The 57,671-nt window shown below is 45.5% G+C and carries 45 protein-coding genes and 2 pseudogenes (1 of these 47 running past the window's edge); 25 read left to right on the forward strand and 22 right to left on the reverse strand.

Translation table 11 applies throughout. The annotated features are described in order from the left end of the window. The first annotated feature begins 608 nt into the window (after positions 1 to 608). The 7 genes from CIK98_RS12175 to CIK98_RS12205 all read left to right on the forward strand — a co-directional run bounded on the left by CIK98_RS12175 (position 609) and on the right by CIK98_RS12205 (position 9,644). Positions 609 to 1,631 carry an ORF6N domain-containing protein gene (locus CIK98_RS12175; protein WP_253249722.1) on the forward strand — a complete coding sequence of 341 codons (1,023 nt, stop codon included), beginning with the start codon at positions 609 to 611 and terminating at the stop codon, positions 1,629 to 1,631. A gap of 82 nt (positions 1,632 to 1,713) precedes the next feature. Next, positions 1,714 to 3,735, forward strand: coding sequence for an N-6 DNA methylase (locus CIK98_RS12180; protein WP_094384610.1), 2,022 nt, complete (start codon positions 1,714 to 1,716; stop codon positions 3,733 to 3,735). Next, entirely contained in the window at positions 3,732 to 4,520 is a 789-nt protein-coding gene (locus CIK98_RS12185; RefSeq protein WP_094384612.1) for a restriction endonuclease subunit S, read from the forward strand. The genes CIK98_RS12180 and CIK98_RS12185 overlap by 4 nt, the downstream gene beginning before the upstream one ends. 20 nt (positions 4,521 to 4,540) lie before the next feature. Next, positions 4,541 to 5,137 carry a restriction endonuclease subunit S gene (locus CIK98_RS12190; RefSeq protein WP_094384613.1) on the forward strand — a complete coding sequence of 199 codons (597 nt, stop codon included), beginning with the start codon at positions 4,541 to 4,543 and terminating at the stop codon, positions 5,135 to 5,137. Beyond that, positions 5,109 to 7,004 (forward strand): hypothetical protein, encoded by a 1,896-nt coding sequence (locus tag CIK98_RS12195; protein WP_094384615.1) that lies wholly within the window; start codon positions 5,109 to 5,111, stop codon positions 7,002 to 7,004. Before CIK98_RS12190 ends, CIK98_RS12195 begins: the two co-directional genes overlap by 29 nt. A 25-nt stretch (positions 7,005 to 7,029) precedes the next feature. After that, on the forward strand, positions 7,030 to 9,015 hold the full coding sequence (locus CIK98_RS12200) for a hypothetical protein (RefSeq protein WP_094384617.1): 1,986 nt from the start codon (positions 7,030 to 7,032) through the stop codon (positions 9,013 to 9,015). An 11-nt stretch (positions 9,016 to 9,026) separates the two neighbouring features. Then, positions 9,027 to 9,644, forward strand: coding sequence for an SIR2 family protein (locus CIK98_RS12205; RefSeq protein ID WP_094384619.1), 618 nt, complete (start codon positions 9,027 to 9,029; stop codon positions 9,642 to 9,644). A gap of 776 nt (positions 9,645 to 10,420) precedes the next feature. Here the strand turns inward: CIK98_RS12205 and CIK98_RS18260 are convergent. From CIK98_RS18260 to CIK98_RS18265, 9 genes are all read right to left on the reverse strand, one after another. After that, positions 10,421 to 10,576, reverse strand: a complete 156-nt coding sequence (locus tag CIK98_RS18260) for a hypothetical protein (RefSeq protein WP_172409935.1) — start codon at positions 10,574 to 10,576, stop codon at positions 10,421 to 10,423. A 79-nt stretch (positions 10,577 to 10,655) separates the two neighbouring features. Then, positions 10,656 to 10,856: a hypothetical protein gene (locus tag CIK98_RS12210; RefSeq protein ID WP_094384621.1), complete on the reverse strand. Its 201-nt coding sequence runs from the start codon at positions 10,854 to 10,856 to the stop codon at positions 10,656 to 10,658. A gap of 189 nt (positions 10,857 to 11,045) precedes the next feature. Beyond that, entirely contained in the window at positions 11,046 to 11,570 is a 525-nt protein-coding gene (locus CIK98_RS12215; protein ID WP_371683270.1) for an NUDIX domain-containing protein, read from the reverse strand. Positions 11,571 to 11,743: 173 nt separating this feature from the next. Continuing rightward, positions 11,744 to 14,062, reverse strand: coding sequence for a beta-glucosidase BglX (bglX, locus tag CIK98_RS12220; RefSeq protein WP_094384623.1), 2,319 nt, complete (start codon positions 14,060 to 14,062; stop codon positions 11,744 to 11,746). Positions 14,063 to 14,669: 607 nt separating this feature from the next. Further along, a complete protein-coding gene (gene ccsA, locus CIK98_RS12225) occupies positions 14,670 to 15,893 on the reverse strand; it encodes a cytochrome c biogenesis protein CcsA (protein ID WP_094384625.1) in 1,224 nt (407 codons plus the stop codon). Between the two features lie 13 nt (positions 15,894 to 15,906). Then, the gene (locus CIK98_RS12230) at positions 15,907 to 17,574 is read right to left on the reverse strand and encodes a di-heme oxidoredictase family protein (protein WP_094384902.1); all 1,668 of its coding nucleotides are present in this window, start codon (positions 17,572 to 17,574) and stop codon (positions 15,907 to 15,909) included. A gap of 5 nt (positions 17,575 to 17,579) precedes the next feature. Then, positions 17,580 to 18,848: an imelysin family protein gene (locus CIK98_RS12235; RefSeq protein ID WP_094384904.1), complete on the reverse strand. Its 1,269-nt coding sequence runs from the start codon at positions 18,846 to 18,848 to the stop codon at positions 17,580 to 17,582. A 36-nt stretch (positions 18,849 to 18,884) separates the two neighbouring features. After that, a complete protein-coding gene (locus tag CIK98_RS12240; RefSeq protein WP_371683271.1) occupies positions 18,885 to 20,171 on the reverse strand; it encodes a hypothetical protein in 1,287 nt (428 codons plus the stop codon). A gap of 144 nt (positions 20,172 to 20,315) precedes the next feature. Then, positions 20,316 to 20,459: a hypothetical protein gene (locus CIK98_RS18265; RefSeq protein WP_172409936.1), complete on the reverse strand. Its 144-nt coding sequence runs from the start codon at positions 20,457 to 20,459 to the stop codon at positions 20,316 to 20,318. A 156-nt stretch (positions 20,460 to 20,615) separates the two neighbouring features. On the opposite strand from CIK98_RS18265, the gene CIK98_RS12245 reads away from it, so the two are divergent. Then, positions 20,616 to 22,439 carry an SLC13 family permease gene (locus CIK98_RS12245; RefSeq protein ID WP_094384906.1) on the forward strand — a complete coding sequence of 608 codons (1,824 nt, stop codon included), beginning with the start codon at positions 20,616 to 20,618 and terminating at the stop codon, positions 22,437 to 22,439. Between the two features lie 37 nt (positions 22,440 to 22,476). Next, positions 22,477 to 22,638 carry a hypothetical protein gene (locus tag CIK98_RS17725; RefSeq protein ID WP_216358977.1) on the forward strand — a complete coding sequence of 54 codons (162 nt, stop codon included), beginning with the start codon at positions 22,477 to 22,479 and terminating at the stop codon, positions 22,636 to 22,638. A 172-nt stretch (positions 22,639 to 22,810) separates the two neighbouring features. Here the strand turns inward: CIK98_RS17725 and CIK98_RS12250 are convergent, their stop codons facing one another. Both CIK98_RS12250 and CIK98_RS12255 read right to left on the reverse strand, forming a co-directional pair. Continuing rightward, the gene (locus CIK98_RS12250) at positions 22,811 to 23,104 is read right to left on the reverse strand and encodes a hypothetical protein (protein WP_094384629.1); all 294 of its coding nucleotides are present in this window, start codon (positions 23,102 to 23,104) and stop codon (positions 22,811 to 22,813) included. Positions 23,105 to 23,125: 21 nt separating this feature from the next. Next, positions 23,126 to 23,362, reverse strand: a complete 237-nt coding sequence (locus tag CIK98_RS12255) for a hypothetical protein (protein WP_094384631.1) — start codon at positions 23,360 to 23,362, stop codon at positions 23,126 to 23,128. 586 nt (positions 23,363 to 23,948) lie between these two features. Here CIK98_RS12255 and CIK98_RS12260 point away from each other — a divergent pair. From CIK98_RS12260 to CIK98_RS12290, 7 genes and pseudogenes are all read left to right on the forward strand, one after another. Continuing rightward, complete coding sequence (locus CIK98_RS12260; protein ID WP_094384633.1) at positions 23,949 to 25,562, forward strand: ATP-binding protein; 1,614 nt, start codon at positions 23,949 to 23,951, stop codon at positions 25,560 to 25,562. A gap of 227 nt (positions 25,563 to 25,789) precedes the next feature. Further along, positions 25,790 to 26,326, forward strand: coding sequence for a flavodoxin family protein (locus CIK98_RS12265; RefSeq protein WP_094384635.1), 537 nt, complete (start codon positions 25,790 to 25,792; stop codon positions 26,324 to 26,326). Between the two features lie 108 nt (positions 26,327 to 26,434). Beyond that, positions 26,435 to 26,785 (forward strand): annotated as a pseudogene (locus CIK98_RS12270) (putative quinol monooxygenase); the annotation flags it as partial. Positions 26,786 to 26,787: 2 nt separating this feature from the next. Continuing rightward, positions 26,788 to 27,627 (forward strand): carboxymuconolactone decarboxylase family protein, encoded by an 840-nt coding sequence (locus tag CIK98_RS12275; RefSeq protein ID WP_094384639.1) that lies wholly within the window; start codon positions 26,788 to 26,790, stop codon positions 27,625 to 27,627. Positions 27,628 to 28,099: 472 nt separating this feature from the next. Further along, a complete protein-coding gene (locus CIK98_RS12280) occupies positions 28,100 to 29,866 on the forward strand; it encodes a 1-deoxy-D-xylulose-5-phosphate synthase (protein ID WP_094384641.1) in 1,767 nt (588 codons plus the stop codon). 23 nt (positions 29,867 to 29,889) lie between these two features. Beyond that, the gene (locus tag CIK98_RS12285) at positions 29,890 to 30,456 is read left to right on the forward strand and encodes a flavodoxin (protein WP_094384643.1); all 567 of its coding nucleotides are present in this window, start codon (positions 29,890 to 29,892) and stop codon (positions 30,454 to 30,456) included. A gap of 1 nt (position 30,457) precedes the next feature. After that, positions 30,458 to 31,351, forward strand: a complete 894-nt coding sequence (locus CIK98_RS12290) for an AraC family transcriptional regulator (protein WP_094384644.1) — start codon at positions 30,458 to 30,460, stop codon at positions 31,349 to 31,351. A gap of 132 nt (positions 31,352 to 31,483) precedes the next feature. Here CIK98_RS12290 and CIK98_RS12295 read toward each other — a convergent pair whose 3' ends face one another. Further along, entirely contained in the window at positions 31,484 to 33,658 is a 2,175-nt protein-coding gene (locus tag CIK98_RS12295; RefSeq protein ID WP_253249724.1) for a hypothetical protein, read from the reverse strand. 380 nt (positions 33,659 to 34,038) lie between these two features. On the opposite strand from CIK98_RS12295, the gene CIK98_RS12300 reads away from it, so the two are divergent. The 5 genes from CIK98_RS12300 to CIK98_RS12320 all read left to right on the forward strand — a co-directional run bounded on the left by CIK98_RS12300 (position 34,039) and on the right by CIK98_RS12320 (position 40,473). After that, complete coding sequence (locus CIK98_RS12300; protein WP_094384646.1) at positions 34,039 to 35,277, forward strand: carcinine hydrolase/isopenicillin-N N-acyltransferase family protein; 1,239 nt, start codon at positions 34,039 to 34,041, stop codon at positions 35,275 to 35,277. Between the two features lie 208 nt (positions 35,278 to 35,485). Next, on the forward strand, positions 35,486 to 35,758 hold the full coding sequence (locus tag CIK98_RS12305) for a hypothetical protein (protein WP_094384648.1): 273 nt from the start codon (positions 35,486 to 35,488) through the stop codon (positions 35,756 to 35,758). A gap of 146 nt (positions 35,759 to 35,904) precedes the next feature. Further along, a complete protein-coding gene (locus CIK98_RS12310; protein WP_094384650.1) occupies positions 35,905 to 37,521 on the forward strand; it encodes an ATP-binding protein in 1,617 nt (538 codons plus the stop codon). Positions 37,522 to 37,546: 25 nt separating this feature from the next. Beyond that, positions 37,547 to 38,263, forward strand: coding sequence for a helix-turn-helix domain-containing protein (locus CIK98_RS12315; RefSeq protein WP_094384651.1), 717 nt, complete (start codon positions 37,547 to 37,549; stop codon positions 38,261 to 38,263). A 125-nt stretch (positions 38,264 to 38,388) separates the two neighbouring features. Beyond that, positions 38,389 to 40,473: a hypothetical protein gene (locus CIK98_RS12320; RefSeq protein ID WP_141210534.1), complete on the forward strand. Its 2,085-nt coding sequence runs from the start codon at positions 38,389 to 38,391 to the stop codon at positions 40,471 to 40,473. A 129-nt stretch (positions 40,474 to 40,602) separates the two neighbouring features. Here the strand turns inward: CIK98_RS12320 and CIK98_RS12325 are convergent, their stop codons facing one another. The 4 genes from CIK98_RS12325 to CIK98_RS12340 all read right to left on the reverse strand — a co-directional run bounded on the left by CIK98_RS12325 (position 40,603) and on the right by CIK98_RS12340 (position 42,807). Continuing rightward, positions 40,603 to 40,932: a helix-turn-helix domain-containing protein gene (locus tag CIK98_RS12325; RefSeq protein WP_094384655.1), complete on the reverse strand. Its 330-nt coding sequence runs from the start codon at positions 40,930 to 40,932 to the stop codon at positions 40,603 to 40,605. Positions 40,933 to 41,025: 93 nt separating this feature from the next. After that, positions 41,026 to 41,286, reverse strand: coding sequence for a hypothetical protein (locus CIK98_RS19075; protein ID WP_141210535.1), 261 nt, complete (start codon positions 41,284 to 41,286; stop codon positions 41,026 to 41,028). Next, positions 41,228 to 42,475: a type II toxin-antitoxin system HipA family toxin gene (locus CIK98_RS12335; RefSeq protein ID WP_094384659.1), complete on the reverse strand. Its 1,248-nt coding sequence runs from the start codon at positions 42,473 to 42,475 to the stop codon at positions 41,228 to 41,230. The genes CIK98_RS19075 and CIK98_RS12335 overlap by 59 nt, the downstream gene beginning before the upstream one ends. A 14-nt stretch (positions 42,476 to 42,489) precedes the next feature. Then, positions 42,490 to 42,807, reverse strand: a complete 318-nt coding sequence (locus CIK98_RS12340; RefSeq protein ID WP_094384661.1) for a helix-turn-helix domain-containing protein — start codon at positions 42,805 to 42,807, stop codon at positions 42,490 to 42,492. A gap of 447 nt (positions 42,808 to 43,254) precedes the next feature. Between CIK98_RS12340 and CIK98_RS12345 the strand changes: the two genes are divergently transcribed. The 3 genes from CIK98_RS12345 (at position 43,255) to CIK98_RS12350 (ending at position 45,183) form a co-directional block, all read left to right on the forward strand. Further along, entirely contained in the window at positions 43,255 to 44,460 is a 1,206-nt protein-coding gene (locus CIK98_RS12345) for a VapE domain-containing protein (protein WP_253249725.1), read from the forward strand. An 86-nt stretch (positions 44,461 to 44,546) separates the two neighbouring features. Further along, positions 44,547 to 44,687, forward strand: coding sequence for a hypothetical protein (locus CIK98_RS18270; protein ID WP_172409937.1), 141 nt, complete (start codon positions 44,547 to 44,549; stop codon positions 44,685 to 44,687). Positions 44,688 to 44,763: 76 nt separating this feature from the next. Continuing rightward, entirely contained in the window at positions 44,764 to 45,183 is a 420-nt protein-coding gene (locus tag CIK98_RS12350) for a DUF6078 family protein (protein ID WP_141210536.1), read from the forward strand. On the opposite strand, the gene CIK98_RS12355 is transcribed toward CIK98_RS12350, so the two are convergent. Further along, complete coding sequence (locus CIK98_RS12355; RefSeq protein ID WP_141210537.1) at positions 45,173 to 46,567, reverse strand: hypothetical protein; 1,395 nt, start codon at positions 46,565 to 46,567, stop codon at positions 45,173 to 45,175. The genes CIK98_RS12350 and CIK98_RS12355 overlap by 11 nt on opposite strands. 292 nt (positions 46,568 to 46,859) lie before the next feature. Here CIK98_RS12355 and CIK98_RS12360 point away from each other — a divergent pair. Then, positions 46,860 to 47,200: pseudogene (locus CIK98_RS12360) on the forward strand (AAA family ATPase). A gap of 128 nt (positions 47,201 to 47,328) precedes the next feature. Here CIK98_RS12360 and CIK98_RS18275 read toward each other — a convergent pair. From CIK98_RS18275 to CIK98_RS12380, 5 genes are all read right to left on the reverse strand, one after another. After that, complete coding sequence (locus CIK98_RS18275) at positions 47,329 to 47,466, reverse strand: hypothetical protein (RefSeq protein WP_172409938.1); 138 nt, start codon at positions 47,464 to 47,466, stop codon at positions 47,329 to 47,331. Between the two features lie 635 nt (positions 47,467 to 48,101). Then, a complete protein-coding gene (locus CIK98_RS12365; protein ID WP_094384666.1) occupies positions 48,102 to 53,420 on the reverse strand; it encodes a hypothetical protein in 5,319 nt (1,772 codons plus the stop codon). A gap of 1 nt (position 53,421) precedes the next feature. Continuing rightward, complete coding sequence (locus CIK98_RS12370) at positions 53,422 to 53,640, reverse strand: hypothetical protein (RefSeq protein WP_094384668.1); 219 nt, start codon at positions 53,638 to 53,640, stop codon at positions 53,422 to 53,424. Between the two features lie 2 nt (positions 53,641 to 53,642). Continuing rightward, positions 53,643 to 53,921 carry a hypothetical protein gene (locus CIK98_RS12375; protein ID WP_094384669.1) on the reverse strand — a complete coding sequence of 93 codons (279 nt, stop codon included), beginning with the start codon at positions 53,919 to 53,921 and terminating at the stop codon, positions 53,643 to 53,645. Between the two features lie 11 nt (positions 53,922 to 53,932). Further along, on the reverse strand, positions 53,933 to 57,671 hold the 3' portion of the coding sequence (locus tag CIK98_RS12380) for a hypothetical protein (RefSeq protein ID WP_094384671.1). 551 nt of this gene lie beyond the right edge of the window; only the last 3,739 of its 4,290 coding nucleotides appear in the window; its start codon lies off the right edge, out of view; its stop codon occupies positions 53,933 to 53,935.

A 57,671-nucleotide genomic window follows, 5' to 3' on the forward strand; every position in this document is an offset into this window, starting at 1 on the left:
TAACGACACCTCATCGAATGGTTCACTTGCGTTCAGCTCAGTAATACGTACCTCTCTGCAACGCTCACCACCGCAACGTTTCCGACTGCAGCAGCTTGCAGAGGGTTTGATGCCAGTGCCTGCACACTGACACCGAGAGACCTTCTCTCATCTCATTGGTAGTTACGGCTACATCTTATATGGAAGGTAGCCAACCCTTTATATATAGATGTGCGCCTCGTGGCACACGGACAGGCACCTTGGTTCACTCTTTCGGGTCGATAAACCCATCACTGTGATTCAAGCAAACTTTTAAATTATGAATACAACGTGTTTCAAATACTCTATTTATAGATGTAAAGTAGAAATATAATAATCCTACTCCATATTGCACTGGACAGATGGCAGTTCACTTTCCTTCTAATACAATACTCATAGTATTTTTTCATTTTTCGTATAAAAACATAAGGATAATTTTGAACACAAAAATAGGCTTACGAACACATCATTTGCACAAAAAATCATAAAAGTAAGCCATCGAAAGGCAATTTTTCGATATAACCAAAGGTTATACAAGATATTTTTTGTAATTATGTAGCCAATAAAAGACATAATCCGTTGAGAGCAATATGGCAAAGAAGATAGCTACTGATAAAGGTGAACCTGAGGTTATCGCAAAATGCGACATCCTTAATGAAGTAACCCAAAACCATGACGAGGTGATAACGTCGGTTGCACAAAGCAGTCCTGAAAGCGTTAGCATCAAGTCAATGATTCGACTTATCAGAGGACAGCAAGTGATGCTTGACTCAGATTTGGCTTTTCTATATGGGGTAGAAACACGTCGTCTGAATGAGCAGGTAAAACGTAACATAGAACGATTCCCTGACGACTTCATGTTTCAGTTGACCAAAGAGGAATTTGATTTTTTTAAATCGCAATTTGCGATGTCAAATATTACCGATAGTCAGGGCAACAAGAACTTGAAGTCGCAAATTGCGATATCAAAATGGGGTGGAACAAGAAAACTTCCTTATGCTTTCACTCGCAATGGAGTTGCCATGCTTAGTAGCGTGCTGAGGTCACAGACTGCAGTTGGTGTCAATGTCAAAATTATGCGTGTTTTCACAGCCATCCCACAGTTAGTGAATAATAATGCTCAGGTAATTAAGCGCATTTTCAACATTGAGCAACATCAACTGGAAACGGACGAGAAAATCAATGCTATCATCGAAAAAATAGAGAATTTTTCTCCCAAGGTCATACCCGAGCAGATTTTCCAGACGGGATGCGTCTGGGATGCCTGGTCTTATATTTCAGACCTGGTGCGAAGTGCTCAACAAAGGATTGTGTTAATAGACAATTATGTGGATGATCGTGTTTTGTCATTACTAACAAAGCGTGCAGATGGCGTACTAGCCACAATCCATACGCGCTACAGTGAGCAATTCCAGACAGACTTAAAGAAACACAATGAACAATATCCAGAGATTACGTTTGTACAATTGCCCCACAGAAATCACGACCGCTTCTTGATTATCGACAATAAGGCATATCTCCTTGGTACCAGCGTAAAAGATATTGGTGCAGGACTATGTGCAGTCACGGAATTATCAACATTGCCTGAGACAATCTTAGAGATGGTGAAATAAAGATATGTAGTAATAGATTATATAAAACGAAGATGTTGTAGTCTTATAGCAATTGTACATATTTTAGAAAAGACAAAGAATTATGGCAAAGACAAAAGAAGAAATAAAGGAATTACTGTCATCTTCACTATTTGTAGAGGGACAGAAAAGCAACTATATATCCATCTCAGAGAAGGGTGATATAACCTATATTGAGTATCATTGCAAAAATGGGGCAAAACGAAAGTTGCAGAATCCTGAAGAATTTGTGCAGGCAACAGCCTTTTTGAGGTTAATTATTGAGTATAATTATTCGCCTCTGAACATTTCTGTAAATGAATCGGTTCAAGAAGGTTCGTCTACCAAGGAAGCTGATATTATCGTTTACAATGATAATAACAAAAAGATATTGATTGTTGTTGAGTGTAAGAAAGAAGATATTAACGAACGCCAATTTCAGATTGCTGTTGATCAAGCATATACCTATGCCCATGCTCTTGCTGGTAAATATGTTTGGGTAACATCTGGTATCAGAAATGAGTATTTTGAGATAGTTGAGCTATTCCCTGTTGAAAGGATAAGTATCTCTGATATTCCTAGGAAAGATGGAAAGGTTGGCAGATTCAAATATGTAAAAGGTGGAAGAGAACCTCAGCCAGGAACAAAAGCAGAACTAATGCAGAAATTCAAATCTGCGCATGATGCATTGTGGGGCGGTGGTGCACTAGCTCCAACAACTGCTTTTGATGAATTGGATAAACTAATTTTCTGCAAAATATGGGATGAGAAATGGAAAGAAAATGACCCGAAGTCAAAAGGAGAGCCTTTTGCTTTTCAGATAATATCATATCCAGAAGATCATGATGATAAGCATAATATTAAAGCAAAGACAGAACTAGAGAAACGAGTCCGTCTACTTTATGAACAAGGAAGAAAAAAAGACCCAGAGGTATTCAAGGATGACATCAAACTTGATAAGCATAAGATTTATACCGTTGTCCAATATTTACAAGACATTAATTTGTCTAAGACAGATTTAGATTCGAAAGGATTGGCTTTTCAGAAATTCATGGGTGAGTTCTTCCGTGGTGACTTTGGGCAATTCTTTACACCTGATTCTATTGTGGACTTTATAGTGAAGTCTATAGGAATTAATAAAGATTGGAAGGTTCTTGACACTTCCTGTGGCAGTGGCGGATTCCTATTACATGCATTGAAAGATGTACGGGATGAAGCCGATAATATCTATGATGATGAAATTGGAAGCGCTTCATGGAAGAGTTATTGGCATGAGTTTGCAGAAAAGCATCTTTATGGAATTGAGATCAATGAGCAAATTTCCCGTGTGGCTAAGATGAATATGATTATTCATGATGATGGTCATACTAATATTATTACAAATGATGGTTTAAAAAACAATAAGACCATAGAAATAGAAAACAGAAATCTAAACTTCCAAGATGGCACATTTGATTTGATAATGACTAATCCACCGTTTGGCTCTTCTGTAAAAGCAGACGAAGTCAGTTATTATAAAGAATACGAATTGTTTGAAAAGAATCTCGGTATCACAGAGATAAAAGATCGAATTATTGACAACGATAATAAAAATAAGTGGCGTACATCGCAAAGTACTGAGGTATTGTTTTTAGAACGATGCTATAAGTATCTAAATGAAGAAAACGGTTATTTGGCAATTGTGATTCCTGATGGCATCTTAACCAATTCCACAAGCCAATATGTACGTGATTGGCTTATTGAACATTTTAGGATATTGGCTGTTGTGTCTTTGCCTCAACATACCTTCTCACATGTAAAGGCGGGTGTGAAATCTTCTATTTTGTTCCTTAAGAAACATCCGAAAGAATTAACAAAGAGGTTTGAGCAAACTCTGGCAGATATTAAAGTTCAGGTTCGCAAAGAAAAAGGACTCGACAAAGATCAACGTGCAGAACGGATGTTGAATTTATACAAAGAATATGTTTTCAACTATTCTCAAGATTATGAAGTGTTGATGCTGGAGGTTGAAAATGTTGGTTATGATGCAACAGGAAAGGATATTGAAGGTAGTGAACTACCCGAGGTGGCTCAACAGATTAAGGATTTCATATCTAAGGTGTTATGAATAGAATAAAAGTACATATATCGGAGGTCCTTAGTTCACAACGAATGGACGTTACATACCATAAGGACAATGGGGGAATTAATAATTTCGTTCCTCTTTCAAGATATGTGGATGTCAAAGGTGGAAAGCGTATCCCAAAAGGAATGTCTTTTGCTTTAGAAAAAACCAATTATTTATATTTACGATTGTCTGACATTGCTGACTTTGAAAATATTAACTATGATGATCTAAAGTGCATCAGCGAAGAATTGTACAATAAACTTAAAAGATACGAGATAAAAAAAAATCAAATAGTATTCTCTATCGCGGGAACAATTGGACGTGTCTTTCTCATAAAGAACATTCCTGAAGGGAAGCATGTTATCCTTACAGAGAATTGCGCTATGTTACTTCCTAAAAATAGTGAAGTCCTATCAGATTATGTTTCAATACTATTAAATTGTAGTTTTGTTCAGAAACAAATTGAACAAAATAGAATTCAAACGACAATCCCTAAAATAGGGTTAGACAGAATTAGTAAGATACAAATTCCTGTGATTCCTTCTCTTAGTGTTCAGCAAAAGGTAATCAGGGTTTATCAAGATGCCATAAGGACAAAAATACAAAAAGAATTTGAAGCAAAACAATTGTTAAATGGTATAGATAAATATTTATTGAAGACATTATATATTGATGAGAACATAAATAGAGAGGAAAATAAGCAGCCGCTAACCAAAAAGATATCCACGATAATAGGGCAAAGACTAGACGTCTCCTTTTATACAGATAAATTTGAAATGGTGTAACAAAATATGCGAATGAAAAATTGGTATCTCTTGTAAATATTGACCCTACGATTAGGTTTAACAATTATGATGCAGACATGCCGATTTCATTCGTCCCAATGGAATGTATTGATGAAGCATATGGAATGATATCAGAAACGAGAGAAACAACCATATCACAAACGAAAGGATATACAAGATTTGAAGAAAACGATTTGCTTTGGGCCAAAATAACTCCATGCATGCAAAATGGAAAATCTGCCATTGCAAGACATCTTAAAAATGGTTTGGGATGTGGCTCGACAGAATACTATGTAATGCGTCCAAAGAGCAATAATACTCTTATTGATTATATTTATATTGTATTACGTCATAAAAGACTTTTGAAAGCAGCTCAAAGTTCTTTTGGAGGTTCTGCAGGACAACAAAGGGTGTCAAGTCAATATTTGAAATCCATAATGGTTCCACACCCGGATTTTTCTATACAAAAGGAAATTGTTGATACTGTGTACAATATGAAATACAAGGCAAAACAACTTCAGAAAGAAGGAAATGCCTTGTTAGAAGAAGCAAAACAAAAAATAGAAAAAATGATAATAGGATATAATTATGGCAAAGTTAGAAGGAATAATATATAGTGCGTTTAGTGGATATGTGGTTCTTCGTGGATATGCTCCAATAGGGGAACTTGCAGACATTTCGAAGAAGCCCGATTCATATCAAAGAAATGCTGATAATCAACACAAAATTGACATTGTCAAGTACTTGTCGGAAATTAAGTCCTACTTTCCTGAAATAACACTGGCTTGCAGAGTAAAAGATTATGAAGGACTAATTAAAAGTATTGGTGATGATAAAGATGTCAGCGCAGAAGATAGTATCTATGTGAAAGGATTGCGTGTTTTAAGTGAAAGGCTTCCTATTGGTAGAGATAGAGCTCGTCATGCATATTTGGAACTAAAGAAACCAGCAGAAGAGGATAAACTTGTGCGTGTTGATGGGAATCACAGACTTGAACCTTTCAGCTCTGATATTGAGTGGTGGCATCAATTGGTGACAAATAGAGACGCTATAAAAGACGAAACGGATGAAAGCAAAATAAAAGGATGGTTAGATCACCAAGCTCGTCTTGAAAAAGCCAAGATAGCTGAAAAGATAGTTCCATTTACTGTAATTATGTCAGATGCTAATGATGCAAATTCTGCGGATAATTTTGAAGCACGCATTTTCCATGACATTAATTTCAAGGCATTACCATTACGAGAAGAAGCCAGTTTGAAGATTATATCTGAGCTTCAGACATTTGATGACTATGAGAAAATGGGAGAAGAATACCCATTAACAATGGATTTGATAAAAGAAGTAAAAAACGGTATGTTTAATTCCATTCCTTGGCTGAAAGCTGAATCTCAAGCCGAGAATTCCTATTTTAGAACAGCATGCCTTCGTATTGTACAACTACTTCTTTCACAGAAAAAGGAAACCGATAAAAGTTTAAATGAGACACAAGATAAAAGTGAGGAGTTAGACAACCAGATTGTCAATCTAAAGAAAGAAATAGACAAGTTTGAGAAAGAATTCGAAAAAAAGAAATTGGATATTGAAAAACTTGAAATAGAAAATTCCAATTTCAAGGAGATGAGTCAATATAAGTCTGCACTTCGAGAATACGAAGACATAAAAATCAACCTGAATATGTCTAAAAATAATTACGAGATGCAAATTCAGGAGCTGTATCATCTCAAGTATAAAGCGGACTCTTTGAAAAGATACATTGATAATTGTAACAATAAAAATGCAATATTGTCATCTTTGACAACATTAACCTCTGTTTATAAAGAATTAGGGGAACACAATTATGGCAATATATCATATTTGTGCGCATTGGTCTATTACTCATTGTTGGACATAGAGCAATTAAACTCGTTTATAGAGTGGTCTAAGCAAAATGGGATAAACAAAATTACAGAGCCCGACGATTTGTCTAAAGATGCTTCTCGAAACCTGATAAAAATGTTTGACCAGATTCACCAAGCGAAAAAGAATGAAATATTTATTTCTATGCAATTTGGTGATTCTCAGAGCGAACTTATTTTTGAAAAGATTGTCAGGGCAATAGAACTATTCAATTCTAAACATAAGGATATTAATCTGAGGGCAACACCTATTCGAATTGATAGGAGTGTAGAATCTAATGTGTTTTCAATTCCTGATCGTATTAGGGATGCTATCAGATCGTGTGGTTTAATTATTGCAGATTTAAGTAGTGCTAACATTAATGTTTATCATGAAATCGGATATGCTATGGGCATTGCAGAATCACACAATATGATACCCAATATTGTTCTTTTGTATAAAGAAAATACCGACCACAATAAGGAGAACAAAGATGTAGATAAATTTGTGGGTTTTAATCTGCGTAATTTGTCACAATTGCGATTCAAGGAGTATGACCAACTTGTAGAAGGCTTAGTGAAACGTTTGGAAAAACATTATGGAGTTTGATTTGAAATCTTAATTATTCGAAGCAATGCAAGATCGAGTATGCTATCTTTCAAAAGATGATTTGTTTGTAGGGCACCACATAAAGATGGCTGGAAAGCGAATCCAAGAAGTGTCAAAGGAAGGTGTACCTACAGACTTAGAAGGCATTATTGAATTATGGCATATCAAGCGCATATTTGAAGAAGGCTATAGGTTGCAGGAATGGACTGATGCTGAATATGAGAAACTGAAGTCATCTACAAATGGATATAATGCTATAATAGCTAACTTCTTTAACGGTATTAACCCCACAATAATAAAAAGCGAATTCGAATTATTGGAGTGGACATACAAAAAGACTTTTGGGGAAATAATAGATGCATACAAGTTATACCGATTAATAGAGCCAGAAACTTTATGTGAGATAGTCTCCAAAAACAATAATTATTTACGCGAAGTTTTAAAGTGTAAAGGTATCGTTGAAAAATTCAAAAATGTGATACGCGAAGTACTTTTGAATAATGTAAATAGTGCTCATATTATCCTTGATAAGTATGTCGCTAAAAGGGATTCGCATAGAGATACAGATATGCATCTTCCATCAAACCTTACTATTGATGATAAAGAGCAGATACTTATAAATTATTTGCAGAGTGATGACCCTAATGTAAACTATGTACGCTTAATAACTCAAATAAAAGATGATAAGAATCAAATAAGACTTTCTCCCAAAACAAGGCTTCTTGCCGAAAGGTTGGAAAAGAAACTTAACGAAGACCTTTTGAATGATCCAAGGACGGTGACAACGCATTGGTCTATTGGCGTCCAATTCATAGATGAAGAAGGGATTGCACCTGTAGTACTTAAGATAAACGAGAAGGGAGCCCCTACATATACCTATAGTATTCCATACATAAGAGAATGTGACAATACAAGACGTGTTGTAAATTGCATTTCACTTTTTAATTGGTTAAACGTACACTTCCTGGTAAATTTGATAAATAAGAGAACAGAGGTTGACACAATGGAATCTTTGTTAATCGATAAAGGACGAGATTCTTATCCTTCTTATATGAAGTTTGATCATAAAAATAGGTTATCATTGTACCAACTATATGCATATGAAGAGGTATTGAAAAAGAATGGCAGTTCTTTTGAAAAGGAACTTAAACAGTTTTATGAGTTTCATTTAAGGAAGGAATATGATTACCCTGGTTTGCCTATAAATTTGCCAAATGTGGAAGATTCCGCATTAAACAAATGTCGCGTATTATGCCCAGAACTAGATGCTGTTGTACATCAGTACAATACATTTGTGGATGAAGATGAAATAGACAAAGATTTAATAAGATTATCAAAGCCTATAAAGGTTGAAGAAGGTCATAGTTTATTGGCTAATAAATATTATGAAATTGCAGAAGGGAATAACGAGATACAGGGTGTACTATGGGAGATAATAGGTTCTGGAAATTCTATACTATCTCATGTTGATCCATTTAAAGAGAAGAATTATCATTCTTTGATAGAACTACTTGAGAATGAGACAAATGTTCTTTATTCGAATTATGCAGAATTCCAAAAGAGTCATTTGGATTTCCTTACACAACAGGGCATTATTGGGGTTAATCCTGATGGATGCCTTTATATTGTTAATCAATCAACTATTAAGGTGTTGAGGTCATTGTGGGAATATGGAGTATGCTCATATTGGCATTACAATGATGAAGAACGGCAAGTTCTTGATGAGATGCTTGCAAAGGGATGGCTTGTGAAAGATAATCACTTGTTAAGCAAGCCGGAAAGAGATTACTTCAGCTATTATCTTGACAACAGAAAATTTACTAATGGTATGGCATACCGGAATCATTATATGCATGGAAGTACCCCTCCTGTGAGTGATGAAAATGAACATTCTATAGCATACATAACTTTTCTCAAATTGCTTGCCATTTTGCTATTGAAGATAGAAGATGACTTATGGTTAGCAAGGAGAGCATTGGTTATCCATGCAATTAATAACACAATGTATTAAAACGCTAAGATATGAATACAATACTATACGGAAATGGTTTTAATCGTCTTAACGATGTAGTTAGTTGGGAAAATCTCGTACACGTTATTGATGATAGTAATGACAATTGTAAAGTTCCAAATACTCTTCAATACGAGGGAAAAGTTTTGTCAGTACCTTTTGAAACAAAAGCAAAAATACGAACTAGTGATGGGGATATATTAGTATCATCAGACCATAAGATACTAACTGTTCGTACACAAAACGAAGTGTTAATTAAACAGAAGATAGCAAATCAAATGAAGGCATACAAAAGTAATGATTTGTTTGATGAATTGTTACGATTAAATGTAGAACATTATATCACTACTAATTATGACTATGTCGCAGACGGAGCTCTACAAAGCATGAGTTATTCAGAAGATCTTTCAGAACGTGACAAATCAGAGAACACATTTAGTATTCACAGGAAAAAAAGTTATATAAATAATCCTGATAAAAAATATCTTTGGAGAATTCATGGAGAACTTTCTAATATTGGGAGTATAATGTTGGGGTATTATCATTATTGCAGTTATATTGGACAAATAAAGAAATACATAATAGGAGAATATGTATTTGCCAAAAGGAAAGATAAAGTAGGGTCATAGGTCGAGTAGAGCGAGGGAGTTTCACCCTCACCCTCTCACAGAACCGTGCGTGAAAGTCTCCCCTCACACGGCTCTTCACACTCTATGCTTTGTGCATATGCTTCTTTCATCATATCCTCCTCTTTGTTTAAGAGTTGTATAATTCCAGTTGCTTGAGTGCGTCGCCCCCTTCGCTCCATGTCCATTACAGACACTTCAACATTACTGTCCTGCCACCTCTATGCCGCATGCCACAATGCCATAGACAGGTTATTGCATTGCTTGTCGCCAGAACTGTCCGACACTGACTTTTGACATGACTTGAACCAAGATTAACGACACCTCATCGAATGGTTCACTTGCTTCAGCTCAGTAATACGTACCTCTCTGCAACGCTCACCACCGCAACGTTTACGACTGCAGCAGCTTGCAGAGGGTTTGATGCCTGTGCCTGCACACCGACACCGAGAGACCTTCTCTCATCTCATTGGCAGTTACGGCTACATCTTATATGGAAGGTAGCCAACCCTTTATATATAGATGTGCACCTCGTGGCACACGGACATGTCAGTGTCCCGCATCCTCAATATTTTTTTAAACATTTGAGATTATATTTTTGAATATTCCTGCGGGACAGTGGCCTGACCCCTGTACCACGAAAAATTAAAGATTAAAAAATTAAAGATTTTAAAGATTAAAGGCTTCGGGTCGGGACAGTGACCTGTCCCCTGTACCTTCAACAGGCAATTCTGCACCAAAACAAGGGTCAGGGACCTGGCCCTCTGACCCGCTGACTCTCACAGGAACATCGTCATATATACAGGAATATACAACGTATTACCCTCTTTCTTAAAATCCTTGGTATATACGATGTATTTCCTTTCCACTCTATTGGAATATTTCATGCAAAAACGGTCGATAGACACATGCGACTTGTAGTTGGAAGATTTCACTTCTATCGGTTTGAGCTTAGAGCCATCCCTATATTCGGGTCATCGCAATGGTAAGCAACATTTACGGCAAAAGAATCATTCATCTCGGATATGGTATCAACTCTCGCCCGGGCTTTTCGCCTTTGAGCACACTACCGACTTGATATCGTGAACCGTTCTTGCTCAACTGCACCGGGATTGCATTAAACAATGCGCCCGCCTTGCCCGTAGTATCCAGCTTACGGAAATCATCACCATAAAGCGCAATGATATTTCTTTTTACCCTGTCAACTTCTGCCAAACTTCTTGTTTCAATATACTTCAACAAGAAGAGCCGTTTCTCCCTTCTGCTCGTTTATCCAATTGAGCATATCATCATATATTTTTCCTTTAAACGCCAAATGCTTCATCATGTTGAATTTTAGAGGTTTACGGCTGTAAAGATAATAATTTTGCCGTTGTCCACCAATTTTGAACCGGGTCAACCTGGTCAGGTACCTGTCCCCTGACCCGATGACCCGAGGAAGAAACGGGTGAACTCGCTCTCGAAATTTGGTGTTAATATATCTTTACCGAGGGCAGCGCGTATCTCGTCGATAGTCCAGAAACGACCACCGGCAAGTTCTTCTGTGGATGGGGAGATAACACCGTCGTAGATAGTGGTGTTGACATACACGAGTTCGCGCTCCTTCTTGCTTTCAAACACATACTTGCCCAGGCTGCGGGGAGTGAAGTCGGTAATGCCGAGTTCCTCACGCACTTCGCGACGCAGAGCATCAGTGGGATTCTCGCCATAGTCGATATGTCCGCCCACGGCAGTGTCCCACTTGCCCGGTTGGATGTCCTTCCAGTCGGGACGCCGCTGCAAATACACTTGCCCTTGGGAGTTGAACACATGCAGATGAACCACGGGATGAAGCAGCTTGCTGCCACTATGACATTCGCCACGTGTGGCAGAACCAATCACCGTTCCCTCTTCATCAACTAAAGGAAATATCTCTTGTTTATTATCCATAATAATAAAGATTAAAAGATTAAAAATTAAAAAATTAAAGATTAAAAAATTAAAGATTTCAAAGATTAAAGGCTTCGGGCGGCGCAAAAGCCCATTGCTGTTGGGGCTTTACTTTATGTAAGACCGAAATCATACAGGGCTGGATGCGGGGTTAACAAACAACGCATAGTGTATTATTGCAACGTGAATTTCAAACTCTGTACGTCTCGGCTATTGCCGCCTACCATCACCTCGAAGTCGCCGGGCTCTGCCACAAACTGCAGGTCGCTGTTGGAGAACTTAAGCATGTCGGTGTCGATGTCGAAAGTAACGTCGCGGCTTTCGCCTGCCTTCAGGGAGATGCGCTCAAAGCCCTTCAACTCCTTGACAGGACGACTGATGGAAGCAGCCAAGTCGCGGATGTAAAGCTGAACCACCTCGTCGGCGTCATACTTACCGGTGTTCTTCACATTGACAGTGAGGCTGAGTTTGCCGCCAACATTCATCGTCGTGCCGCTCAGTCGCGGTTTGCCATATTCAAACGTGGTGTAACTGAGTCCGAATCCGAAAGGATAGAGTGGGTCGTTGCGCACATCGATATAGTTGCTCTGAAATTTGCGATACTCTTTCGCACCCTCAGGCACCGGGCGACCTGTGTTCAGATGATTATAATAAATAGGTATCTGTCCGAGAGCCTTTGGCATGGTCATGGTAAGATGACCCGAAGGCGACTTCTCGCCGAAGATAACATCGCAGATGGCATCGCCCGTTTCCGAACCGCCAAACCATACATTTAGAATGGCAGGCACATTTTCTGCCTCCCACGACATCACGGTTGGGCGACCGGAGAAGTTGAGCAGCACCACAGGTTTACCCGTTGCCACAAGGTCCTTCAGGAGTTCCTTCTGTACGCAAGGCAAAGAAAGGTCGGCACGCGAAGAGCTCTCACCGCTCATCTCCGCCATCTCGCCCATGGCACAAACTATCACGTCAGCCTCCTCGGCAATGCGCAATGCCTCAGCCCTTGCCTTGGCGTCGTCCACACGGTCTATCGGTCTGCCGAATGTTGCGCCCTCCTGTGTCTTCTCGTCGGCATAGATGTTGCAGCCTTGGGCAAACAGCACCTGGGCCTTGTCGCCCACAGCACGCTCCATAGCCTCCTTAAGCGTGGAATAACGTTCGGGGATGTCACCCGTTGACCAGCATCCCACCATATTTGAGCGGTTGTCGGCAAGGGGTCCGATAAGGGCAATCTTTCCCTGCTTTTTCAGAGGAAGAACCGGCGCAGCCCATTGGCTTTCCCTTCGGCCGCCGAACGATGTTTCTTCACTCTTCATTCTACATTCTTCATTTTTAAGAAGTACGAAAGTCTTGGCAGCCATTTCCCTTGCAGCCTTCCTGTGCTCATCGTTGTAGATGTCGGTCTCCAGACGTTTCGGTTCGCAAAAGCGATAAGGATCCTCAAAAAGTCCGAGCTTATATTTGGCTTCAAGCACGCGTCGGCAAGCATTGTCAATGTCCGCCTGAGATATCCTGCCCGCCTTCAGCAGTCCCTCCAGTTGTGAGATAAAGGCATTTGAACACATATCCATATCTGTTCCTGCTTTCAACGCACGTTCGGAAGTGACCGACTGGTCGCCTATGCCATGAACTACAGCCTCGTTGATGGAACCATAGTCGGTGACCACAAAACCATCATAATTCCATTCCTTGCGCAGCAGGTCGGTGAGCAACCACTTGTTGCAAGTGACGGGAATGCCATCAACGACATTGAACGACGACATAAAAGAACCGGCACCAGCCTCGGCTGCAGCCTTGTAAGGAGCGAGATACTGGTTGTACATCCTCACGCGACTCATGTCCACCGTGTTGTAGTCGCGACCAGCTTCGGCAGCTCCATAGAGGGCGAAATGCTTCACGCATGCCATCACGTTCTCCTTGCCGTAGTTGCCTTGGAATCCCCTCACCATCGCCTCTCCGATGCAACAGCCCAGGTACGGGTCTTCTCCAGCTCCCTCCGCCACACGTCCCCAGCGAGGGTCGATGGCGATGTCAACCATAGGGCTATACACCCAGTTGATACCCTGTGCAGTGGCTTCCTTGGCGGCAATGCGGGCTCCGTTTTCTATCGCCTTGATGTCCCAAGAACAAGCCTGTGCAAGAGGAATGGGAAATACCGTCTGATAGCCATGGATAACATCCTGCCCCACGAGCAATGGAATACCCAATCTACTCTTCTTTACGGCAATGCGCTGCAATTCCTTTACCTTGTCCTGTCCCTTTACATTGAGTATGGCTCCAAGCTTTCCCTCTTCGGTGAGCTGCGCCAACGGACTGTTTATTACAGCTCCTGTGGTAATGTCGTTACCCGGCAGGAGGTTGAGCTGACCGATTTTCTCCTCAAGAGTCATCTTCGCCATCAGTTCGTCGATAAACTCATTCATCGGTTTCTTTTGGGCAAACGCTGAAGTACCAGCCAATATTGCCACTACTAATAATAACGTTTTCTTCATACTTATAGTTTTACTGAGTGCAAAAGTACGGAAAATAATCGTGAAAACCAAACCTTATGTCGTTTTTGTTACGAAATTATTTCATTTCGTCGGAACAGGGGACAGGTCAGTGTCCTGCATCCTCAATTTTTTTTAAACATTTGAGATTATATTTTTGACTATTCCTGCGGGACAGTGACCTGTCCCCTGTACCAATCGGATTCTTATACTTTCGAAAACTCCCCCGTCCCCTCTTACCCTGAAGAGGGGCTCCACCTCTCTCTCCTAAATCCTCTCCCTCCTCAGGAGGGAAAGGACTTAAAGCCTGGCCGGCTGGGCCTGTACTCGCAAACAAGCTCTCGCCCGCAAGGGGTTGCTCGTGAATTGCCTACGCAACAGAGTTGCGAGTGTTTGACGCAATATAATTGCGAGTGTTTATGCGCCGAGGGCGCGGCTGCGCGTTCTGGGGAGGAATATGAAAAAATTAAAAGATTAAAAAATTAAAGATTAAAAGATTAAAGATTTTAAAGATTAAAGATTAAAGGCTTCGGGCGGCGCAAAAGCCCATTGCTGTTGGGGCTTTACTTTATGTAAGACCGAAATCATACAGGGCTGTCCCTCTGACCCGTTATGCGTAGGAATGTAAACCGCGGAGAAGCATGTTAACACCGAAACAGGTCATGAGGAGAACAAGGAAGGACAGGGCTATGAAGAGATGATAGTGGCGGGCAGAGCGAAGCCAGGGAATACTACGCTCGTGAAGTGCCACGGCATAAACCATCATCGACACCAATGCCCACGACTCCTTGGGATCCCAACTCCAATACTCACCCCACGACAGATTTGCCCATATCGCTCCCACAAAGATGCCTATGGCAAGACATGCCACCGAGGGATAGAGCATAAGGCGCGAGAGAAGGAGATAACGGCCCGTTATGATGCCGGGAATGGAGACTATAAAGGCAAGGAGCAACAACAGATAAGCCACAGACACTATCGCCACATGCAAACTGAGGAAAGGCGAGTTGAGAATAGGTTGCATGTCGGCTATCCAAGGATTGGTATCTGTCATCTGGGTGATGAAGAACCACAAGCCGAAAAGAATAATCAAAGAACTGAGCGATATGGCAATCACAAGTATCGCACGCTCAAACGAGGTGAAACCTCCCTCCCTGCGCTTGCGTCCCAGGATATGGCGGCAACCACGGAAAGCCTCCCACGAGATGCTTATAAACAGGAGAAAATAACCGATATATGTGACGGTGATGCCCCATGGATCATGATTGACGATGAGCGTGGCTCCCATTCCGTCGTCATCGTATGACCACTGATAGAACCGCCAGTTGCGGCAAACCACAATCTTGTTCATCGCCACTTCTTCCTGGAGGATGACATCATGCGAGGATATGTCGGCAATGGTGATTGTGGATTTATAGTCGGCAACATTACCGGTTTCGGAATATAGTTCCACCGAGAAATCATCAAGACGCACGGCAAAAGGCAATGTCTGCCCTGCTACCTCAGCGCTGGAAGCAGAAGGCATGAAGCGACAGGCAAAACTGCCCTTGCGCAGATGTATCGAGCCCTGCACTCCGAAAATATGAGTGAGGAATGCGCCGAGAAGAATGATTACAAACGAGACATGGAGAAGGAAAAAGGAGATTCGTCGCACACGACTGCGTACGACAAACAGTATTCCTAAAAAGACAAGAAAAAACCATAGAAAAACCATCCATGCGGCAGCATAACATTCTTCCCGCGCAAAATCTGTTCCAAAATATTCACCGACAATCGTGGCAGCTCCTAAGAGCACCACAATTGCGGTATAAAGTATGGCTAAAAAAAATTTCATTTATTCATTAAAATCATATCGACCTAAGGAACTTCACCACAGCATCACGGTCGGACTTGCTAAGATGATAGAACTTCACTGTTGACTCATATGCCTGACTGTCTTTGCTGTATCCATGCCACATGATGGCCTCTATCTCGTTGCGCGCACGGCAGTCGTGAAGTCGGTCTTCCGCTCCGGTGTTCACAAGCGAGAGTCCCCGTCCCCACAATGGAGTGGTGCGGCACCACGAACCATGTATGTCATTCTTCATGGCAAGCTTATGCTGTATCATGTCGGAATATGGATATATGGTCTGTTTGGGATATTTGGGCAATGGGCGACTTCCGACGATGGCGGGAGCCCAGTAATTGTCCTCGCCGGTTGTCCACGAAGGGCGATGGCAGGTGGCACATCCTATCTCCTTGAACACCTTCTTGCCCTGTTGTACCACTGGGTCTTGGAGGTTGCGGGCACGGGGAATAGACAGTCCGCGATGCCATACAAGGAAGGCATAGTAGTTGTAGTCGCTCATCTCGGCCTCGAAGCGATACCACGGATTGTCAAACTGGTTGGTGGCAGGACTGAGCAAGTTGCGCACTGCATCGGCAATGCCATCATCCGTGCCGTCAGCAAAATAAGGCGACAGAGGGTCGTTCTTGATAGCCTCAATCACCGAAGGAGTCTCGGCCATCTTGTCGGCCCATGCCGTGGTGGTATAGAGTTTCGGCCGGTCGCTGCGTGTCACGTTGGTGATGTTCCAGATGGCATTAGCTCCGGCACCATCCTGCAGAGAGGCACGGGTGAGGGCATAGGTGAAACGCTTCACAGCCTTTTGTCCGTCGGCGAGGGTGTACCATGCCGTAGAGGCGAAGTCATTGGCATCCTTGTCCCACATCGAGGGATTGAGTTCCACATATTTCGCCTCCTGGCGATACTGCTCCCTCAGGTCGTCCTCGGTGATGGCGTCGAGAAGACCTGTCCCCATAATACCAATGGTCGATTCCAGTCGCACGGCAATATTCTCCGGTTGCGGTTTGGTATTGAATGCCGTGGTGGGGATATACACCTCAGGATAGATGAGCGAGTATTTCTCACCGTCCTCAAATTCCATTGGCAAACCGCTCTCCATTGCAGTCACCTCATGCCACGAGATTCTTATCTGGTCTTCGTCAAGTGGCGGCAGGAAGGGATAGGATGCCTGTGTCTGCGGCATACCAGTCACCTCGGATATATACGGACCATCGTTGCTGTTCTGTCCATCCACCGGATGATAGATGGCAAGCAGATAGCCATTGCCAAACTGCGACTTATAGCTCGTCTGTCGCTTACCGTGTCCATAGCCAGGATGGCAGTCGATGCAAGAACGACGGAGCGATGCTGGACCGAGTCCGTTGAACGGAGCTGTAGCTGAGTTGAAGTTGCGCTCGAAGAATGTTTCGCCGAGGTTGAACTCCGCGTCAAGTCCCTGTTGGGTAACGGCGGGAGCCTCATCCTCATAACATCCGGCTGTCACATTATCCGTAGTGCCGAGCAAACCACCGGGATACCATTCATCAGCAGAGAAATTACCCACTGCCTTACCAATATAGTCGGCCTCGAAAGCGGAACCCTGTCCGCTTTCTTCTTCTGCCACATCGTTGCTGTCGCTACACGATGCTACAGTCAGCCCAATCATTGCTATAAAAAATAATCTTTTCATAATCATTATTTCTGCGTTGCAAACCATCCGGCAGCCTTGACGAGTTCATCGTCGAGAGTCTGCACCTTTTTCTGTGCCTCACCAACAAGGGGATTGTTGACATTCTCCACAAAGCTACCAAGTGTCGACTGACATTTCTCAAGTGCGGCAATAGCTTCTGTCACAGCAGTCTCAAGAGAGGAAAGAGACGGATAGGAATTGTCCTTCATATACTGGATAATACTCTTCGACGTGTCTCGCCCGTCGCCATTTCTTCCTCCATAGAGTGTGTTCTCGATACTGAGTATGTTATCGCGGAAATCCACAAACGACTTATGGCTGTAGGGCGACTCTATATAGTTGACATCCTCGCCTGAATATGGATTGCCAATCTTGGTGTTTGCCACCTCATTAGCGATATTCTCGCATCCAGCCTGCAAGATAGTCACCATCACTTCCTGCCATGAGGCGTAAGTGCTGCCAGCCTTTCCTGCGGCAAGCATATTCTCGCCGTACGACTTCGAACCTCCATTCACGGTGAAAGGAAGTTCCACCTCCTCTACCCTATCAATGTGACTCTGAGGAGCACCGGCATTCCATGCCACCTCCATCTGGAAGCAACGGTCGCGCAGGTCGCCGGCAACGGCAGTAGCGTAGATGAGTTCCTGTAGTCCGGTGACGTGGGCTCCAATCTTAGTGAACGCCTCATTAGTCTCCTCGGCTCTCAGATCGGCAATCTTGCGGTTGGCTCCATCACGGAAGATGATAAACTCAATGCCATGGAATCCAAGCAGTTCCTGTCCGAGTTTGCCTCCTGCATAAGCAATACCATCCTCCCCTTCGAGCTTAGCCACCTGGTCGGCATTCTTCAGAGCAGTGGCAAGTCCGTCGGCATCCAAGGGCCAAGTGTCTATATGCGGGTCGATACCGAAGTCAGTAGCTGCTCCATAAAGGAACGCCTCGCTCTTTTCCCATTCCTCGCGAGCCTCAAGGAATATGCTGCATATATTATCAATATCACCTTGACTGACATTTTGTGGATTGGATTTAAACCTTTCAGTGACATCGGCAAGACTCTCATACAGCTGATTAGTGGCATCTGCGATGGCTCCGTATGTCTGGTATATGGTATTCGTGACATACTGCGAGGCAATGGCCTCCATCTTCTGTTCATTCACACTGAGGGCATTGTCGCCACTCTGATTCTCGTTGTTGTCATCACTACATGATGCGCCAAGGGCGATAATGGCACTCATTGCCATCATCATTCCCATCTTTTGCAAAACATTATTCATCCTTATAATTATTTTTAATTTGACTTCATTATTCATTTATAAAAAGAATCCCTGATAAGCCACTCCTATCGACACCGACGGTTCGTCGTTATACTGACTCTTGAGGAAACGCTTGGAATATTCAGCCTTCACCGCCACCTGCGGCACAGGCATCCAATTGAAACCCAGCGCAATACGCTTCTTTGCTGTATATTCATACTGCTGCTGTTCGGCAGAAGGGATATAGGAATTATAATATTCATATCGCCCGAAGACATAGAATTTCTGTTTGTCCTTTTTCATCCTGTCAATCTGCGAAAACACGTTGTAGCCAGCCTCAACACCGTATGCCAAGGCGTTTTTGCCAACGGGAGTCTTCTTGTATGGAGCATTATTGGCAGTGAGATTGCGCTTGATACTGCTTATCGTGGCGGCATCGCCCACATATCCATAGTCGATATTGCCACGCACTATCCAGTTGTTGCGGTCGAGGGTAAAGTCTGCGGCACCTATCGCCACCACACCTTTTATATTATTATATTGCTTTTCTCCCTCATATTCTCCAGCCGAATTATATTTGTCGCCCTCAAGGTCGTGGGGAAAGGAGTTGTGCATCGCCTTACCATAATAGCCACTCACACCGATGCGCACTCCGGGAATGGTGTAGTTATCCACACGGGCTGCAAAGCCATATTTGTTTGCCACCTTAAACTCAGCCGACGAGCCGGCTCCGTTCTGCACCCAGTTTTCGCGGTTGAACAGAAAGGCGTCGAGTCCTGCCACCACCATCGCCTCATAGCGGAAGTCACCCATTTTACCCCATAGGCTGATTCCGGTGTCGTGCCATGTAGAAGGAAGGATAGTACCCTCACCCTCTGGGCGATAAACGGTGAAGAAGTTAAGTGGTTCGTGGTGGGCATTGAGTAGACCGACAGGAACGATGATATGTCCAGCCCTCACATTCAATTCCTTGCAGAAAGTCTTCTGAATCCAAAACTGTTCGAGTTCCACCTCTCCGCCTTTCTCTATCTCCTGTTCCCATTCTCCACCCTCAGAGAATTCCTTCTCTTGGGCGCATCCCGTACCGGTATGCTCAAATTCAATCTCCGACGACATAATCCATCCTTTACCGAAGTCATAACTCAGATAAATAACGGCATGTGGTATATCGAAGCGTCCATGACTCGGGTCGTTGGCATACTTCTTCGGGTCGCTGTAGCGATACACGTTGTCGCTATAGAAATTTCGGGTAAGTGCCACCTCGCCATATCCTCCCACCTTCAGTTGGGCATCAGCATCACAAGGCATCATCGCCATGGCAGTCATTGCCGCCGTAATTATCATCTTGTTCTTTTTCATAAGCCAAAATTATTGTTTTCGGCTGCAAAGGTATGATGATTCCACTTACCCCACAATACCTAAAACGAGGTAATCTACGGTCAAAACTACTTAATACTAAGTATGTTACACAACCTGCATTTCGGCTGATTACCTATTAGTGAGGGTCGATATAAGGATATTCTCCATCTTGTTTTGGGTGTACCAGTCATAGAAGCTGTCGAGCTTGCTGTCGTAGTTGCCAGGATAGCCCAAGGCATTAGGCCGTTCAACCTTGCATTGTTTTATTAACAAACTGTAATATTAATCATTATTAACTATAGGAATGCCACGTTTGTCTCTATTTTATCTTCGAAAATAAAATTGCTCTTAAATTCTTTGCATATCCAATATTATTTTTGTATATTTGCCATCAGAAAACACATGTTCCACACCAAAACAATAGAAAATATGATAATAACCATTCTTGTTCTTTTAGCTACAGTAGCAATGTTCATAATAGGCAAGATAAGGGCCGATATTGTTGCGCTCTGCGCACTGACGATTCTTATACTTTGCGGAATATTGTCACCTGCGGAAGCATTGTCGGGATTCTCAAATCCAGTGGTTGTAATGATGGTAGGATTGTTTGTAGTGGGTGGAGCCATACTGCAGACAGGACTTGCCAAGGCAGCGAGCCATAGGATTATGCAACTGGCAGGCAGCAACGATACTGCTATGTTTTTGCTTGTGGTGGTTGTAACGGCTCTCATCGGCGCTTTTGTCAGCAATACGGGGACCGTGGCTCTCATGATGCCAATAATCGTGTCGATGGCAATGGAGAGCAAGAAGAGTCCGTCAAGGCTGCTTATGCCATTGGCGTTCGCAAGCAGTATGGGCGGAATGCTGACACTCATCGGTACACCGCCTAACCTCGTGATAGACGAGGCACTGCGAGAGGCAGGCTACGACGGTCTTTCCTTCTTCTCGTTTTTCCCCGTCGGCATTATCTGTCTTGCCGTGGGCATAGCAGTGATGCTGCCACTCAGCAAGTTGCTTGTGAAGACAGGGGTGGAAGAAGGGAAGAAGAGTGAGAAATCGTTGGAAAAACTCGTGGAGGAATATCGGCTGGACAACAATGTGGAGGCTTACCGAGTGGATGGAAGAAGCAGCATCGTGGGAAAGTCGATAGCAGAGCTAAACCTTCGTGCAGAACACAATATTTCTATCATGGAAATACGCAACGAGACATTGCGTCATCGTGGGTTGATAAGAAACATAACGCAGTCGTTGCCCACACAAGAGAGTGTCATTGCCGCAGCCGACATCCTGTATCTGCAAGGACCCAAGGATGAGATAGAACGCTTTGCCTCTGATGCATGTCTGATAAAACAGAACACCAACACCATCGACTTCTACGACATTGGCATTGCGGAGATTGTGGTAATGCCGGAGTCGCGCCTTGTTGGCCAGTTGCTGCGGCAGTCGCGGCTGCGCGAACAATATCAAATAAATGTTCTCGGTGTGAAGCGGAGCCACGAATATATAACAGAGAACCTGCCCGAGGTGAAGCTGAAAGCTGGCGACACACTGCTAATACAAGGTCAGTGGGAGAACATATCGAAGATTGACTCCGAGGAGGAAGACTGGCTGCTGATAGGACAACCGAAGGAAATGGCGGAGCGCGTCACCCTTACATACAAAGCGCCGCTGGCAGCAATAATCATGCTTGCCATGATTGCCGTAATGGTGTTCGATTTCATTCCTGTCGCCCCTGTCACGGCAGTCATTGCCGCTGGTTTGCTGATGGTAGTGTCAGGTTGTTTCCGAAGTGTTGATGCCGCTTACAAGACCATCAACTGGGAGAGTATTGTTCTCATTGCAGCCATGATGCCCATGGCAACGGCACTTGAGAAGACCGGTGTTTCGGCTATGGTAAGCCATGGACTTGTGGCAGCACTTGGCAGCATAGGACCGATGGCCCTGCTCTGCGGCATATATTTCACGACGTCGTTGCTGACAATGTTTATCAGCAACACCGCAACGGCTGTGCTGATGGCACCCATAGCCTTGAGTGCCGCCACGGAACTCAATGTAAGTCCGTTGGCATTCCTCTTTGCGGTAACTCTTGGTGCCAGCATGTGTTTTGCCTCACCGTTTTCCACGCCTCCCAATGCTCTTGTGATGCAAGCCGGAGGCTACACCTTCAGCGACTATGTCAAGGTGGGTTTGCCCTTACAGATAATAATGGGAATAGTCATGACGATAGTCCTTCCTCTCCTATTTCCCTTATAAAGCCACTGGATATGATGCAGTCCGCAAGCCAAATCCTGTGCCAGGGAACAAGGAGTTGCTCATCATCCCCAATGCCAGCCATTGCGACCTCTACGATGGAGGCTATACCGAACTGGAAGGCAAGGGCAAGGCAAAAAATATGATTCCTTGGGACAAGATAGAAGAGTTTGTTAGATTGAATCTTGACATAAGCAAATGAAACGTTTCATCATATTCTTAACTTTGATAACAATAATGACGCAGCACTTTAGGGACAATTGGATTATTATTCGCACGATACCGACTGCTGCGAGGAAGACGTGACAAACAAGAAACCAGCACCGGACATGGTGGAGAGAATAATTTTTCTAATGAATGATGTCTGCAATACTTCAAGTCCAAAACTCGTCTTTTCCCTCTGCAACCATCTCACCACCGCATTTCGGGCAGGTGTGGCGGTTCCACCGGCGGATGTTCACACTGCTGCACTTAGGGCACAAGCGTCCTGCCTCACTGTTGAAGGATGGAGCCACCTCACCTATTATCCCTCCCACAACAATATTTTGCACAGTATGACAATCAAGACATTCCATAGGGATTATCTCCTGCTGAAACAGTCCTCGACCGTCATATACCTCTGTCTCATATCCACACGAGAGACACAGCATTTTTCTACTCTTTGACATATAATCATGCACATTGCTTACTCATCCCTTGCACCTTATCCATCTCTTGTATGACGCCTGATCAGTGTAGTCAATAGGCATGGTGGAATCAGCAGTGATTTTGGCAAATTCCTTGGATGCAGTGGTACGCAGACTATCATGCAGCACGTCGATAAACTCCTCTGTTCCAAGAGTCTGGTTTATCACCATCTTCGGATATACCGCCCTTTTGCCAGTATTCCTCACGTCATTCATTTCCTGTAGTAAGTACTTAACCATATACCAGTTGTTATTAGTTTATGATACCTGTTGTAATTGTCTCATTATATATTGTTGTAATTATTTCGCATTGCCTGTTGACATTTCCATAGAACAGGCATTTGTTTTACGTTCCGCAGTGGTGAATGTACGTTCCGCAGTGGTGAATGTACGTTCCGCAGTGGTGAATGTACGTTCCGCAGTGCGGAATATAAACCAAACACGGTGCAAAGATACATTAAAACAGGGTATTATGCAAACATCTGTACGACTATCCTTATACATTTACAACTATTTAACAGACAGCATCTCTTTAGCAATTATTACACTTTCACACGCGCGTGCTCATGATATAATTTTTCTTTATTTCTATCACTTCTATCACCATATTTATTAATAGTCTTATTTCTAATGGGTTAAATATTAAGAAGGAGTGACAGAAGAAGGGGGAAAACCATTTGACATGCGTTCTGTCCTAAAGGAGAAACGGTGGACGCATCTTTTTCAAGTGGACTTCTATATATTTCTCTTCCTTTTCTTGGAAATATAGTTTTTTTTTCGTATTTTTGCGGCATGAAAAGTGTTTGTTTGATAAATTGCAGATGATATGAGCAGATTCAAGTACCCTGTAGATACCGACCAGTTTATGTTGATTAGGGAACAAGGTTTGGTATATGTTGACAAGACAGACTTATTGTTCGACCTTGTCAGTCGATATAGGTATGTCTTCCTTGCCCGTCCCCGCCGTTTCGGAAAGTCGTTGTTGTGCAACACCTTCAAGGCTTATTTCCAGGGACAAAAGGAACTGTTCGAAGGATTGAAGGTCATGGACTTGGAGAAGGAATGGAAGACATATCCTGTGCTGCATTTCACAATGAGCGGACTGAAGAACCTTAAGGTGAGCGAGGCGAAGACCAAACTGGAAACAATGATTCGTGGTTACGAAAGCATATATGGACGCGACCCTCTGTCTATAACTCCCGGCGACCGTTTTCGCGACCTTATCCACAATGCAAGAAAGCAGACAGGTGAACAAGTGGTTGTCATACTCGACGAATACGATGCGCCCGTTATGCGATTGCTTTACGACACTGAACAGCTTGAGGAAATGCGCATGGTGCTGCGTGAGTTTTATCAGGTGCTGAAGGATGAGGGAGCATATCTCAAGTTTGTTTTTATCACAGGAGTAACGAAGTTTTCCCAGATGAGCATCTTCTCGGAGCTGAACAACCTGAAGCAAGTTTCCATGTTTGACGAATATTCAGGATTGTGCGGCATTACCCAAGAGGAACTCAACACCGCCTTGCGTCCTTGCGTTGAGGAATATGCCGAAGGTCTTGGCATTAGCGCTGACGAGGCATACGCCGTGCTCAAGAAGAACTATGACGGTTATCATTTCTCTGAGAACAGTCAGGATGTATATGCCCCATACAGCCTTTTGAATGCGCTCAACGACAGGGCTACAAGACACTACTGGTTTGAGTCGGGCACATCGGCATCGCTCATTGAGCACCTCAAACATTTCCCAAGCTTCAACCCTCTCGACTTCGATGGAGTGGAATTGTCGTTGGAGGAATTTAATGTACCATGCGAAAACGCTTCAACACCTGTCCCGATGCTTTATCAGAGTGGCTACTTGACAATTGATAATTATAATAAGGAGGACGATGTATATGTACTTCATTTCCCCAACTACGAGGTGCGCCAAGGTATAGTATATAGCTTGACAAACTATCTGATGGATATCTCCGACTGGGACAGAAATGCCACCATTCTTGCCATGGCTCGCGCCCTGAAACGTGGCGACCTTCCATCGGCACTTACTGAGCTCCGCTCCTACATATCCTCCTTGCCCTACGACATCATCACCCGCAAGGAGTGGATGGCGAAGAAGAAAAAGGAGGCGTTCTACAAGTTGCTGATGTATGTTGTGTTCTCTTTGCTCAACAGCAAGGTAGATACCGAGGTGAAAAGTGTGCTGGGTAGAGCCGATGTGGTCATCAAGACCAAGAACGACATCTATGTCCTCGAACTGAAAGTAGATGACACCGTAGATAATGCCTTGGCCCAGATAGACTCCAAGGGCTATGCCATCCCCTACGAAGCCGACGGACGCACAATAACAAAATGCGGAGTGACTATTTCCTCAGAGACTCGAAATATTGTGCATTGGCGTGCAGTAGATAATGAAGGCAAGGTAATAAATGAGCAGAAGTTTTGATGTGTTTTGCCTCACCGTTTTCCATACCTCCCAATGCGCTTGTGATGCAAGCGTTCTTCCTCTACTATTTCCCTTATAAGGCCTGGAGATCGTGTTCCGTGGTCACGGCATCTTTTCGGCTTTGACAACAAAACTTGGCTAATGGTAATAATTTCCACAATTCAGGTATTGCTTGTTTGTTCCGTTTGTTGTAATTTTGCGCCCGTAAATTAATTCACTAAGTGATTATGAAAAAGGTTATAGTTATTTCCACCAGTCTCCGTGCTGGGTCGAACAGCGATATGCTCGCTGAGAAGTTTGCTGAAGGTGCCAAGGCATCGGGCAATGAGGTAGAGAAGATTTCCCTTCGTGGAAAGGAAATCAAGTTTTGTGTGGGTTGTCTGAGTTGTCAGAAAACGGGTGCATGTGTGTTCAAGGACGATGTGCCTGAGATTATGGCGAAGGTGCTGAATGCCGATGTGGTCTGCTGGGCAACACCTATCTATTATTATGAGATGAGCGGACAGATGAAGACACTCATCGACCGCATGAATGCCATGTACCGGAAAAACTACCGTTTCCGCGACATCTATCTGCTCACCACTGCTGCCGAAGCTGAAGAGGATACTCCCCGACGTGCCGAGATTGGTCTGACAGGTTGGATTGACTGCTACGGCAAGTCTTCACTCAAAGGTCATCTCTTCTGCGGAGGTGTAAACGATGCGAGAGACATCGAAGGCAATGTCTGTTTATCAAAAGCCTACGAAATGGGTAAAGGGGTCTGATTAAAATGGAAATAGTGTTTTGCAAATATGAGAAATACAGAAGCGCTCATCTTATTTGTTTTCCTTTTTCTTTCGTGTAGTATGCGTCAAGAAACGAATGTCACAAGTATGTGTGAAAAGGATTCCATGTCTGTTGACGGCATAGTTCGTTTATCTAAAATTGAGGTCTATCCTCAATATTTAGATGAATACATAAAGTATGCCGTGAAGGTTGGGGAAGTCTCCTTGCGCACAGAACCTGGTGTGCTGACTATGTATGCCTTACAGGATAAGGAAAATCCATGCCTTGTGACCATCCTGGAGACCTATAGCTCTAAGGAAGCTTACGAGAAGCATATTGCTTCTGATCATTTTCAAAAATACAAGAAAGGAACGCTGCACATGGTTAAGTCGCTTCAACTATGTGATCAGACTGTGCTGAATCCTGCCAATAAGATTAATAATTACATCGACCAGTAGTTATGCGAATAACACGTTTTATCATATTCATTTTTTTTATAATAATAATGACGCTTAATGTTATGGCACAGAAGAAAATAGTACAGACGGCAGGCCGCACGCAGTTGGGCGAGTTTGCTCCAGAGTTTGCCCATCTCAACGATGATATTCTCTTTGGCGAGGTGTGGAGCCGCAACGACCTGCTCAGTCTTCGCGACCGCAGCCTTGTTACGCTCACCTCACTAATTAGTCAGGGCATCACCGACTCATCGCTCACCTACCACTTGCAGGAGGCGAAGAAGAACGGCATCACAAGAACGGAAATATCCGAAATCATCACACATATTGCTTTCTATGCAGGATGGCCCAAGGCATGGGCTGCATTCCGTCAGGCTAAGGAGGTTTGGAAAGAAGACACATCGGTGGAAGATGCGAAGAGTCGTTTCCAACAAGAGATGATTTTCCCTATTGGCGAACCCAATACTGCCTATGCCCAGTATTTCAAGGGCAACAGTTATCTGGCACGTATTTCCGGCGAGCAGGTCCCCATTGCCAATGTCACCTTTGAACCGGGCTGCCGCAACAACTGGCACATTCATCATGCCACCAAGGGCGGAGGACAGATGCTTATCGGTGTGGCAGGTCGTGGCTGGTATCAGGAGTGGGGAAAGCCTGCGCAGGAGATTCTCCCGGGGACGGTCATTCACATCCCAGCCGATGTAAAACATTGGCATGGAGCTGCTACCGACAGTTGGTTTGCCCATCTCGCCTTTGAGATAGAGGGAGAGAACGCATCCAATGAGTGGCTGGAACCAGTGTCTGACGCTGTCTATGAGAAGATTAATAAAAACAATCAAGAATGATGAACCGAATAACGGCTATCCACGAAGCAATCGGAGCAAGCCGGAATGAATCGGAGGCAATCTCCATGAAAGTGAACATCATGTTGTAATTTTGCACCCAGAAAATCATTCACTACTTTTGGAGCCGTTGGGGCTTGGTTAATTAACTATTCTCTTGGTATAAGACGTGATGAAACTTCGCCAGGATTCAAGCTCTCCCTGCACATCGACTAAAAGATATTTGCGAAGGAGGCCGAATAATTGGTAAAGGATCAAAAGGTATTGTTGATATAAAATTTGATAAAGGCTATGCTATGCTTGAACTTCAATCCGGGAAATACCACTTCTCTGTAATAAAAAGAATAGCAGACGTAATTCCTCATAGCAACGATGGAGATGAAAACCTAAAAAATGGTTATAACTCCCCAAAATCAGGTATGTCAGAATATAAATAATGTGAGTACCTTTGCACTCGAATTTAAAACAAAATACAATGTATATAGAAAAGATACAGTCGCCAGCCGACTTGAAACAGCTGGATTTGGAGGCATTGAAAGTTGTGGCAGAAGAGACACGTACCGCCGTATTGAACCGTGTCAGTAAGCATGGTGGACATGTAGGACCTAACCTGGGCTTCGTGGAGGCAACGGTGGCCCTGCATTATGTATTCAACGCGCCAGAGGACAAGTTTGTATTTGACGTTTCACACCAATGCTATCCTCACAAGGTGCTTACTGGTCGTGCATCGGGTTTTCTGGGCGACGTGGACGACATGAACGCCATCAGCGGATATTCTTCGCCAGCCGAAAGTCCTGTGTATGACAACTTTGAAGTGGGTCATACTTCCACATCCGTAAGTCTGGCTACAGGCTTGCAGAAGGCTCGCGACATCAAGGGAACCAGTGAGAACATCATTGCCATCATAGGTGACGGTTCGCTCTCAGGCGGCGAGGCTTTTGAGGGGCTTGATGAGGCATCGGAATTGGGCACAGGCATCATCATCGTGGTGAATGACAACGAGATGTCAATTGCAGAGAATCATGGTGGCATCTACAAGAACCTTCGTGCCCTTAGGGAAAGCAATGGCGAGTGCCAGCACAACTGGTTCAAGGCGTGGGGATTTGAATACAAATATCTGGAAGAAGGCAATGACCTGCAGAAACTGATCGAGGTGTTCCAGTCGGTCAAGGATACAGACAAGCCAACGGTCGTCCACATTCATACGGAGAAGGGACATGGTTTCCAACCCGCTATCGATAATAAGGAAGCATGGCATTGGGGTGCGCCATTCAACGTAGAAGATGGTTCAAGAAGTTCAAATAGTGCTAATAGTGCAGAGAGCTATGAAGAACTCTACAGCAACTGGATGCTACGTGAGATGAAGAACGATCCTACACTCATAGCAGTCACAGCAGGAACTCCTGCAGCCGCAGGCTTTTCTCCAGACAAGCGTAAAGAGGCAGGCAGGCAACACATCGACATGGGCATTGCCGAGGAACAGGCTTGCGCCATGGCAAGCGGTATGGCAAAGGGTGGTCTTCGTCCCGTCTGGACGGTTTACAGCACCTTCATCCAGCGCACTTACGACCAGATAGCGCAAGACCTTTGCATCAACTCCAATCCTGCTGTAATCAATGTGGTTTGGGGAGGTGCTGGTACGATGAATGACATCACCCACATCTGTCTGTTCGACATACCTATGCTGTGCAGTATTCCGGGACTTATCTATCTTGCCCCGACCACCTGTGAGGAATACTTTGCCATGCTTCGCTGGGCCATCCTTCAGGACAAGAAACCTGTCGCCATCCGTGTCCCAAGCAATGGCGTAGTTCACACTACCGAGGCGGTTGATACGGAGTATAGTTATGAGTCACGCTATAAAGTGATGCATAAAGGTTCTGAAGTGGCAATCATTGCTGCCGGATCATTCTATCTGAAGGGTGAGAATGTGGCTCGTCTGCTATCAGAGCAAGGCATCGATGCTACGCTTATCAATCCTCGTTACCTGAATGCAGTAGATGCCGGCACACTGGAGGCTCTCAAGGCAAGCCACAGGCTTGTTGTGACTCTCGAAGACGGCTCGAAGGATGGCGGATTCGGTGAACGCATCGCCTCTTATTACAGCACATCCGACATGAAAGTGCTGGTTGGTGGCATCAAGAAAGATCTCTACGACCGCTTCGACCTGCAACAATTACTCAGCGACAATCGTCTGCTGGATGAGCAAATCGTAGAGGATGTTTTGAATATTATCCGATAAAAAGTATCACATCATTATACATTATGAAACATCTGAAAATCTTGCTATTGGCCGTGTTGACAGTATTTGCGGCATCGGCTTGTTCACAAAACAAAGTAAAAAAGACAATGGAAAAGAAAAAAGTATTGGTAGTGTATTTCTCGGCAACGGGAACAACAAGGCAAGTGGCAAAACAAATTGCAAAAATCGCTGATGCCGACATCTGTGAGATAGCTCCGGCGAAGCCATATTCCAGTGCCGACCTCGACTGGACAAACAAACAGTCGCGTAGTTCGGTAGAGATGAGTAATCCTAAGGCACGGCCTGAAATCAAAGCCCTTTCGGTGGATGTGAGTAAGTACGACTACGTCTTCCTTGGCTATCCTATATGGTGGGACCTCGCGCCGAGAACAGTAAACACATTCATTGAAGCAGCAAACTTGGCAGGCAAGACTGTGATTCCTTTTGCAACGTCTGGAAGCAGCACCATAGCCAACAGTGTTGCCGTACTGAAAAAGTCTTATCCAAAAATCAACTGGCAGACAGGTAAACTGCTGAATCATGTCAGTGAGAAAGAGATTGGAACTTGGGTTTCTGCATCTATAAAATAAAATGAAAGAGATTTTTATCAATACTGTACAGGATTTCAACGACTATCAGGGGATGGAGACGCTTCATCCCCTGGTGAGCGTGGTGCATGTGGAGAATACGGAGCACATCAAGGAATGTGTGATGCATTATGGACTTTATGCCATCTATCTCAAAGAAAACAAGGGATGCAAGCTCTCTTACGGCCGCACACCCTACGACTTCGACGAGATGACCGTGACCAGCTTTGCCCCAGGGCAGGTTGTTAATGTTGAACCAAACCCCGATGTGCCTTTTGCCAAGTTCACAGCCTTGGTGTTCCATCCCGACCTTCTCAACCGCACCGCGTTAGGCAGGCAGATAAGCCGCTACGAGTTCTTCGGCTATTCCAGTACCGAGGCTTTACATCTCTCCGCCCAGGAAGTGGAAGTCTTTCGGGGTGTGCTCACAATGATAGAGCAGGAACTGCACCGAGCCATCGACAAGCATACCCGCGAACTTATTGTCTCCAACATCGAACTGCTGCTGAACTATTGCCTCCGTTTCTACGACCGCCAGTTCATCACCCGCGAGGAGATAAACCATTCTGTGGTAAAGAAATTCATAGAACTGCTTGATGATTATATCTCCACAAAAGCCCTTCGTGACGGGTTGCCTACGGTAGCTTATTTTGCAGACAAATGCTGTCTGTCTAACGGCTATTTCGGCAATCTGGTGCGCGTTGAAACTGGTCGTACCGCCAAGGACATCATCTCTGACCACCTTCTCGCCCATGCCAAACAGTTGCTGAACGACGAGACGCTGACCGTCACAATGATAAGCAATCGTCTCGGCTTTGAATATCCGCAGCATTTCGTCCGCTTCTTCAAATCACACACAGGCAAGACCCCTTCCGCATACAGGAATGCCCTTATCTGAACTTGTCAGAAGTCAGCAACCTTCATCGGCAATAAGGTTAATCTTGTCTGGAATGGAAATGCCAGAACAGGACAGGGATGTCCAGAAATCCACTATATGCAAGTACAGCGACATCATTCTATAGGCCAATGACTAAGGCATTGGCAACAGCCCTTCCCATTTGACATCCCAGTCCTTGGGAAACCCCGGGACGGGTGATGTGCATCCGTCCCATCCGGCACACATCATGGCCACAGCTGTGAGCAAACCGCCGTTGCCCGGCATATAAACACGCAGACGCTGGTCTTGATAGTTGTGTCCGCTGACAAGGTAGGTGTTGGTGCGCTTCGGCATAAGCAGGGCGTCAACTGCCATGTCTGCCTCGCCAAGTCGGGCGCAAGTCATTGCCGCCATGGGATAGTCCCATCCCCAGGTCTTGTCCCAGTTCCAGTTGTCCCAAATCCATCTAAGTGTCCTTGCCATCACCGTCTTGTCGAGCAGTTTGCTGTCGGGCATCATCCCGAAGGCTCCGAGCAATGCAGGGTGGTCGCTTGTCATGCGCCTGTCGGTATATGTGTTTATGGCACTCTCTGCGGCGAGATACAATCCTTCGGCGTTGTATGCCAGGGGAGACAGCTTGTCCATCACCTGTTGTGTCTCGATAGCAGGCTCTAGTCCTCGTCTTGCCCTCCATCTCTGAGCCATGTCGAGCGCTGTAAGCCAATATGACAGTTCGAAGGGCGGATTTATGGTGGAGTCGGCCTTGAGGGTCTCCTGCGCAGGTATGCAGCCACGCAGTATATATCGGTCGTTGACAGAATCATACTCGGCAAAGTCAGTCATGAAGAGGGCTGTCTCGTCCACAAGCTGGCCGTATTTATCCAGCACCCCTTTGCGCTCCTCGTCCGTCTTTGCCGCGCGGTAAAGCAGTTCTGCCATATAGATCAGATGAGGCTGCTGCCATATCAGGAAGGAGCCTACGTTGGACGGCGCTTCCTCTGCCGAGGGGTCAGTCATCTTCATCCATCTCACACCTTTGAATCCCTGGCGTTGGGCTATGGCGCGGGCTTTGTCCCGAGCTGTGGCATACCATGAGAGCTGGCGGTCGAGAAGTCGGGGCTTGTTCCAGAGACCGTAGTGAACGAGATGCCACCATGTCATTTCCAGGTGGAACTTCCCATACCATGAGTTGTACGTGAGCCCTGTCTCCTGTGGCGGGATATTGCCGGCCTCCTGTGCTCCCATGAGATATTGGCTGAGGATGATGCGGCGCTCAAGTTCGGCCGCCCTTTGGTCCTTCACGTTGCCGAGGTCGATGAAGCCGCCCTCGTTCCAGTATGCTCGCCAGCGATCAGCTGATGCCTTGGCGCAGGAGACGAAGTCGAGAGTGGCAGATGATATGGCACCAGTGTCTGATGGGCCTTCCACACGCGGGCTCTCCTGGAAGGTGGCTGTGAAGGACAGGCGTCCGCCTTTTGCCCTGAGCACAATCTTGTGTTGTCCCGTCTGCCTTATGTCTGCCAGGCCTTGCCATGACACATATATATAATAGACGGCATTGTCGAGCTCTCGGGTGATAACGGCAGAGTACTTCCCTGCCTCCAGGGTTGTCTTATGCATATTGTCATCAGCCTTCCACTGGCAGGCGTCGTCGCAATGTCCGCCTGAAGGGTAGGCAAAACTGAAGGCCACGGCGATATTGCCGGCAGGCTTATTGTCCTTAGCCCCTCCTTCCATGGATATACTTGACGCCACACAATCAGCATCTGGCGCGCACACGGTCTCTACATTATACTTCACTCCCTCGTGCTCGAACTTGCTGTCTATCTTCCCCGTCCAAAGGTCAAGAGTCTGATTGACGCCTCTTATCTTCGACGTGTCGGAGATGTCCAGTCCAATCGTCCCGAGATGAAGCCTGTGGGGATTGGCTCTAAGATAATCCACTGCCTTGCGCGTCCTTTCGGGATGCTTTATCTGTAGCGAATAATATTCGGGATGTCCTCGGCGGAAGTTGTGGTTGGCCAACGCGTCCTTCGCCTGGAAACCTTCGACATTGGGAAAAGAATGCCACCCCCATTCGCTCATGGTGCCAAGCGGCACGCCGCGGGCATAAATGTGAGGGAAGGTCTGCAGGCCCGTGGCGTCGACGGTAAAGGCAAACTGTCCGTTTCCCACCGTCAGGGATGACAGTGAGTCAAAATTTGTGACGTGGGGGTTGTGACGTGTCACTACCTTGAATCTGTTTATCTTTTCGGCAGCTGCTTCGCTGCACACGACAGCTATGCCTAACACTGCTGCCGTTATGATTTTCCTGATTTGTTTGTTCATATCGTTTAAAAGACAAAATTACAGCTATTTTACCAAAGCCACAAGCGTTTAGCGTAATTTAACATAAATTTCCCTCTCCCTTGAACATCTCATTGCGCCTGTCGTCTGAAGACGGCATGAGCCGCCTGCGGATGCTTTCTTATGCTCTATGTGCCTCTAATGCGGTTATCAGATCACGAAAATACTCTCGGTTAGTAAGTTGGTCAAACATCATTGCAAGCAGTCAGTTCCTACATTTGGGTTGTCTAAACATAAAAATCAGTTGTCTAATCTACAAAAATGCACATTGATGTACTTAAAAAGGTTGCAAAAAACAATTTCTTTCACTATATTTGCAGCGATAATCATTATATATTTTTCAACCTAATTAAAGCAAAAGTATGATTAACGTAAACCAACTAAAGAGTGACATGTCGTATGCAACAGCCAAATGCCGACTACTATTAGCATCAGTCACAACAATGGTGGCACTCAGTGCCTGTACTTCCGTTGATGACAATCCAGTAACTCCCACCCCAAAAAAGAACGATGCCGTTTTGATAAAGGACAAGGACAAGCTGGCGATGATCTATTCGCTAAAGGACCTTGAGGGAAACAAGGGTCGTATATACGAGATGACATACAACGTGGACTACAAACTTGACAAGGCGCTGAACTTCGGCATCGACGGCACAAATAGTCTGAAGACATTTGTGGCCATCAACCTGATGGACACCATCATACCCGGATATAAGACCAAGGTGTCTTACGATGCAGGATGCAGTGCCTTTGCATGTCCCGACAGAAACTCGGGAGACTTCCTGATGGGCAGAAACTTCGACTTCAACCATAAGGACCCCGACACAAAAGAAAGAATCATGATACCGCTGATAGTTGTGCATACCGCTCCTGCGGGAGGCAAGAAGTCGGTGTCGTTCGTAGACGGGCAGTTTGTTGATTATGAAAGCGGATTCTACAACGACGGGAAGTCTGACCTTTCAATGCTGATGGCCTTGCCATACCTCCTGCTCGACGGCATCAACGAAGACGGCTTTGCAGTGAGTGTACTCAAACTCGACGGTAAACCTACCCAACAACGGGAAGAGGGAAAGAAGAAGATTTTCACAACCATAGCCATGCGAATGCTGCTCGACAGGGCAAGCACAGTGGAACAAGCCAAGAATATGCTGAAAGAGTACAACATGTGTATGGACAACGACACAGCCAGCTACCATTTCTTCATGGCTGACGCCACTGGCGACTATGCCATAGTGGAATATACCAACTCTAACACAGGAGACTACCCTAAAAATATTGAATTCCTCCAAGGCAACGATACCTTGCGTTGTGTGACCAACTTCTATGTATCGCCCACCATGGGAGAGACAAAGTATGGAATGAAATACTCTAAACACGGAATGGACAGGTATGTAAAACTGCGTGAAACATTGCAGGAAAACAATTATACCCTTACTCCCGACGAAGGCAGGAAACTCCTGGAATTTGTTTCTCAAGGACCGGAAGTGGAGGAGACTACGGGATTCACCCAGTGGTCGGAAATCTTCAACCTCAACAAAAAGACCGTGACCATGTCTATTCTCAGGGAATGGAACAAGAAGTTTGAGTTTGGCATTGAATAGCCTGAGACAGGAGCTCATTATTAAAATTATTATATTATGAAATAATCATGATAAAAACGAGTTTTTGTCTATCCCTTTGTTTTTGCTGCCTAAGCATTATGGCTGCGGAAAGAGAGATAAAGGTGAGGGAAACTGCATTTGCCGACATGGCAAGTGCAGTTGATGTACTTGGGCAACAGGCTGGCATTGACTTTGTTAACGAAAAATAATGATAGATGGAATTTACGAAGCCACAGTATATTTAGACAACCGACAGATAAACGACCTCGACCAACTTCGCCGACTTACTGCCTCAAAGATTGACAACATAAAAATCATTATCAGCCCAAACGCCGAGTATGGCAGCATCCAGAAAGCCATACTGAAAGATGGTATTATGCAAACATCTGTACGACTATCCTTATACATTTACAACTGTTTTACAGACAGCATCTCTTTAGCAATTATTACTCTCTTACGCGCTCGTGCGGATATATTATGAAGGAACTTGAGCGTGGTGGACAGGTAATGGTGGACGCTTCTTTTTCAAATGGACTTCATTATATTTCTCATACTTTTCTTGGAAATATCGTTTTTATTTCGTATTTTTGCAGCGTGAAAGTGTTTGTTTGATAAATTGCAGATGATATGAGCAGATTCAAGTACCCTGTAGATACCGACCAGTTTCAGAGAATTCGTGAAGATGGCAAGGTGTATGTTGACAAGACCGGCATGATGTATAGCCTTGTCAGCAAGTATCAGTATGTATTCCTTGCCCGTCCCCGCCGTTTTGGCAAGTCGTTGTTGTGCAACACTTTCAAGGCTTATTTCCAAGGTCAGAAGGAACTGTTCGAAGGATTGAAGGTCATGGACTTGGAGAAGGAATGGAAGACATATCCCGTGCTGCATTTCACAATGAGCGGACTGAAGAACCTTAAGGTGAGCGAGGCGAAGACAAAGCTGGGAAACTTTATTGCCGACTACGAACGACTATATGGGCGTAATACGGAGGAGGAAACTCCAGGAGCCCGCTTTCGCGGCTTGATTCACAGGGCTTGTGAAAAGACTGGCGAGCGTGTCGTGGTAATCCTCGACGAGTACGACGCACCCGTTATGCGATTGCTCTACGACACAAAACAGCTTGAAGAAATGCGTATGATGCTACGTGAGTTTTATCAGGTGCTGAAGGACGAAGGGGCATATCTTAAGTTTGTTTTTATCACAGGAGTGACGAAGTTTTCCCAAATGAGCATCTTCTCAGAGCTGAACAACCTGAAACAAGTTTCCATGTTTGACGAATATTCAGGTCTGTGTGGAATTACCCAGGAAGAACTCAACACCATCTTACGTCCTTGTGTTGAGGAATATGCTGAAGCTCTTGGCATTAGCGTTGATGACGCATACGCTGTGCTAAAGAAGAACTATGATGGTTATCATTTCTCTGAGAACAGTCAGGATGTATATGCCCCATACAGTCTTTTGAATGCACTCAACGACAAGGCCACCAGACACTACTGGTTTGAGTCGGGCACATCGGCATCGCTCATTGAGCATCTCAAACATTTCCCCAACTTCAACCCTCTCGACTTTGATGGAGTGGAGTTGTCGTTGGAGGAATTTAATGTGCCGTGCGAGAATGCTTCGACACCTGTCCCGATGCTTTATCAGAGTGGCTACTTGACCATTTCATCTTATGACAAGCTGCTGGATTCCTACACCCTTCACTTCCCCAACTACGAAGTGCGTCAGGGCATGATATATAGCTTGACAAACTATTTGATGGATATATCCGATTGGGACAGAAATGCCACCATACTGGAGATGGCCCGTGCATTGGTAAAAGGCGACCTGCCATCGGCACTTACCGAACTCCGCTCCTACATAGCCTCCTTGCCCTACGACATCATCACCCGCAAGGAATGGATGGCGAAGAAGAAAAAGGAGGCATTCTATAAGTTGCTGATGTACGTTGTGTTCTCTTTGCTCAACAGCAAGGTGGACACAGAGGTAAAGAGCGTGCTCGGTAGAGCCGATGTGGTAATCAAGACCAAGAACGACATCTATGTCCTCGAACTGAAGGTGGACGACACCGTGGATAATGCCTTGGCCCAGATAGACTCCAAAGGCTATGCCATTCCCTACGAAGCCGACGGACGCCAGCTGACCAAATGCGGAGTAACCATATCCTCAGAGGCTCGAAACATTGTGCATTGGCGTGCAGTGGACAATGAAGGAAAAGTCATCGACGAGCAGAAGTATGAATGACATCTGATTTATAGGATATAACAATATGAAGAAACTGCCAATACTTATATTTATATTGCTTTGCCTCACTGCCATGGCAACAAGTTGTGGAAGCTATCGCAAGGCAGAAAGAAACATAGAGAATGATCTGAAACAGGCTCTCGCCAAGACCATCAATGAAAAGGGCATGGAAACAATGCGCCAAGACTCTATACGCGCCTATCGAAGCATTGCCCGCACAGAGGGAGAGATGATGACTATCGCTGTGGGCGACGAGACCCTGCGCAGGCATCTCCGTAATCCGCAGTTGGGTGAGATGGCTTTTATCACCTATACAGTAAGATGCGAGAGGGGAGGATGGAAAGTGACGTTCGATACCGAGGCCAAGTGCTCTGCAGTAATGATATGGAGCCTCTCCGACCAAAGGTTGTCTGCATGGCTCGCCGTCATGGCATTGCTTTCGCTCGCCTTGTCGTTCAGGGGCAGAAGGCAAAGCCCACCAATCACGATGGATAGTTTCAGTGCAACCCATCTCACTCCCATGCAGCGCCAACTCATGGAGATGTTTGTCGCCTCCGGCTCCCACCGCCTGTCAAAACATGAAATATGTGATGCTCTCTGGCCAAAGAAGGACGATGCCAGCGAGACATTGTATGCCTTGATAAGCAGATTGAAACGCGAATTGGACAAGACAAGCAGTTTCGACATCATATCAGACCGAGGTAGGGCTTATATCCTAAAGCGGAGAAAATCAGAGAGTTGACTTTCTGACAGATTATTTGTCAGACAATTGTCAGCATGAAAAATCTTTTTTTTTAGCAATACTTACTACTTTTGCATTCCGAAAGCGCGGAATAGTCCTCGCTAACAACAAAATGACTGCAAAAGATGAAAAGTTCATTAATCTTCGTATTGTTTACATTGTGGGCAACGACTGGGCTAAAAGCACAGACTGATTTCCCTAACGACAGCATGCAACTTGAGGAAGTGGTGATAAAAGGAGCAAGGGTCGTAAACCGCACCGACGGTAAACTGATTTTCCCATCCGAGGAAATGACCAAGTCTGCATCATCCGGTTATACTCTTTTAAAGATGTTACCACTGCCTAACGTGAAAGTTGACGACATCAACGAGACCATATCTGCCGCCAACTCTCTTATGGGCAATGTGCAAGTGAGAATCAACGACGTGGAAGCAACGACTGCCGATATACAGTCGATGCAACCGAAAGAGGTTGAGAAGGTGGAACTCATCGATAGGCCTGGAGTTAGGTATGGGGAGAATGTAGGCATTGTCTTGAATATCATAACACGAAAGGTCACAAGTGGATATGTAGTAGGGGCAAGCGGCACTCTCGTTCCAAAGGCTGATATGGTTAAGGGCAATGCCTATACCAAGAACAACAGCGGAAACAACGAGTTATCGCTAAACTATTCCGGATATTACCGACACTCCAATGGTATGAACGAAGTAGAGCATACAGAATATCTCATGGCTGATAATAAATATTGTAAGGTGGAGAGAAACACCAACGACATCATCAACAGAAACACAATGCATGATATACAGGCAAGATACAGTTGGATAAATGCAGATGGCTCCGCATTCCTCACAACACTATCCACATCAATAGACAACAACCCGCGAGACTTCAGGAAGACAGATGTCGCATACTCCGACGGGAGAAACACGTCAGAAACCATCGATAACAGCGAGAAGACCATAAGTCCTCTGCTTGACCTGTATTTCAAAACCCAATTAGGCAAGAGCCAAAGCCTCATCGCCAATGCGACAGGATCATACACACATACCGTTTATGCATATCTGTTTACATCTGACGATACTTCTTTTGGCTACAACACACTCGGAAAGGCTTGGTCGCTCAAGTCGGAGGCGATATACGAAAACCGCATGAAGCCCTTCACCCTCTCAGCTGGACTTCGCTATGCTCAGAAATATATCGATAATCACTATTCGGGAGATGCCACTCTCGTGTCGCAAATCCATTCAAGCAACATCTATGCCTTCTCACAAATACAAGGCTCATTGGGGAAAATCGGTTATATGGTGGGACTTGGGCTTAGTCGTGAATATTATCGCCAAGGAGAGACCAGGTACGACAGAGTGTGGCTTCGTCCGAAACTAAACCTTTCCATGCCCATCTCCAAAAGTCTTAGGCTCAACTACACCCTCACCTCCGCGCCTGCCTCGTCAAAACTGCAGAACATGAGCGGAATGTCCATCATAACCAATGGTATGGAGTATTCGGAGGGTAATCCTGAACTGATTATGGAAAGACGCGACGACCATACACTCACACTGAGCTATCAATCGCCACGCCTCTACACCCAACTGATGACATTCTTTCGCCACAACGCTCATCCTGCCATGCAGCACGTTTACCGTACAGAAGACGACCGTTTTGTAAAGACCTTCCTTGAAGGCCGACGTATTGATTTACTCATGCTGCAGAGCTACACCAACTACGACATCATTCCACAGCATCTCAATGCCTATATATCAGCAGAAATGTTGAACATCTGGAATGACGGACAGAACTATAGCCACCGCCTCACGTCGTTCAACTTCAACATCGGTCTCACTGCCTGGCTTGGCAATTGGACGATAATGGCAACTATGGACAATGGTTATCATTTCATGGAAAACGAATACGAGAGCCGCAACATCTTCTCCGACTTTGTAAGTGTTTCTTATAAATATAAGAATATCACGGCAGGCCTCTTCTGCCAAGACATGTTCAAGCGTAATGCCAAGATTGAAGAAGTGGAAAACCATAACCGTCTTGCCCACAAACTCCTGATAGCACATAATCACAATACGTCGAGTGCCATCGGCATAAAACTGACGTGGAAATTGTCGAAAGGCCGCAACTTCAAAAGCATCGACCGCGACACCAACTCCTTGAAGGACACGGAGACTGGAGTGGCTCGTATAACTCACGGCAACGGGTAGGAGGAATCTTTGCCTTTATGCCTACAGCAAGGAAGTCGTCATAGGAGGGTAACGTCCGTAACCATCAGGAAGACTGTCTTCGAACACTCCAAAATAACCGTAGAACGGATGAGGTTTGGCTATGAAAATTCATATCCTATGTGCCTTTTTCTTTCCTGTGTTCTTGCGTATCTGCAACAGTTCGTCCATAGTGGAGTATTTGGGTTGACCAAAAATATGTCTCAGTTCAGAAGTGTAGCCCAATGCCATGGCAATGCCTATAAGGTTTTTCAGCGAGATAAGTCCCTTCTGCTCAAACCTTACTATATTGCTTACAGCCACACCTGATTTCTCCGCCATCTCCTCGCGAGTGATGTTCTTCTCAATCCTGCGCTTGCGGAAGTCGTCGGCAATCCCCCTTGCTATATCATTGGGATTGTCAAGCATATAGTTTTCCAAAACTGATAACATATTGTCCATATCGTCCGTTATTTATAAGAAACAAATAAAATATTATCAGTTGCAAAATTAACGCTTTATTTCAATATGTCCAAGAAAAGACTTTTATTTCTTTCAAACATTAAAGTTTTTTAATAGAGAAATAGCCACAGTAACCGCCAATTCAAAGAAATTACTTGCCCCAAACAGCGAGGCAAGCAGATACTGCATCCCGAAGAGTTTTCTTGATGTGAGGAAGTTGCGCAGTTTTTCCACGGGTAAATAGGCATTGACAATGCCCATTATGATGCTGAAATGTTTAACTTCGATGAGGACTTTATTTTTGTCCAATAAGGTATCCGCCAATCTCATCAATGTATTTTCTGTCAATGCCATTGGCTGCGGCAAAGTCGGGAAAATGACTCACGGCATATTCTACATCGTCAACAATAGAAGATGCATTCCTGATGCAGGAGTCGTCACCAAACCTGAGAATATCGTCACGAGTGATTTTCCTGTCCTTGCCGCATAACGTCAATTCATGGCGATGATACAACGGCGACCCATGCAAATCCACCGTAAAGTTCAAGTCGTATGCAGGAGCAAAATGCCAATGCCCATCTCTTCCCATCAAGAACGAGAAGTTCTTGTTATGATCATCAACATTTGCCGCAAAAACATTAAAAGCGGCTATGCGGAAGATTTCCGCCAGCTCGTTGTCGGGTATTCTCAACAGTCGGGCAGTCTTCATCAAGTCCTCATAACAATCTGCGTCAGGAGATAAGGCAGCAAGTGTCTGGATATGCAATTTGTCTTTTCCTGCCCTGTCAAAACGCTCAGTGATAAAATGACTATGCCCATCTATTGTAATCAGTCTTGATGGCATCATCTTTATTCCACATGCCAAAGCCATATCGTAATACGTCTTTTCCATTAGGGTATATGGAAAACGCCCGACTCTGTCAAATTTCAGAATATAATACTTAAAATTACCCTCAAGTTGTATTTGACCGGATTTCACTGTACCGTCATCCTCATTGATGGCAATAATTGCCTTGGGTTGCATACCTCCTGCTGATGTGCCAACGAGATACAGACTCTGCATACTTGCACTATTCAGATTATCCACAGCCTCAGACCTCTCGTTGAGAATATCATCCGCTATCTTATAAAGACAGGACAACTCCAAATCCACCGGAGCACTCCATTGGTCAAAACACGGTTCAAACTCCAGTGCCCCCATGGCACGCTTACCCATAAACGCCAATGCGTCAACCGGGGTGAATTTCACGTCGGGCATATTTTCATGCTGCCATCTTGAAATAAGACTTTCACCCCAACGGTCAGGTAGCGAGTCTGCAAGAAATTCAGGCAATCCCTTATATATTTTTCGTTGTATGTTGCCCTTGTATATTCCACCTTGACGAAGATATGGTTTGCTGATGGATGCCGTCAATGGGGCAATGTCATATCCAGCCGACAGGAATGATGGAGAGAAGCTAAAAAAAGCCCTTCTCTCCTTGTCGTCCCACACCAATCTTCCGACATCATACCCCCAAAGCGTGATTTTCAAAACGTTATTCATACTAAACTCCTTCCTTAATGTTTGACTCTCTGCCTTTGCTTCCCTTTTAGTTTCTTTTGAATTTCCTCCATTTCAAATGGCGACACGGGCAACTCGGGAAGCACTCCCTCGATTTGTTCTAAAATGCCAATAGCCCTCATTATCCTCAACAAGGATTCGAGGGTTACATTACGCAACTTTCCATTCTCGAAGTTTTTTACTGTGGCAATGCCCACACCTGCATTGTCTGCCAATTCCTGCTGTGTGAGCTTGGCGGCAATGCGATAACGCTTGCAGTTACTCCCCATTCGTGAGATAATCTGCGCATTGGTATCTCCATAAATCAAATTCATAGTGCAAAAGTATGAAATACCATCCGTAATGCCAAATATTCCGCGTTAAAATATCACAAATTATACGTTGGCGTCGTAAAATATCCACGGAATTTTTCCCCGCCGTTTTCCCCGCAGCCCTCCGCTTTTTCCCCTTAGCCCCGTTTCTTTCAGGACAGGACGAGGGGAAAAGTTGGGAAGAGGAAGTTTTGTTTGTAATTTTGCAGCGTCTTCCAAAATGGGAGATGCGGTCTTTGATTTCGTTGGCTTGCCTGTGGCGGAGATTTGCAGGGGGATGTCGCCAGGACTCTACACTCTACATCATTCACACCTAAACCACACGTTTTCAGCGGGTTAAGGAATGTAGGGTGTCTCTCAGCCCTACATTCACCCTACATTCTCCCTACATAGGTTAATTGCCATGAAGCCGAATACCGGAATTGTAAATCTTATCAATTCTAATTCAAAATGGAAAAAGAACTACTTGAAAAGGAGTCATCCTTTGAAATGACAGAAACAGCAGGCTTGGTATTCCAAGTGGAATCGTTCCTGGAAGAGAACTTCCAATTCAGAAGAAACCTGCTGATGGGGAAAACCGAAGTGAGGTGCAACGGCTGCGACCAATGGCTTCCGCTCACTGCCGAGACACTGAACTCGATAGTGAGGAAAGCTAAGAAGGAGGGCATTGGCGAAAACAAGTCGCCGAAACAGGACATCGAGGAGTATGTCAACTCCGACGCAGTGCCCGACTACGACCCTATAGCCGAATGGATTTCCCGACTTCCCGCATGGGATGGCAAGAACCACGTTGCCGATCTGTTCAGCCGAATACCTGGGTTGACCAGCGAGCAATTGGCGTTTCTCTCCACATGGCTTCGTTCGGCTGTTGCCCATTGGATGCAGATGGACAGCATACACGGCAACGAATGTGTCCCCGTTCTGATAGGCGAACAAGGTTGCGGAAAATCGACTTTTGCGGTGAGACTGCTGCCTGAGGAATTTCGTTGCTATTTCCTTGACCACATCAACTTCACCAACAAGTTTGACGCCGACATGGCTCTTACCCACAACCTCATTGTCAACATAGACGAGTTTGCCAACATGGGAGTGTCGCAACAAGGCAGACTGAAGCAAACGCTCTCAAAGAGGAAGGTGAACGGCAGACCGATTTTCGGGCGAAGCCAGGAAGACCGCCAACGTTATGCCTCGTTCATTGCCACAACCAACGATGAGCATCCGCTCTGCGACCAAACCGGCTCACGACGCTATCTTTGCATAAAGATACCGAGAGGGAAACTTATTGACAATTCCTCGCCCATCGACTATGAGCAGTTGTATGCCCAACTCTACCACGAGCTGACTGTAGGCAACACTCCTTATTGGTTCAACACCGACGAGACAAAGAGAATACAGGAGCTGAACCTGCCCTTCTTCCGTACCGACGACATGGAGACGATGATCGGCAATTGCTTCCGTTTGCCGCTTCAGGGAGAAGAGGGACAATGGGTGAACAGCAAGACAATCCTTGATACCCTAAAGACTCTCTATCCGAGCCTGCAGACATCGAACAGCACGAAGATAAAAATAGGGCAGACGCTAAAGTGCATGGGCTGCACGTCAAAGCGATTCACCCAAGGACAGAAATACCATCTCGTGCCACTCAAGGTCGCATGATGTAGGGTGAATGTAGAGTGAATGTAGAGTCGAGAGGCACTCTACATTCTGTAACTTGCAGATTATCAGAGAGTAAGACGCAAATAATGCAGAGTGTAGAGTGCCACGCAAGCAGGCTTATACACGACGCAAACGAGACGTTAATGCCGATGAAGCGTAACGTCTCCTACGGCTCTGTCACTACTATGACAGCCGACTGTCACAGTTATGACAGACGACTGTCGTAAGGTGACAGACAGCGAAACACAAGTTATCTTTAACAATAGCATAAGCTATCATCAACAAAAACATATACTTAAAATTATGATTACAATCAGTAAAAACGCGGCATGCCCTTTGTCGGCATGCAAGAAGAGCGGCGAATGTGCCCGCCACGAGAATTATCTGGAGGCGAAAGCCGAAAAGATGGAGTATCTGACACTTAACCCCGACATGGTCAGCCACGGCGACAACGGTTGTGAGCACCGCCTCGTAAGAAAAACGGTACGTATGGCATACGGGTTCAAAAAGTTGTACAACAGCATTCCCAAGGGAAACGCCAACTACTTTTGGCTGTCAGCCGGATTGGGAAGCGACTCAACCTACTATCGCCATAAGCGTGGGGACTATCCGCTTGGTCCTGAAATGCAGAGACGGCTGCTTGAAAAAATCAAGGAGAAAGGCGGCAACCCTGCGGTTGGCTTCGACCGCTACGCCGACGAGATAGTGCTTGTCAGACCTTGACGTAGAGGTCTTCCATCTCAAGGCATTTCCTCAGCAGTTTGTCACACAGCTTTTCCGACCATTTCTTCTTGCCGTTAAGGTTTCGGTAGTCGAGAAATGCCGAGTTGTCCCATGCGGCATAGTCGTAGAGAGTAAAATAGCCTGAGTATTCGCGGAGTGTGTCGCCAGAGAAATGCTTGTCGGCAGGCAGATGTCCGAACCATTCGGGGTGCATCATCTGCTGGGCAAAATGCTCATGCGAAATGTCGGCAATGAGGTTATGGTGGCGAAGGACGCACCAAAGGCAGAACCAATGGCTCTTCTTGGTGATGGCCTTCGCCATCTCCCCAATGCAGTGACGAAGCCTTTCCATATCGACGAGGCGACCGTTGACTGTCTTGTGAAAAACTTGGTTGTAGATTGCCGTGACGCACACCTCTGGATGCTCGATGGAACGTATCTGCTGGTCTATGATGAACCATTTTGCCACAGCCGACACAAAAGGATCATAGTCCTCTTCCTTGCAGCCGCCTTTGGCAATGAAATCCTGTGCCATTGCCTCAAGGTTGCCCGCATGGCTGAGAAAGACAAGCTGCAACGACTGGGGCACAGCCTCGCGGAGCTTTCGTCGTGCTTCCTTCAGTTGGCTCACCGTAAGCTCGCATCCGTCGTTGTCGTATTTCAAAGTGGCGAAATACAGGTCAATATCTTCCCTGCCCTTGGGCGAGTCGATATATTGCTGAATGGAAGCCTCGAAAATGAGTCCCGCCTCCTCGTTGCTCAGGCTCACGCCGCAAAGGTTTTCTGCCCTGTAGAAATGCATCATCAGATAGGTGGTCCGCATGAAGAGCAGCAGAAGGTTCCACAACCGTTCTTCCGACGGCATGCCGGGATATTTCGTAGGCTTGTATTTCTTGTTCAGCAATCCCTCCATCATTGCCACTTCACTGCTGAACGACGTGAACTTATATTCCTCGTTGTTGGCAATGCCGTCGAGCTTTGGCAACATGCTAAGTATCGTTGTCGTTGTCCTTTTCCATTTGTGCCCTTCAAATTGTCCCTCGCTCCTTACCCTTCTTATTGCATCTTGCACCAAGGGAGTTATGCGTTCCGTGACCATTTTCTCTAAGGTTGCCGCATATTCCATATTCTTTAGTCTGCGGCTTCTCTTCAAGTCTTGGTTTTGCCTCGCCATGTCCTCGTCTGCCATAAGACACAAGCGTGCTGCCTTTAGCGAGAGCGACAGTATGTCGAAGGTCAGTTCCTGCGTGCCGTAGTCGTCCCAGGCGTCGGTGAGCATGTTCCACATGGAGATGAAAGAATTCATCTGCCTGTCAAACATTTCGTAGCTGAAAACCGACGCTATGTCCTCGTAGTCATCACTCATTGTTCGTTTTATTTCCATTGTCATTTTTTGCTTCACTCAAGCAATGTTATGCATGATACATATAAAATATGTCTGCAAAGATAATGAAAAAATACAAGGAACAAGAATAAATCAAAGAAAAAATTGCCTCCGGTTGAAATCGTGCTAAATATAGTAGATTACCACCGGGGCAAGTACAATTGCAGTGTCCCCTTCACAGGCTTCTTTTTCAAGTGGAATTCAATATATTTCTTCTCCATTTCTTGGAAATATCGTATTTATTTCGTATTTTGCAGCGTGAAAAGTGTTTGTTTGATAAAATGCAGATGATATGAGCAGATTCAAGTACCCTGTAGATACCGACCAGTTTCAGAGAATTCGTGAAGATGGCAAGGTGTATGTTGACAAGACCGGCATGATGTATAGCCTTATCAACAAGTATCAATATGTCTTCCTTGCCCGACCCGCCGTTTCGGAAAGTCGTTGTTGTGCAACACCTTCAAGGCTTATTTCCAAGGTCAGAAGGAACTGTTCGAGGGGTTGAAGGTCATGGACTTGGAGAAGGAATGGAAGACATATCCCTTACGAAGCCGACGGATGCCATCTGACAAAATGCGGAGTGACCATTTCCTCAGAAGCACGAAACATCACGCATTGGCGGGCAGTGGATAAGGATGGCAAGGTCATCGACGAGCAGGAGTTTTGAACAAAAGTATTAAAACAGGTTGTCCAACGTCACTTGACTTTCAATCGATTTCATAATAGATGATTTCCCCGCGCTGTTTTTCTGTAACCACAATTCACCTGATAACCCAGCATATTTTGGCTATATCTGCTTCAAAGGAATCCTTATTGACGGCTCGGTTCTTCACTGCCGAGCGATAGTTGTAGATAGTCTGTGGGGAATAGAATCCCTCTCGCTTGAAATTGGTGTCCATGAGTTGCTCATTCAGTTGGTGTAGTTGATGTTGCTGTTCTTCGAGCAGGGCGTTTTTCTCCCTTACAGCCTCGCATTGCTTATTCAGTTCCTGGTTTTTGTCTTGCAGTTCCAGCCTGTGCCTGTGCAGTTTGGTGTTTTGTCTCTTGATAACAAAAAGAGCTATAAGCAGGGCAAGCGATAATACTCCAAGCGCTACAAGACCGTAGAGGATATGTCTGCTCTGTAATCATATCCGTAATGGAAAGAAAACCGCTAAGCTCGCCTCTTAGCGGTGTTTTTGATAATGCTTGCAGCGTGACTGGCACTGTGTCGTTGCATAAATCATCAATTGACTTAGCTTTTTATTATGTGGGCGCAGCATATTGTTCATAAACAGCAGCCCGTTATATATAATCACGAAAACCAAGTTTTCGGGCCTCAAAAAACGAGGAGACGAAATCTGAAATAAAAAAAACAAACGAAATGGTTTGTTTGGTATTGTTAGTGTTTTTTTATTTCTAATCTTTTATTGTTTGAATTATGTTATTATTCTGGTCTAATGCTATTACAACCATGTCGCTTTGGAAACGAATCCAACCTAACTAACTTATTACTTCTTTCTTCATTTCAATCATTTTTTAGTTTGACAATACATTACATCACGAAATATCCAGTATGTTCAGGTAGTATGTTGTCTGGGTCTGCATCAAAATCATAGGCTTTCAGTTTGGCACTATGTTTTGCCCAATTCTCATTAGCTAAATACTCGACCAATACCGATGCTTGAACGTATATAAATCCATTTACTACTGTTGTTGGGTTAGAACCATATCCAAAACCTCCAGTCATCATTGCATCATTTTTTATATATACATTACCATATTTCACATGCCTAAAGAAATAGCCATTGAAACTGGTGCAATTATCAATTACAACACATTCTTCATATTTATAGTTATGATTTACACTACCAAAACCATAAACATACTTATAAATACCATCAACACTTTGTCCAACATTTACATTGCCGTAAGGTGTATCTCTATTTTGCCTAAAATAAACTTTGGTTGCAGTGGTATTCCAATTCCAGCCTTGTGAAGAATGGTAATAGATTGTTCTTAGTTTTTTGAATGGTGACATATCAAGAATGTCAATGTTTGGACAATTTTCTGCTACCTCAGTTTGGGTAAAACCATCTATATTTGTTACGGAATCCAAGTTGTCTTGTATTGTACCTACACCATCACCAAACTTTTTTGCTATAAAGTCTAGCCATTGTTTGTCCTTGAACCTCAGATAATACCCCGCCACATTCAGCTCTAATCTCGAACCGAAGAACTCACGGAGAGAGGTGACAGAGTCCTCGTAGGCATAGCCGGCCACGTTGATGACACCTTCGAGCACTGGACGCTGCGCAGAGTTGACAAGAAGCATATTCTCTTGGTCGAACTCCACAGACCCATAGCCCTCGCCGGTGGTGGGGTCGTAGCTATGCTCGGTGAACGTGGCAAGCATGTCTAAGTCAGCCGACGTGCCTGCTATAGGAGTATTCCACATCATCGTGATGAACTGGAGGCTATTGTCCTCTGTGTTGTATATTTTTCGGAGAATGTCAAATGGAGAGAGGTTAGGGCACTCGTAGTAGTAGAGGCCATTGATGGTGGTGAGACTGCCATCGGGTATTGACATCTTCTCCATCGTGAGCAACGGTAGGGTATGAAGGAAGAGCGTCTGCAAGCCTGTAGGAAAGCTCACTTCCTCCACCTTCGCACCCATCGGGATGAGCAGCGTGGGCACGTTTGTTCCCTCGAAAAACACCTTCTTCAAGCGTGGGCAGCCAAGCAGGCGCACGTCGTTTTTCAGCGACACCACGTTTCGGGCATCAATCTCTTCGAGCGACGCACCGCTCACGGCAAGCGTAGAGGCGTTGAACGTCACGTTGGCAGCGTCGGCATCGCCCACCTTCAGCACCCTCAGGCGCTTGCCCGATATGGAAAACGAGGCTCCCACCGTAGCGTCGCCACCACGGCTTGTAAGAGTGAGTTGGCAGAGGTCGCCTATAGAGGTGTACCAGTCAACCGCCTTTAGGTAGTATGTGGTCTGTCCGTCCGACGTGGCCGCTATTACGCAGGTCTCGCCGGCAAGAGTCCTCTCACCCTTGACGTTCTGGCCGCCGCCGATGTTGCCGCTTGGGTACATATCAATAGCAGGAGTGATTTGAAAGTTGAACGTCTTGGCAGGAGTGAACTCCAGCTTACCCATACCATCATCCGAAGAACCCGTGAACGCAGCTATCTCATAGAGCGAAAACACATAGACAATGCGACGCTCCACCCACTGACGCTCTGCCTCGTACTGAGTGCCGAGAGCCTGGGTAAGCGGAAAGACGTTGTTGTATGTCTTGTTGGGGTCGATGACCCACGGAGTAATATAACACCAATTACTGTCGTAGTTGTATGCAAGCATCGGGAAATACTTGGCTGTTCGCTCCCAGAAATAGTAGTCGAACATGTTCATCACGGTCTCATGAACCGTTGAACCCTGTATGCCAAGCTCGCCCGCCATCGACACGAGAGCGTTAACCATACGGCTCATCATGGTCTTGCAGCCTGTGCGGAAGCAGCTGCCGATAAGTGTCCAGAACACCGAAGAAGAGCCTTGGTAGATGTCTGTGCCATCGGCGGTCACATCGCCCACCTCCACGCTGTAGCTCTTGGTAGATTGTCCGTTGTTGTCGGTGGCGAGGATAGAGTCAAGGTCATCCTGCTTCCAACACCAACGCCCGCCCTCGCTCAGGGGCTTGAACTTGAACGGATAGGTGTTCTTGGCGTGGTTGTCGGTAGCACCAATCAGTACACAGAAGTTGTCGTGATACTCGGCATCCTCTATGCTCCAGTAGTTGCCAGCCTCTGCCTGGAACTTCGCCCCACGAGCCACGATAAGCTCGCCTGTGGAAGGGTTGTCCATATTGTCAAGATAGCCGTCAAGATATGTGCGCACATCGTGACCATCCAGTATCTCATACTGCTTGGTCTTGAGGCGGTAGTATATGAGGTGATAACTACTGTCGTAGAGCGTCAGAACGCCATTATTACGGTTTCCGAACACGTCGGTGCGGCTCTGGAACGCATAAACGTCAGCGTTTATCTCATCAAGAGTCATGCCCACCTCGTCAAGCGAGCGCAGGAACGGAGAACAGAAGTATGCTATCTCGTACGCCGGCCGCCATTCCTGTTCGAGAAGGTTCAAGATGTTGTCCCAATCCTCTTGTGTTCCGTCCTCGGAGGTTTCCCAAGGGGCGATTGACACGTCCCACGCCTCCTGACCGCCGAACATAAGGGTCTCGTCGGAAGGAGAATAGGTTACGTCAATCCACGGATGGAGGAAGCGAGTGCCGAGAGGTGCATGGTTAGGGCCCTCTATCTGCAAGAGTGAGGGATAAGCCTTGGTGTCGTAGCCAAATGTCTTCTTGTCGCCTTTGTCAGGGCCAGCGGTGTAGAGACCAATGAACTTGTATGTTCCGTCCTTGTACTTCTGGAATCCCACAAACGGATAAGAGTATATCGCCACTCGGTTTGACGTTGAGGGCAGAGACGATTTCAGTCCAAGACGCTCGTACAACTCGTCATACATGGTCGTACCGCCAATCTTATGTCCTTGCATAGAGGAGGCATAGTTCTTCTTAGCCGTAATCTTCGACACCTTCGGGTGCAATCCCTTTCCGGCTATGTAGCCCTCCTTGGTGTCGGTAGTTCCGTCGGCATAGGTAAACAAGGCCTCGCTCTTCAACTTCCATCGCACGTTCCATCGGTAGTATCGCATAGAGGTTGTTCCCTGACCGTCTATCGGAGCGTTATCAATTCGCACGTTCCACTCGGGGTGGTCGTTGTATTCAAACGTCACTGATGACTTGACCTTCACGTTGTTCTCAACGCTCGGGATGTCTATATCGTCGGGCATCTCAATCACCATACAGTTGTAGCCTGCCGCCTTGCATAGCTCATAGCTCACCTCCGTTCCGTCGATGATGTCGTTGTCCTTGCGCACACCCTCACGAGTGTAGTCATTGGAGTCGATGAGGGTGTTCAAGAAGTTTGTCATAGCGTCTCCCGCCTCGAACACCTTGCCTGTGTAGTAGCGCATCATATAGAAGTAGAAGTCGGCACTCTTCTGCCCCATCTTCAGATAGCCGTTGCCAAAAGTCGTGTTACCGCCATATTCAAACACGCACTGGCGCACGCCGTTGACGTAGATATGGCAAAGGTTACGACCCGTTGTGCCGTAGCCACGCTGGAGTACAATCACGACGTGAAGAATCTGATCCTCGACGAGCTGGACGGTCTGAGCCACCATCTGCCTGTTACCAGATGTCAGCACGGTGAGGCGTGTGGGAAAGAGGATTATACCATTTGTCTCGGCGGCATTGTATGTGTCGGTGCTCATGAAGCTCATCACGGGCGTATCGTAGTCGGCCACATTCGAGCATCTGTACTTGAACTCCAGCGTTAGACTGCCTGCATTAGAGCCGGCGAGAGGTTTGAGGTCGGGCACCTCGACGGTATTACCCGCAGCCACCACGAGACACTTGTTGTTGTCGGAGTCCATCGCCCATCCGTCAGTTGACCATGCGAAGCCCGTCCACGCTGCGGCATAGCTAATCTTGTCAGCGCCTGCGGCGATGTTGAATATCTCCTGGCGGTCAGCAGCTCCATTGCTACGGAGCGAGGAGTTGGTGTAGAAGTTTGCACCAGCAACGGCAGCATAGGAGTTGCTGTTGTCAACCTCCATAACCAATTCTTCTACACGCTCGCTGGTTGTTGCCCTCACGCTCAACGTTACTCCGTCTGCGGCTTCCGTCTCTATCTCCAGCTTGGTTGTGTAGGCGGTCTTTGTCTGTGTCTGTACGGTCAGTTCCTGTCCAGATACAACAATAAAGTCGTTGTTGCCGTCGTTGGCCGTTATGTCAAATGTGACCTTTGTGGCATTGTATGTCGCATAGCGGAAGAGCGTCTGTGTGTTGTAGTTGATAGCCTTGTCGGCTATGTCGTTGATGCAGACAAGAGACACGTTGTTTGCATCCGCAGCCGCCACGCATATCACATTATACATGTAGTGCTGTGTCTCCACATTGTCGCCGCCCATCCATATCTCTATCTTATGCACACCTGTTCCGCCCTTGGGGAAGTGGTTTGTCATGTCAAAGGAGTAGGCCGTGGTGGTGTAGCTTGTGCCTGAGTTGAAGGTCACGGTGTATAGTTGCTCGTCATCTTCGTCTACCCTAACGTATAGTGTTTTTTGCAGCTTACCCGAAAAGTATATGCCGTCGATGGCATAGGCAGCGCCTTCCACGAAAGCCCTGTTCCAAGAGAACTCCGAAGTCAGCGTGAGTGAGGTCACGATGGCGGTGAACACCACGCTCTTCACCTGTCCGCTCTCCAATCCGGTAATCACGAATCGTATGCGGTTGTTGCCGATACTTACATAGTTTCTCACCTCCTCAGCAATGCTTTCTCCGTTCATGCAGTTTCCCGACGCTCTGTCCACATACACACCGTTGCCTGTGTCCACCGCCATTGTATAGGTATAGTCCTCTATAAACTCAGTGGGCGAACCACCAATCTCCATCGCCTTGGTCGATGGCGTGAGGGTAATCTTCTTGGACGTTGACGACGTAAGAATATAGAATGATGTAGCGGTGTCGCTCGCCACATTGATGCTGTAAGAAGTGCCTGACAGCGAGAACGAGCCAATGCGTTGTCCGCCTTGCTCGGTGAAGAACGTGACGTTGCCGCCACTGTACTCTATCCACCCGACCTTTTCGCCGGCCACTCGCAAGGCGTTGGCAATACTCTCCCTCACGCTCTCGTCGTTATCCACAAGCTCGTTTATCTTGGCGGGCACTTCGTTGAACTCCTCAGCCGTCAGCTCGTCGCCTTGGCTCTTCTGTGGTATATTCAGTCTCTCGATAGCCATATTATGATAGTTTGAATGGGAATTTGTAAGTAAACTTATTGTTCTCAACGACAGGCATCCTTACGTCTGGCCGTCCGAGGGCATGAAGTATATAAGGCAGCTCGTATGTGGCCGTTATGTCACGACTGCTCTCCAAGGCCACGAGCCTTACGCTTACAAGCTCCCCCGTCTCCTTGTTCGTCACATTACTTAGGCTTGCCTTGATATACCTTATTGCCATGATTATCCCTTGTTGGTTAAACGTGTTATCAGTTCTCGCTTGATGGCGGCAATGAGTTGGCTCTGCCTTACCACTTGGGCTATAGCATTGGTATACTTCTCGTCCACCTCCACCTCGTCCGTGGAGTAGTATATCTCCCTCGCAAGGTCTTCAAACCCAATGTCGAGCAGCACACTGCCGTTATACATCATCATGTTGCCAATCGTCTGAGCTATATCAAACGTCTGCTTTGAGCCGTCAAAGGAGGTCTGAGCCTCCAGTTTCTTGAAATTTATCTTCATGTCTTTATTGTTTATTCAGGTACTCTTATTCGTAACTCGTCTCCATTGTAGATATACAAAGCTCCGATAGGAACTTCTCTATAATCTTTCGGTATGTCAAGGAACACGGGAACATTGAAATAAGCCATATTATTAGTCAATGTTATCTTTGGAGCTATTCCGGCACTTGTACTATCGTTTATCAACAAAGCCGCGTCTGTCCCTATTCCACCATTAATTAAATCTTCAAATGTTCCTATGCTCAATGTGATATTTGTAGTGCCGTATGAGAGGCTTATTCCTTTCTTGCTGATATTAAGCATTCCGTTGCCATCGTCCACTTCACCCGAAGAAATGCTATTGGAGCTGATTTTCATACCCCCAATCGTTCCGCTTGTGGCATTTATCTCTCCGCTTACATTCGCTTCCTTGACTGTGAGTTTTCCGTCTGAACCCATAATGAAGTTGTCGTTAACATTCAGACCGTTGCTCAACACAAGGCTTTCGGCGGTAATGTTTCCAGAAATAACAGCATTCTTAGCGGTCAGTTTTCCTTCTGAATCAAGACTGAAATTTCCTCCGCTATGTTCTATCTTTTCCGATAGAGTTATATTTTGGAACGTACCCCCTACGGCATTAACGACACCATTAAATGTAGCATTTCCGTCCGCACCAAGCACAATACTCTGTACACCATCCTTGCCAATCCATACGCCAGTTTCATCAACGTGTAGTATGTCGTTCACCGTGGTTTCGCCATCTATCACCACTTCCCCCGCCTTTATCTTGGCAATTCCGACAGGGTTCCCCTCACTGTCGTATTCCACTGAAGCATGCAGGTATGCCTCTGCAAGAGTTTGGTCGCTCCCATCTACCTTTTGGGCAAACATCCCGACAAAGTTCTTGGTCGTGATAATTCCTGCCGCATCAACAGTATTACAATCACCGCTGCCAAATACGAGCAACCGGACAAGACTGCCAAGGTTTTCAATAATGCCAGATGTTGGTCGACTTATTACCTCCCACGCTTTATCACCATACATCGACACTTCCACACCTCCTTCTATTGTTTCGCCAGTCACGGCCACCTTAAACGTAATCTGCTTCAGATATACATCATACTTTGAGGCAGAGTTAGGCCTGTCTCCTGTATATACCACAATCACATCGTCATTGGTGGCAACGTATGCCGCCATAAAGGCCTCTGAGAGTGTATCGTCTCCTGTTATTTCTGTAAACGAGCCACCCCCATTGCTAATATAAACCTTGCCATCCACGTGACATATATCTCCAATAGTTGCACCTGTCGTAGATTGCAACCGGAGCGAAATCACATCTTGCATATCAATATAAGGAAGCAATTTCTCTATCAGCATGGAAATGGCTACCCTTGGCTCTTTAGCCTCTTCCAAAGTTACAAACTCAGTCCAGTCCGTTACAAGTGCCGTCTCTCCTTTTATGCGCCCTACCACACACACCATCATAGACCCTTTTTCAGTGTCTGCGGCATCAAGTTTACGCCACAGGTCTCCGCGTTTGTATGGAGGCGTTGGCAAATCTACACTGACAAACACCCTCATCTGTATAGCAGACAAAGCAGTGCGTAATTCTTCTGCCCGTTGGTGATATTGCTTCCACCTCTCTGTGAAAACGCTTCCTTCTATCGATGTATTTTCCCCGTTATAAAGCATGGTTGGTGACGATATGGCTTCAAGTGATGACATGAAGACATCCACAACTTCTTCTGTCAAGTCGTTAAGGTAACACCAGAGCCGGGTGTATGCCAGCCTGTAATTGTACAACACGCTGCCGTTGCCTTCACTCATTCCGTTTTCCTCTGCCTGATACACGAGTTCTGTCGTTTCTGTCACTACACCTTCGTAATCCCTTATGACGGTCTTCTTTTCCACTGCCGACAGTATATTGTCATCGGCCATGCGTGCCAACTCTGTTATGGCGGCATCGGCGGCATCCTTGCTGTCCTCAGACATTATCTGTACCATATTGCTATAGCTCTCGTAGTATGTGTTCCACGTAGCCCTGTAATCGTCAGCTGACGGTACCTCCGTGTCATTGTTCAAATCCCTCAGCCATAGCGGCAGAGTTGTCTCATCCCATTCCTCTCCACCGTTCAGCATAACTGCGAGTGTCAACAATGCACTGACATAAGACGTGTAGACGTTCTCGTTCGCCTCTCCTTCTTCATTTACCCCATAATAATCATCAGCGTCAAGACCATAGTTTAAGCAATATTCCTTTATTCTATTGTATTCGTTGAACGCTTTGTTCCACTCTATAAGCACTCTCGTCTTTTCCGTACCGGCACATATTATTCCGTCACTTGTCACGTCTGAGAGTTTTTCCAACGCTGCCAAGGTGTCTGCATCGGTCACTTCCTCCCAATAATACAACTCACCTTCATCTGTTATTTCCGACACCCACCTCCATACCAAGCCTCCTTCCGATGCCTTTCTTCTTGTATCATAATATATATCCTGGACGTGCATCTTTTTTGCCGAGGCGGTCACCCAGTCGCTTGCAGGATAGTTCGCCTCTACTGTAGGGTCTGACATTGTGGGCAGCGGGGCATAATCACCAAACCACAAGTTGAATTGCCGGTCTGCCTGGTTCTTCACCTCACCAAACGCTTTGTTCAGTGATTTGTATTGGTCATCTGTCTCTTTGAATTTTTCATTAACAGTCACCATACCGATGTTACCTCCTGCCCTTTGCAAGGCTTTTAGCTGGTCGATGTTCATCGGGGCAGTACCGCGATAATCTTCGCTTTCCGTGCCTCCACCACCGCTTACCTGCACACTGTCTATCTTGTCAATCAACGAGGAAATCAATCCCTTAGGCGTGAAGGTGCCATAGGTTATGCTCTGCTGTCCTGTTATGAGGTCTGTTGTAACACTCGTGACTATGTATCCGTCTTGCTTGTCTGACGAGAGTATTGAGTCATGCTCTCCCAGTTTTGGTGCCGTTCTACCTTCGGTCAGAAAATCTTTCCAATAGATCTGCTCTGTGTAACTGGCTATCTTGCCGCTACTGTATATGGCGGCCACAGCTTCACCTCTTTGTCTTAGTTCCTCCTTCGCTTTTTTTATATACTCTTCATCAAGGGCGACATTCGTCAGCGTTATTTTCTGCCCGGATCCAGGACAAAGGCCTCCCTCGCCTTCTATTCCGTCTGTTGGCAACGATGGGAGCAATGTGTCGCCGTCGGCCTGCATGATTATTCTGTATTCGCCAGCCTTAACCGCAAAACCTGTTTCACTGACATCGTCTTTCTCCTTTTCTACAGTTGACTTGTCGAAGTATGACAATTCAAACTCTCTTCCTGTAAGAGGGCCGCTCTGGAACAAAATGCCAAGAGGTTTGCCTTTTATTATCGATTTCGTGTCGAAGGAATACGTGTCCACACCTCCGTTGGCATTCTCAATTCCTAGTCCAACATACCATTTCGCATATTGCTTGTAACCTCCATTGCCGTTGGATATTTTGTTGCCATTTTCATCCAACAGATAACATAGTCTGTATCTTGCTGATGTTATCACAAGTTCCATCTTTGGATATATGTCATCAAAAACAAGCAGTTTCGTCATTGCAGGACCGCTGCCTTTGCTGATTATGCTGCCGTTATCGTCTATTGTCAGTCTTTGGGTTATTGCACTGTAGCCTCCTTTTAGAGTCTTCTTTGCCATATTACGAGTACCACCGAGTACGACAAACCTGTTGTAATATGACTCTGCGGCGTATGCTTTTGACATT

It is taken from the genome of Prevotella sp. P2-180, assembly GCF_002251435.1.
In the GTDB taxonomy this organism is placed as follows: domain Bacteria; phylum Bacteroidota; class Bacteroidia; order Bacteroidales; family Bacteroidaceae; genus Prevotella.

Coding starts and splice junctions, on each gene's coding strand:
- CIK98_RS12175 (WP_253249722.1), top strand. CDS start 609: ATGGCAAAGAAGATAGCTACTGATAAAGGTGAACCTGAGGTTATCGCA.
- CIK98_RS12180 (WP_094384610.1), top strand. CDS start 1,714: ATGGCAAAGACAAAAGAAGAAATAAAGGAATTACTGTCATCTTCACTA.
- CIK98_RS12185 (WP_094384612.1), top strand. CDS start 3,732: ATGAATAGAATAAAAGTACATATATCGGAGGTCCTTAGTTCACAACGA.
- CIK98_RS12195 (WP_094384615.1), top strand. CDS start 5,109: ATGGCAAAGTTAGAAGGAATAATATATAGTGCGTTTAGTGGATATGTG.
- CIK98_RS12200 (WP_094384617.1), top strand. CDS start 7,030: ATGCAAGATCGAGTATGCTATCTTTCAAAAGATGATTTGTTTGTAGGG.
- CIK98_RS12205 (WP_094384619.1), top strand. CDS start 9,027: ATGAATACAATACTATACGGAAATGGTTTTAATCGTCTTAACGATGTA.
- CIK98_RS12215 (WP_371683270.1), bottom strand. CDS start 11,570: ATGGATAATAAACAAGAGATATTTCCTTTAGTTGATGAAGAGGGAACG.
- bglX (WP_094384623.1), bottom strand. CDS start 14,062: ATGAAGAAAACGTTATTATTAGTAGTGGCAATATTGGCTGGTACTTCA.
- ccsA (WP_094384625.1), bottom strand. CDS start 15,893: ATGAAATTTTTTTTAGCCATACTTTATACCGCAATTGTGGTGCTCTTA.
- CIK98_RS12230 (WP_094384902.1), bottom strand. CDS start 17,574: ATGAAAAGATTATTTTTTATAGCAATGATTGGGCTGACTGTAGCATCG.
- CIK98_RS12235 (WP_094384904.1), bottom strand. CDS start 18,848: ATGAATAATGTTTTGCAAAAGATGGGAATGATGATGGCAATGAGTGCC.
- CIK98_RS12240 (WP_371683271.1), bottom strand. CDS start 20,171: ATGATAATTACGGCGGCAATGACTGCCATGGCGATGATGCCTTGTGAT.
- CIK98_RS12245 (WP_094384906.1), top strand. CDS start 20,616: ATGATAATAACCATTCTTGTTCTTTTAGCTACAGTAGCAATGTTCATA.
- CIK98_RS12250 (WP_094384629.1), bottom strand. CDS start 23,104: ATGTCAAAGAGTAGAAAAATGCTGTGTCTCTCGTGTGGATATGAGACA.
- CIK98_RS12255 (WP_094384631.1), bottom strand. CDS start 23,362: ATGGTTAAGTACTTACTACAGGAAATGAATGACGTGAGGAATACTGGC.
- CIK98_RS12260 (WP_094384633.1), top strand. CDS start 23,949: ATGAGCAGATTCAAGTACCCTGTAGATACCGACCAGTTTATGTTGATT.
- CIK98_RS12265 (WP_094384635.1), top strand. CDS start 25,790: ATGAAAAAGGTTATAGTTATTTCCACCAGTCTCCGTGCTGGGTCGAAC.
- CIK98_RS12275 (WP_094384639.1), top strand. CDS start 26,788: ATGCGAATAACACGTTTTATCATATTCATTTTTTTTATAATAATAATG.
- CIK98_RS12280 (WP_094384641.1), top strand. CDS start 28,100: ATGTATATAGAAAAGATACAGTCGCCAGCCGACTTGAAACAGCTGGAT.
- CIK98_RS12285 (WP_094384643.1), top strand. CDS start 29,890: ATGAAACATCTGAAAATCTTGCTATTGGCCGTGTTGACAGTATTTGCG.
- CIK98_RS12290 (WP_094384644.1), top strand. CDS start 30,458: ATGAAAGAGATTTTTATCAATACTGTACAGGATTTCAACGACTATCAG.
- CIK98_RS12295 (WP_253249724.1), bottom strand. CDS start 33,658: ATGAACAAACAAATCAGGAAAATCATAACGGCAGCAGTGTTAGGCATA.
- CIK98_RS12300 (WP_094384646.1), top strand. CDS start 34,039: ATGATTAACGTAAACCAACTAAAGAGTGACATGTCGTATGCAACAGCC.
- CIK98_RS12305 (WP_094384648.1), top strand. CDS start 35,486: ATGATAGATGGAATTTACGAAGCCACAGTATATTTAGACAACCGACAG.
- CIK98_RS12310 (WP_094384650.1), top strand. CDS start 35,905: ATGAGCAGATTCAAGTACCCTGTAGATACCGACCAGTTTCAGAGAATT.
- CIK98_RS12315 (WP_094384651.1), top strand. CDS start 37,547: ATGAAGAAACTGCCAATACTTATATTTATATTGCTTTGCCTCACTGCC.
- CIK98_RS12320 (WP_141210534.1), top strand. CDS start 38,389: ATGAAAAGTTCATTAATCTTCGTATTGTTTACATTGTGGGCAACGACT.
- CIK98_RS12325 (WP_094384655.1), bottom strand. CDS start 40,932: ATGGACAATATGTTATCAGTTTTGGAAAACTATATGCTTGACAATCCC.
- CIK98_RS19075 (WP_141210535.1), bottom strand. CDS start 41,286: ATGGCATTGACAGAAAATACATTGATGAGATTGGCGGATACCTTATTG.
- CIK98_RS12335 (WP_094384659.1), bottom strand. CDS start 42,475: ATGAATAACGTTTTGAAAATCACGCTTTGGGGGTATGATGTCGGAAGA.
- CIK98_RS12340 (WP_094384661.1), bottom strand. CDS start 42,807: ATGAATTTGATTTATGGAGATACCAATGCGCAGATTATCTCACGAATG.
- CIK98_RS12345 (WP_253249725.1), top strand. CDS start 43,255: ATGGAAAAAGAACTACTTGAAAAGGAGTCATCCTTTGAAATGACAGAA.
- CIK98_RS18270 (WP_172409937.1), top strand. CDS start 44,547: ATGCAGAGTGTAGAGTGCCACGCAAGCAGGCTTATACACGACGCAAAC.
- CIK98_RS12350 (WP_141210536.1), top strand. CDS start 44,764: ATGATTACAATCAGTAAAAACGCGGCATGCCCTTTGTCGGCATGCAAG.
- CIK98_RS12355 (WP_141210537.1), bottom strand. CDS start 46,567: ATGGAAATAAAACGAACAATGAGTGATGACTACGAGGACATAGCGTCG.
- CIK98_RS18275 (WP_172409938.1), bottom strand. CDS start 47,466: ATGGACACCAATTTCAAGCGAGAGGGATTCTATTCCCCACAGACTATC.
- CIK98_RS12365 (WP_094384666.1), bottom strand. CDS start 53,420: ATGGCTATCGAGAGACTGAATATACCACAGAAGAGCCAAGGCGACGAG.
- CIK98_RS12370 (WP_094384668.1), bottom strand. CDS start 53,640: ATGGCAATAAGGTATATCAAGGCAAGCCTAAGTAATGTGACGAACAAG.
- CIK98_RS12375 (WP_094384669.1), bottom strand. CDS start 53,921: ATGAAGATAAATTTCAAGAAACTGGAGGCTCAGACCTCCTTTGACGGC.